General features: G+C 69.3%; 52 protein-coding genes and 1 tRNA gene (2 of these 53 only partly in view). 36 read left to right on the top strand and 17 right to left on the bottom strand.

The features are described from left to right. Both ACFYP0_RS09250 and ACFYP0_RS09245 read left to right on the top strand, forming a co-directional pair. A protein-coding gene (locus ACFYP0_RS09250; protein ID WP_386995206.1) for an alanine racemase crosses the window boundary here: on the top strand, positions 1–1,056 show its 3' portion. The gene continues 90 nt to the left of window position 1, outside the view; 1,056 of the gene's 1,146 nt are visible here — the last part of the coding sequence; its start codon lies off the left edge, out of view; it ends in the stop codon at positions 1,054–1,056. 211 nt (positions 1,057–1,267) lie between these two features. After that, positions 1,268–2,542 (top strand): cellulose binding domain-containing protein, encoded by a 1,275-nt coding sequence (locus ACFYP0_RS09245; protein WP_386995204.1) that lies wholly within the window; start codon positions 1,268–1,270, stop codon positions 2,540–2,542. A 99-nt stretch (positions 2,543–2,641) separates the two neighbouring features. On the opposite strand, the gene ACFYP0_RS09240 is transcribed toward ACFYP0_RS09245, so the two are convergent. Beyond that, positions 2,642–3,076, bottom strand: coding sequence for an SRPBCC family protein (locus ACFYP0_RS09240; protein WP_124861479.1), 435 nt, complete (start codon positions 3,074–3,076; stop codon positions 2,642–2,644). Positions 3,077–3,095: 19 nt separating this feature from the next. After that, the gene (locus tag ACFYP0_RS09235) at positions 3,096–4,559 is read right to left on the bottom strand and encodes a multicopper oxidase family protein (RefSeq protein WP_124861476.1); all 1,464 of its coding nucleotides are present in this window, start codon (positions 4,557–4,559) and stop codon (positions 3,096–3,098) included. 331 nt (positions 4,560–4,890) lie between these two features. Between ACFYP0_RS09235 and ACFYP0_RS09230 the strand changes: the two genes are divergently transcribed. The 3 genes from ACFYP0_RS09230 (at position 4,891) to ACFYP0_RS09220 (ending at position 7,273) form a co-directional block, all read left to right on the top strand. Next, a complete protein-coding gene (locus ACFYP0_RS09230; protein ID WP_386995201.1) occupies positions 4,891–5,967 on the top strand; it encodes a sensor histidine kinase in 1,077 nt (358 codons plus the stop codon). Next, positions 5,964–6,641 (top strand): response regulator, encoded by a 678-nt coding sequence (locus ACFYP0_RS09225; RefSeq protein ID WP_386995198.1) that lies wholly within the window; start codon positions 5,964–5,966, stop codon positions 6,639–6,641. The genes ACFYP0_RS09230 and ACFYP0_RS09225 overlap by 4 nt, the downstream gene beginning before the upstream one ends. A gap of 65 nt (positions 6,642–6,706) precedes the next feature. Then, positions 6,707–7,273 carry a PadR family transcriptional regulator gene (locus tag ACFYP0_RS09220; RefSeq protein ID WP_112581719.1) on the top strand — a complete coding sequence of 189 codons (567 nt, stop codon included), beginning with the start codon at positions 6,707–6,709 and terminating at the stop codon, positions 7,271–7,273. A gap of 52 nt (positions 7,274–7,325) precedes the next feature. On the opposite strand, the gene ACFYP0_RS09215 is transcribed toward ACFYP0_RS09220, so the two are convergent. Together ACFYP0_RS09215 and ACFYP0_RS09210 are read right to left on the bottom strand one after the other, a co-directional pair. After that, on the bottom strand, positions 7,326–9,023 hold the full coding sequence (locus ACFYP0_RS09215) for an MFS transporter (RefSeq protein WP_386995195.1): 1,698 nt from the start codon (positions 9,021–9,023) through the stop codon (positions 7,326–7,328). A 162-nt stretch (positions 9,024–9,185) separates the two neighbouring features. Continuing rightward, on the bottom strand, positions 9,186–10,724 hold the full coding sequence (locus ACFYP0_RS09210; RefSeq protein WP_386995194.1) for an aminotransferase class III-fold pyridoxal phosphate-dependent enzyme: 1,539 nt from the start codon (positions 10,722–10,724) through the stop codon (positions 9,186–9,188). A 127-nt stretch (positions 10,725–10,851) separates the two neighbouring features. Between ACFYP0_RS09210 and ACFYP0_RS09205 the strand changes: the two genes are divergently transcribed. From ACFYP0_RS09205 to ACFYP0_RS09180, 6 genes are all read left to right on the top strand, one after another. Further along, positions 10,852–11,877: a methyltransferase gene (locus ACFYP0_RS09205; protein ID WP_386995192.1), complete on the top strand. Its 1,026-nt coding sequence runs from the start codon at positions 10,852–10,854 to the stop codon at positions 11,875–11,877. An 82-nt stretch (positions 11,878–11,959) separates the two neighbouring features. Continuing rightward, a complete protein-coding gene (locus ACFYP0_RS09200; protein WP_386995190.1) occupies positions 11,960–13,078 on the top strand; it encodes a sensor histidine kinase in 1,119 nt (372 codons plus the stop codon). Further along, positions 13,075–13,734, top strand: a complete 660-nt coding sequence (locus ACFYP0_RS09195) for a response regulator (protein WP_112581714.1) — start codon at positions 13,075–13,077, stop codon at positions 13,732–13,734. The genes ACFYP0_RS09200 and ACFYP0_RS09195 overlap by 4 nt, the downstream gene beginning before the upstream one ends. A 105-nt stretch (positions 13,735–13,839) precedes the next feature. After that, positions 13,840–15,915: a multicopper oxidase family protein gene (locus tag ACFYP0_RS09190; protein WP_386995187.1), complete on the top strand. Its 2,076-nt coding sequence runs from the start codon at positions 13,840–13,842 to the stop codon at positions 15,913–15,915. Positions 15,916–16,003: 88 nt separating this feature from the next. Continuing rightward, complete coding sequence (locus tag ACFYP0_RS09185) at positions 16,004–17,125, top strand: ScyD/ScyE family protein (RefSeq protein WP_386995184.1); 1,122 nt, start codon at positions 16,004–16,006, stop codon at positions 17,123–17,125. A 128-nt stretch (positions 17,126–17,253) separates the two neighbouring features. Next, positions 17,254–17,952 (top strand): response regulator, encoded by a 699-nt coding sequence (locus tag ACFYP0_RS09180; protein ID WP_386995182.1) that lies wholly within the window; start codon positions 17,254–17,256, stop codon positions 17,950–17,952. Between the two features lie 16 nt (positions 17,953–17,968). Here ACFYP0_RS09180 and metK read toward each other — a convergent pair whose 3' ends face one another. Next, positions 17,969–19,156, bottom strand: coding sequence for a methionine adenosyltransferase (metK, locus tag ACFYP0_RS09175; protein WP_386995180.1), 1,188 nt, complete (start codon positions 19,154–19,156; stop codon positions 17,969–17,971). A 232-nt stretch (positions 19,157–19,388) separates the two neighbouring features. On the opposite strand from metK, the gene ACFYP0_RS09170 reads away from it, so the two are divergent. The 19 genes from ACFYP0_RS09170 to ACFYP0_RS09080 all read left to right on the top strand — a co-directional run bounded on the left by ACFYP0_RS09170 (position 19,389) and on the right by ACFYP0_RS09080 (position 40,467). After that, a complete protein-coding gene (locus ACFYP0_RS09170; RefSeq protein WP_091397314.1) occupies positions 19,389–20,177 on the top strand; it encodes an AfsR/SARP family transcriptional regulator in 789 nt (262 codons plus the stop codon). Between the two features lie 81 nt (positions 20,178–20,258). Continuing rightward, entirely contained in the window at positions 20,259–21,521 is a 1,263-nt protein-coding gene (locus ACFYP0_RS09165) for a beta-ketoacyl-[acyl-carrier-protein] synthase family protein (protein ID WP_124861448.1), read from the top strand. Continuing rightward, the gene (locus ACFYP0_RS09160) at positions 21,518–22,738 is read left to right on the top strand and encodes a ketosynthase chain-length factor (RefSeq protein WP_386995177.1); all 1,221 of its coding nucleotides are present in this window, start codon (positions 21,518–21,520) and stop codon (positions 22,736–22,738) included. Before ACFYP0_RS09165 ends, ACFYP0_RS09160 begins: the two co-directional genes overlap by 4 nt. After that, positions 22,735–23,793 (top strand): methyltransferase, encoded by a 1,059-nt coding sequence (locus ACFYP0_RS09155; RefSeq protein WP_386995175.1) that lies wholly within the window; start codon positions 22,735–22,737, stop codon positions 23,791–23,793. Before ACFYP0_RS09160 ends, ACFYP0_RS09155 begins: the two co-directional genes overlap by 4 nt. A gap of 15 nt (positions 23,794–23,808) precedes the next feature. Beyond that, positions 23,809–24,135 carry an antibiotic biosynthesis monooxygenase family protein gene (locus tag ACFYP0_RS09150; protein WP_091394929.1) on the top strand — a complete coding sequence of 109 codons (327 nt, stop codon included), beginning with the start codon at positions 23,809–23,811 and terminating at the stop codon, positions 24,133–24,135. Beyond that, positions 24,128–25,750, top strand: a complete 1,623-nt coding sequence (locus ACFYP0_RS09145) for an FAD-dependent oxidoreductase (RefSeq protein ID WP_386995173.1) — start codon at positions 24,128–24,130, stop codon at positions 25,748–25,750. The genes ACFYP0_RS09150 and ACFYP0_RS09145 overlap by 8 nt, the downstream gene beginning before the upstream one ends. A gap of 4 nt (positions 25,751–25,754) precedes the next feature. After that, on the top strand, positions 25,755–26,096 hold the full coding sequence (locus ACFYP0_RS09140; RefSeq protein WP_124861433.1) for a TcmI family type II polyketide cyclase: 342 nt from the start codon (positions 25,755–25,757) through the stop codon (positions 26,094–26,096). Next, positions 26,093–27,100, top strand: a complete 1,008-nt coding sequence (locus tag ACFYP0_RS09135) for a methyltransferase (protein ID WP_356977441.1) — start codon at positions 26,093–26,095, stop codon at positions 27,098–27,100. Before ACFYP0_RS09140 ends, ACFYP0_RS09135 begins: the two co-directional genes overlap by 4 nt. Positions 27,101–27,102: 2 nt before the next feature. After that, a complete protein-coding gene (locus ACFYP0_RS09130; RefSeq protein WP_356977440.1) occupies positions 27,103–27,564 on the top strand; it encodes a cupin domain-containing protein in 462 nt (153 codons plus the stop codon). Beyond that, positions 27,561–27,818: an acyl carrier protein gene (locus ACFYP0_RS09125; protein WP_091394916.1), complete on the top strand. Its 258-nt coding sequence runs from the start codon at positions 27,561–27,563 to the stop codon at positions 27,816–27,818. Before ACFYP0_RS09130 ends, ACFYP0_RS09125 begins: the two co-directional genes overlap by 4 nt. A gap of 5 nt (positions 27,819–27,823) precedes the next feature. Continuing rightward, on the top strand, positions 27,824–28,294 hold the full coding sequence (locus tag ACFYP0_RS09120) for an SRPBCC family protein (protein WP_355493775.1): 471 nt from the start codon (positions 27,824–27,826) through the stop codon (positions 28,292–28,294). Further along, positions 28,291–29,952 (top strand): acetyl-CoA carboxylase carboxyltransferase subunit alpha, encoded by a 1,662-nt coding sequence (locus tag ACFYP0_RS09115; protein ID WP_355493776.1) that lies wholly within the window; start codon positions 28,291–28,293, stop codon positions 29,950–29,952. Before ACFYP0_RS09120 ends, ACFYP0_RS09115 begins: the two co-directional genes overlap by 4 nt. After that, positions 29,939–30,376 (top strand): acetyl-CoA carboxylase biotin carboxyl carrier protein, encoded by a 438-nt coding sequence (locus ACFYP0_RS09110; protein ID WP_124861421.1) that lies wholly within the window; start codon positions 29,939–29,941, stop codon positions 30,374–30,376. Before ACFYP0_RS09115 ends, ACFYP0_RS09110 begins: the two co-directional genes overlap by 14 nt. Before the next feature lie 4 nt (positions 30,377–30,380). Then, entirely contained in the window at positions 30,381–31,766 is a 1,386-nt protein-coding gene (locus ACFYP0_RS09105) for an acetyl-CoA carboxylase biotin carboxylase subunit (RefSeq protein WP_124861418.1), read from the top strand. 82 nt (positions 31,767–31,848) lie between these two features. Beyond that, positions 31,849–33,384: a peroxidase family protein gene (locus ACFYP0_RS09100; RefSeq protein WP_355493777.1), complete on the top strand. Its 1,536-nt coding sequence runs from the start codon at positions 31,849–31,851 to the stop codon at positions 33,382–33,384. A gap of 106 nt (positions 33,385–33,490) precedes the next feature. Beyond that, positions 33,491–34,936: an adenosylhomocysteinase gene (gene ahcY, locus ACFYP0_RS09095; protein WP_124861411.1), complete on the top strand. Its 1,446-nt coding sequence runs from the start codon at positions 33,491–33,493 to the stop codon at positions 34,934–34,936. Positions 34,937–34,951: 15 nt separating this feature from the next. After that, complete coding sequence (locus tag ACFYP0_RS09090; protein ID WP_355493778.1) at positions 34,952–35,929, top strand: carbohydrate kinase family protein; 978 nt, start codon at positions 34,952–34,954, stop codon at positions 35,927–35,929. Between the two features lie 151 nt (positions 35,930–36,080). Continuing rightward, the gene (locus tag ACFYP0_RS09085; RefSeq protein WP_355493779.1) at positions 36,081–38,918 is read left to right on the top strand and encodes an AfsR/SARP family transcriptional regulator; all 2,838 of its coding nucleotides are present in this window, start codon (positions 36,081–36,083) and stop codon (positions 38,916–38,918) included. Between the two features lie 160 nt (positions 38,919–39,078). Then, positions 39,079–40,467, top strand: coding sequence for a glycoside hydrolase family 6 protein (locus ACFYP0_RS09080; RefSeq protein ID WP_355493780.1), 1,389 nt, complete (start codon positions 39,079–39,081; stop codon positions 40,465–40,467). Positions 40,468–40,589: 122 nt separating this feature from the next. On the opposite strand, the gene ACFYP0_RS09075 is transcribed toward ACFYP0_RS09080, so the two are convergent. Then, positions 40,590–41,834, bottom strand: coding sequence for an MFS transporter (locus tag ACFYP0_RS09075; protein ID WP_124854278.1), 1,245 nt, complete (start codon positions 41,832–41,834; stop codon positions 40,590–40,592). A 231-nt stretch (positions 41,835–42,065) separates the two neighbouring features. Here ACFYP0_RS09075 and ACFYP0_RS09070 point away from each other — a divergent pair, with 231 nt between their 5' ends. Next, positions 42,066–42,716 (top strand): CGNR zinc finger domain-containing protein, encoded by a 651-nt coding sequence (locus ACFYP0_RS09070; RefSeq protein ID WP_124854277.1) that lies wholly within the window; start codon positions 42,066–42,068, stop codon positions 42,714–42,716. Between the two features lie 129 nt (positions 42,717–42,845). Here the strand turns inward: ACFYP0_RS09070 and ACFYP0_RS09065 are convergent, their stop codons facing one another. After that, positions 42,846–43,412, bottom strand: coding sequence for a hypothetical protein (locus ACFYP0_RS09065; protein ID WP_244218810.1), 567 nt, complete (start codon positions 43,410–43,412; stop codon positions 42,846–42,848). 167 nt (positions 43,413–43,579) lie between these two features. Then, on the bottom strand, positions 43,580–44,113 hold the full coding sequence (locus ACFYP0_RS09060; protein ID WP_356977423.1) for a hypothetical protein: 534 nt from the start codon (positions 44,111–44,113) through the stop codon (positions 43,580–43,582). A gap of 1,187 nt (positions 44,114–45,300) precedes the next feature. On the opposite strand from ACFYP0_RS09060, the gene ACFYP0_RS09055 reads away from it, so the two are divergent. Further along, the gene (locus tag ACFYP0_RS09055) at positions 45,301–45,999 is read left to right on the top strand and encodes a hypothetical protein (RefSeq protein WP_355493781.1); all 699 of its coding nucleotides are present in this window, start codon (positions 45,301–45,303) and stop codon (positions 45,997–45,999) included. Positions 46,000–46,078: 79 nt separating this feature from the next. Here ACFYP0_RS09055 and ACFYP0_RS09050 read toward each other — a convergent pair whose 3' ends face one another. Beyond that, a complete protein-coding gene (locus ACFYP0_RS09050) occupies positions 46,079–46,549 on the bottom strand; it encodes a hypothetical protein (RefSeq protein WP_124854273.1) in 471 nt (156 codons plus the stop codon). Between the two features lie 89 nt (positions 46,550–46,638). After that, positions 46,639–47,208, bottom strand: coding sequence for an RNA polymerase sigma factor (locus ACFYP0_RS09045; protein WP_355493782.1), 570 nt, complete (start codon positions 47,206–47,208; stop codon positions 46,639–46,641). A 309-nt stretch (positions 47,209–47,517) separates the two neighbouring features. Here ACFYP0_RS09045 and ACFYP0_RS09040 point away from each other — a divergent pair. Continuing rightward, positions 47,518–47,590, top strand: a tRNA-Arg gene (locus ACFYP0_RS09040). 21 nt (positions 47,591–47,611) lie between these two features. Here the strand turns inward: ACFYP0_RS09040 and ACFYP0_RS09035 are convergent. From ACFYP0_RS09035 to ACFYP0_RS09015, 5 genes are all read right to left on the bottom strand, one after another. After that, on the bottom strand, positions 47,612–48,928 hold the full coding sequence (locus ACFYP0_RS09035) for a M23 family metallopeptidase (protein WP_355493841.1): 1,317 nt from the start codon (positions 48,926–48,928) through the stop codon (positions 47,612–47,614). Between the two features lie 84 nt (positions 48,929–49,012). Then, on the bottom strand, positions 49,013–49,612 hold the full coding sequence (locus tag ACFYP0_RS09030; protein WP_124854270.1) for a ClpP family protease: 600 nt from the start codon (positions 49,610–49,612) through the stop codon (positions 49,013–49,015). A 136-nt stretch (positions 49,613–49,748) separates the two neighbouring features. Continuing rightward, the gene (locus ACFYP0_RS09025; protein WP_124854269.1) at positions 49,749–50,246 is read right to left on the bottom strand and encodes a helix-turn-helix domain-containing protein; all 498 of its coding nucleotides are present in this window, start codon (positions 50,244–50,246) and stop codon (positions 49,749–49,751) included. Between the two features lie 113 nt (positions 50,247–50,359). Continuing rightward, entirely contained in the window at positions 50,360–51,478 is a 1,119-nt protein-coding gene (locus tag ACFYP0_RS09020) for a hypothetical protein (protein ID WP_355493842.1), read from the bottom strand. A gap of 2 nt (positions 51,479–51,480) precedes the next feature. Continuing rightward, the gene (locus ACFYP0_RS09015) at positions 51,481–52,002 is read right to left on the bottom strand and encodes a SigE family RNA polymerase sigma factor (RefSeq protein WP_355493843.1); all 522 of its coding nucleotides are present in this window, start codon (positions 52,000–52,002) and stop codon (positions 51,481–51,483) included. Positions 52,003–52,168: 166 nt separating this feature from the next. Here ACFYP0_RS09015 and ACFYP0_RS09010 point away from each other — a divergent pair, with 166 nt between their 5' ends. Continuing rightward, the gene (locus ACFYP0_RS09010; RefSeq protein WP_112603739.1) at positions 52,169–53,182 is read left to right on the top strand and encodes a potassium channel family protein; all 1,014 of its coding nucleotides are present in this window, start codon (positions 52,169–52,171) and stop codon (positions 53,180–53,182) included. Positions 53,183–53,251: 69 nt separating this feature from the next. On the opposite strand, the gene ACFYP0_RS09005 is transcribed toward ACFYP0_RS09010, so the two are convergent. Next, positions 53,252–53,731: a MarR family winged helix-turn-helix transcriptional regulator gene (locus tag ACFYP0_RS09005; RefSeq protein ID WP_124854267.1), complete on the bottom strand. Its 480-nt coding sequence runs from the start codon at positions 53,729–53,731 to the stop codon at positions 53,252–53,254. Between the two features lie 82 nt (positions 53,732–53,813). Between ACFYP0_RS09005 and ACFYP0_RS09000 the strand changes: the two genes are divergently transcribed. Together ACFYP0_RS09000 and ACFYP0_RS08995 are read left to right on the top strand one after the other, a co-directional pair. Continuing rightward, positions 53,814–54,458, top strand: coding sequence for an FMN-dependent NADH-azoreductase (locus tag ACFYP0_RS09000; RefSeq protein ID WP_355493844.1), 645 nt, complete (start codon positions 53,814–53,816; stop codon positions 54,456–54,458). 498 nt (positions 54,459–54,956) lie between these two features. Next, complete coding sequence (locus ACFYP0_RS08995; RefSeq protein WP_355493845.1) at positions 54,957–56,678, top strand: S1 family peptidase; 1,722 nt, start codon at positions 54,957–54,959, stop codon at positions 56,676–56,678. 76 nt (positions 56,679–56,754) lie between these two features. On the opposite strand, the gene ACFYP0_RS08990 is transcribed toward ACFYP0_RS08995, so the two are convergent. Continuing rightward, positions 56,755–57,671: the 3' portion of a 2-oxoacid:ferredoxin oxidoreductase subunit beta gene (locus ACFYP0_RS08990; RefSeq protein ID WP_124854264.1), read on the bottom strand. The gene runs 118 nt beyond the window's last position; 917 of the gene's 1,035 nt are visible here — the last part of the coding sequence; its start codon lies off the right edge, out of view — the gene reads right to left on this strand; its stop codon occupies positions 56,755–56,757.

Below are 57,671 nucleotides of genomic sequence, written 5' to 3'. Positions count from 1 at the left end.
CTCTACGCGGTCAAGGCCAACCCGGATGCCGGTGTGCTGCGAACCCTCGCCCCGATCGTCGACGGGTTCGAGGCCGCCAGCCGGGGTGAGCTGCGCAGGCTGGCCGAGGTGCTGCCGGGACGGGCGCCGGCCGCGTACGCCGGGCCGGGAAAGACCGATGAGGACCTCGCCGCCGCTCTCGCCGCCGGGGTGCACCGCATCCACGTCGAGTCGCCCAGCGAACTGGCGCGGCTCGGCGCGCTGGCGACCGCGGCGGGACGGTCGGCCCAGGTGCTGCTGCGGGTGAACCTGCCGGTCGACGCGCCGGGCGCGAGCCTGGTCATGGGCGGTGGACCGAGCCCGTTCGGCATGGACCCGGCCGACGCGGTCACGTGCGCCCGCCGTCCGCCGGCCGGCATCGACGTACGCGGAATCCACGCCCACCTGGCCAGCGGACTGGACGCACCGCTCGCCGCGACCGTCGCCGCCGCCGTGGTCGGCTGGGCTGCGGCCGAGGTCGACGCGGCCGAGGTCGACGTCGGCGGCGGCATGACCGTCGACTACACCGACCCCGACGCGCGGTTCGACTGGGAGGGCTACGGCCAGGCCCTGGCGGACGTCCTCGACAGGCACCCGGGCGTGCGGATGCGCATCGAGCCGGGCCGGTCGGTCACCGCCTACTGCGGGGCGTACCTCACCGAGGTCGTCGACGTGAAGCGCTCCTACGGCGAGTGGTTCGTGGTGGTGGCCGGCGGGACGCACCACCTGCGGACTCCCGCGGCGAAGGGGCACGCGCAGCCGTTCACCGTGCACCCGCGACACGATGCCGGCGGCCCCCGCACCGACGGCGGGCCGGTCACCGTGGTCGGGCAACTCTGCACTCCGAAGGACGTGCTGTCCCGTTCGGCCACTGCGGGGCCGATCGGCGTGGGTGACGTGCTGGCCTTCGCCATGGCCGGGGCGTACGCCTGGAACATCAGCCACCGTGACTTCCTGCTGCACGAGCCCCCGCACTTCCGCACCGGTGACCTGCACAAAGTGGCCGCCGAGTGGGCGGCCCGGCCGCTCGGGACGTGAGCCGGAGAGGCTGGATCGGCTCGGCATGTTATCGATAACATGCTATCTTCTCCCCGGGAGTGAAGGGCACGCTCCCGGTCACCCGAGCCAGCCGGCGAAGACGCGCCGAGGGGCCCACCCCTCCCGCCGCCTTCCCGGTCGGTGACCAGTCCGGGCCCCCGTCGATGCCAGGCGACCATGGTTGGTCGCCGAACGGCAAGGAGCCCAAGCAATGCTGAGACGTAGGTTCTTCCTCCCATCCATCGCGGCCGCGGCGCTTCTCCTCGCGGCCACCACCGGCGGCGTGTTGAGCGGCGGCCTCGGTGCGACGGCGGTGGCCGCCACCAACGGCACCCTCGCGGCGACCGCTGGCTGCGGCAAGGCCCCCACACTCGCCAGCGGGACGCGGACGATTCAGAGCAGCGGCCAGAGTCGTACGTACAACCTGCGGATCCCGGACGGGTACGACCGGAACCGCCCCTACCGGCTGATTTTCGGCTTCCACTGGTTGAACGGCTCGGCCAACAACGTCACCTCGGCCGGTTACTACGGGCTCCAGCCGCTGTCGAACAACAGCACGATCTTCGTTGCTCCGCAGGGTCTCAACGCCGGCTGGGCCAACACCAACGGTCGGGACCTGACCCTCTTCGACGACATCTCCCGGCAGATCGAGAACGATCTGTGCGTGGACACCACGCAGCGCTTCGCCCTGGGCTGGAGCTACGGCGGGGCGATGAGCTACGCGGTGGCCTGTGCCCGGCCCACGGTCATCCGCGCGGTCACCGTCATCTCCGGTGCGAACCTCAGCGGATGCAACGGGGGCACGCAGCCGGTCGCCTACTTCGGCATCCACGGCATCTACGACAGCGTGCTGAACATTTCCCAGGGTCGGCAACTGCGCGACACGTTCGTGCGAAACAACGGCTGCACCGCGCAGAGCCCGCGTGAGCCGAGCCGGGGCAGCCTCACCCACATCACCACCGCCTACTCGGGTTGCCGGGCCGGCTACCCGGTGCAGTGGGCGGCGTTCGACGGGGACCACACCCCCAGTCCGGTGGACGGGTCGGGCAGCCCCAACGACTCGCGGACCTGGACCTCGGCCGAGATCTGGAGGTTCTTCAGCCAGTTCGAGTCGACCACGCCTCCGACGACCCCACCGCCGACCGACCCGCCGCCGACCACCCCGCCGCCGACCGGGGAGCCCGGCACCTGCGCTGCCACCTACCGGACGATCAACACCTGGCCCGGCGGCTTCCAGGCTGAGGTGACAGTGGCCAACAACTCCACCGCGCCGCTGAACGGCTGGACGGTGGGCCTGACCCTGGCCAGTGGTCAGGCCATCAGCAGTCTCTGGAGCGGCACCAACACGGGCACCACCGGCAGCGTCACCGTCAAGAACGCCGCCTACAACGGCACAGTTGGCCCGAGCGCCTCAACCACCTTCGGGTTCACCGCCACGGGCAACGGTGCCACCGCACCCAGCAACGTCACCTGCACCAGCCCCTGACCGGGGGCAGGATGAGGGCCCGGAGCCAACTGGCTCCGGGCCCGCGGGTGACATCCACTGGCGGCGGTTGCCGCCGGCGCCACCGGCTGCACGCTGCGCTCAGGCTTCGCTCTCCAGCAGGTTGCGAAGGGTGTCGAGGGCGGCGATCTCCTCCTCGAACGTCTTGCCGACGACCGGGCCGAGGAAGCGCGACAGCCCGCTCGGCTGCCACGCCAACTTCAGCGTGAGCCGGGTCCCGCCACCGTCGACCGGGGTGAGCGTGTATTCACCCTGGGTGCGTACGACGCTGCCGGTTGCCTGGAACGCCAGACGGCGACCCGGCTCGAACCCGGTCACCTCGTAGTCGGCCGGGATGCGGCTCCCACCGGGACCCTTGAGTCCCTGTTTGTAGCGAGCGCCGACCCCCTCGCCGGAGACGCGCGCGACGTCGAGAACGTTGGGACGCCAGCGCGCGTCGTTCTCGCCACGGGCGAGAAAGGCGAAGACGACCTCAGGAGTCCGTCCGATCTGCACAGTCTTCTCTGCCGAGGGCACAAGAAACCTTTCTCAGGGGTCAGGGAACGATCTTCATCTGTGCCATCATCCCACTCGCGGAATGGTCGATCATGTGGCAATGGTAGACATATCGGCCAAGATATGGCCCGAATGTCGCCTGGAGTCGGACCGTCTCGCCCGGCCCCACCGAGATGGTGTCCTTCACCCCGGCCTCGCCCGGCGCCGGCGGCTGACCGTTGCGGGCCAGCACCCGGAACTGGACCAGGTGGGGGTGGAAGTTGTGCGGGATGCCGAAGAGCGTGTCGCCGTTCGTCACCGTCCACACCTCGGTCGTGTTGCGTTTGATCTCGGTGTCGACCCGTTCGGCATCGAACTGCTGCCCGTTGATGAGGAACTGGCCGGTCGACGGGTTGAAGTTGAGCGTGAACGCCCGCTCCTTCGTGGCTGCCGGCAGCGCGGGGATGGTGCTCAACCGGTCGGGCACCCGGCTGGTGTCGGCGGCGGCCCGGTTGACGTCGAAGCGCAGCACCGGTCCGGCCACCGCGTCGTCGAGGAAGACCTGGCTGCCGACCGGGAACGCGCCGAAGTCGACGACGATCTCGACCCGCTCGCCGGGCGTCAGGCTCCACGAGCGGATCGGCGTCGGTCCAGCGAGCAGCCCGCCGTCACTCGCGATCTGGGCGACTTCGGCGTCGTTGCCGAGCCGCAGGGTGAACGTGCGGAGGTTGGACGCGTTGACGAAGCGCAGCCGGTACTTGCGGGCGGCCACCGGGAAGTAGGGCTGCGGCTTGCCGTTGACGAGGATGGTGTTGCGGAACTGGAAGTCGTCATGTTCGAAGATCAGGCTCGCGTCGTCGGCGAACCGCGCGTCGCGCAACATGATCGGGATGTCGTAGTTGCCGGTGGGCAACCGAAGTTCGGCCTGGGCTGGGTCGTCGATCAGGAAGAAACCGGCGAGCCCGCGGAACACGTGCTCGGCCTCCATGTGATGGGCATGGTCGTGGTACCAGAGCGTGGCTGCCCGCTGCTTGTTGGGATAGCTGTAGATCCGGCTCTTTCCCGGGTCCAGCACGTCGGTCGGGAACCCGTCGCTGCTCGACGGCGTGTGACCTCCGTGCACGTGCACCGCGGTCGGCATGTCGAGGTGGTTGCTGTGGGCGATGACCGCGAGCCGGCCCGTCTTGACCCGGAACGTCGGGCCGGGAAACAGCCCGTCATAGGTCAACACTTCGGTACGCGTCCCGGGCAGGATCTCCACTTGAGCCTTACGTGTGGAAACGACGTAGAAGTCGGTGTTGGCTACCGAGGCGATGGGCTTCTGCACGGGCGGTATCGGCATCCGGACAGCGAACGGGGCGGCGACGGCAGCGACGTGTGCCGTCTTCCCGTGGCCGGTGTGGGTGCCGTGGGCCGGTGTCGCGGACGGGGTGGAACCGCGGGCCGCTGCCGCCGCGGTGGTCGTGACCAGCGCGGCTGCTCCTGCGGTGGCACCGGCCTTCATGACGTTGCGTCTGCTCACCATTGGTCGCTCCACTCCTGGTGGTCGAGGTCTCGGGTGAACTGTCAGGGAGGCCCCTCGACGCGCCGTCGAAAACTGGTCGCGGCCAAATGTGGATTTCACCTTAAGTTTTGGTGTGACTACCAAAAGCTAAGCTTCGATGCTTCCAACGACGCACGGTGAGACCGTAGACTCGTGCGAGTAGTCGGCCGTGACAACTCGTAGAAGGCCGATCCGATCTGAGTGCTTTGTCGCCCACGACGGGGGAGTCGGCGACACGGCGGGCAGCGGCGCTGGGGAGAGCCGTTCGTGCCCGCACCTGGGGAGCAATAGGGCACACACCGGGGGATCCGCAATGGTTGTTGGAAACGATGCGCTGCGGAGGACCGCTGCCGAGGTTCTCGAACGCAGGCATCAACCGATTCTTGCCGCCTACCGTCAGCGTCTTGCCGCTGCGAGTGACGACTTCGAAGGGGCCGCTGACCTGGTCGACAGCTACACCGCGCAGGCCGATGGCCTGCTCCGGGAGACGATGGCCGAGGTTCGTCGTGAGGCGACCGACCCGCTGTCGACACCGCCGCCGGCGCTGTCCACCGAGGACGTCGATCTTCACCCACGCGAGTGCTTTCGCGCGGTCGTCGCGCTGGCTGACATCGTGCTGGCCGACGCGCTGGAGCAGTTGGTCGGCCAGCCTGACCAGGGCGCGATCCTGGCGCTGGTCGCCGACGCGCTCACCCGTACGACACTGACCCGGCTGGTCGACGCGAGTTCGCGCTATGCCGCCGGCCTGATGAACGAGGTCCACCAGGCGCAGATCGCCGAGCGTTCGCTGATCGCCCGCGAGCTGCACGACCGGCTGGGCCACAGCCTCAGCGCGGCGTACCGCAACCTGGAGGCCCACGAGCTCGCCCAGGAACGACGCCACGACGACGTGGACCGTCGGGTGGTCATCGCCCGGGAGTCGCTCCACGACGCGGTCGGCTATCTGCGTGTGCTCATCGCCGACCTTCGGCTCTCTCAGCCGCTCGGGTCACTCGACGAGGCGCTGGCCAACTTCCTGTCGACGGTCGAGACGGGCGAGACGCGTCTGCACACCGAGATCAACGGCGACGAGTCGTGGGTGCCGCCCGAGGTGCTCGACGAGGTGTTCCTGGTCGTCCGCGAGGCGCTGCGCAACGCGGTGGCCCACGCCGGCGCTCGGGTGATCCATGCGGTCATCGACATCACCCCGCACGAACTGCGGGCGACCGTCACCGACGACGGGGTGGGCTTCGACCTCGCGACGGTGCGCGACGGCTCCGGCCTGCGCGCGATGGCTGAGCGCGCGGCCGTCGTCGGCGGTCGCCTCGCGGTGCGCGCGGCGGGCCACCAGGGCGCTTCGGTCGAGCTCGTCGTGCCGCTGCTCGCCGTCGGGGCGGGGGCCGGCCGGTGACCGTCACGATGATGGAGCCGACCCGCATCGTGCTGGTCGACGACCACGTCGTGGTGCGCGACGGCCTCCGGGAGATCCTCGACGCCCAGCGCGACCTCGTGGTCGTCGGCGAGGCCGGCGACAGCGGCGCCGCGATCAACGAGATCCGAATCCGCCAGCCCGACATCGTGCTGCTCGACGTGCAGATCCCCGGCGACGGGGTGACCACCACGGTCCGCCGGATCCGTGACGTCGCGCCGGCGAGCCGGGTCATCATCCTCAGCATGTTCGACGGCCCGACGCTGTTGCGTGAGTTGCTGACCCTTGGCATCTGCGGCTACCTGCTGAAGAACTCGACGCGCCAGGAGTTGGTGGCGGCGATCCGCAGCGCCCGCGCCGATGACGCGCCGGTGATGCTGGCGGTCTCGCGGGAGAGCCTGACCCAGGTGCAGGGGCCGGTGCACAGCACGCTGTCGGACCGTGAGCGCGAGGTCCTGCAGTTGGTCGGTCAGGCGATGAGCAACGCTCAGATCGCCGGTCGGCTCTGCCTGTCGGAGGCGACGGTCAAGCGCCACCTGCGCAACATCTTCGCCAAGCTCGGTGCGGTGTCCCGGATCGACGCGGTCAACAGGGCCATCGCGGCCTCCCTGATCGTCCTGCCGAGGCTCTGCGTCGACCCGACGTTCCACGGATAGCAGCCCGCTCAAGGATTGCTCTGGGTAACTTGCCCGCAAACGGGCACTCGTGTTGGACTAATGCCGTGAATAGCACTCGCCTGTTCGTGCTCGGAGCGCTCGCGCGCGGTGGCCCCATGCACGGGCACCAGATCCGCCGGGCGGCCCAGGTCGACCGTACCGAGCTGTGGAGCGACGTCAAGCCGGGGTCGCTCTACGGCGCGCTGCACCGAATGCAGGTCGAGGGCGTCATCGAGGCGGTCCGGACCGAGCAGGAGGGCAACCGGCCCGCCCGCACGATCTACGCGCTCACCTCGGCCGGCGCGGCGGAGCTGATCGACCACCGCGACGAGGCGCTGCGCGACACCAAGCTCCGTCACGACCCGGTCGACCTGGCCCTGCAGAACGTGATCGACCTCGGAGAGGACGCGCTGCGCGCGATCATCGTGGCGCGCCGGAAGGCCCTCGCCGAGCAGCTCGACTCGTGGCTCGCGCTCCGAGAGCTGGCGGCGCCGCACATCCGTGGTCTGGAGTGGACTACCTTCCGTCATACCGAGCTCCGACTCCGTACCGAGCTCGCCTGGCACGACGAGCTGCTCGACCAGTTGCCCAAGCTGATGGCCAACCAACCGACCTCGATGACGACCTCGTGACGGTGCCAGCCCCGGCCCCGGTGGCATCTCCGGTGCCGGGGCTGGCGGCTTGTCACTGAGCGGGCTCAGTCTGGGTGGTCACGTTCCAGTCGGGCTTGCTCGCCTCGGCCCAGGGCTCTTCGGGCCGGCGGGGCAGCAGGTAGACGAGAAGGAACGTGAGGATCACGCCGACCAGGACGACGCCGACGGTCCACTGGACCGCCCGGTTGAAGTTGATCTCCAGCGCCGACGTGGCCGCGTTGTCGAAGGCCGCGCCGACCGGACCAGGCGCCGAGTCCGCGCAGCCGGGCGGGGTGGCCGTCGGATCCGACGCGCGCGACTGGCGGATGAAACAGTCGGCGAAGGTGGTCGTCGCCGCGCTCGCCTCGGCCGGCGGCAGGCCGGCCGCCACGAGCGATGCCTGGAGCTCCGGGCTCGCCTTCTCCGCAGCCGTCCCCGAGTAGGAGCCGAGCGTTCCGAAGAGGACGACGCCGGCCACCGCGACGCCGATCGCCTGGCCGAGACGCTGGGCGGTGCCGAGCACACCGCTCGCCGCGCCCGCGTCCTGCCAGGGCACGCCGGCCAGCACGATCTCGACGCTCGGCGCGATCACCAGGCCGGAGCCGAAGCCGGCGAAGAGCAGGGCCGGCAGTAGCTCCAGGCCGGAGCCCCACCAGTGGATCGTGGCGATGATGCCCACCATGCCGACGATCACGATGCCCGCGCCGAGCATCAGGACGCCACGACCGAGCGCCCGGGCGACGTTGTCGGAGATGGCCGCGCCGACCAGTGTGCCGAACGAGAACGGCAGCAGGATCAGGCCCGTCGTCAGGGCGGACTTCTCCAGGCCGATCTGCAGGTGCAGCGAGAGCGCGAAGAGCAGGCCGATGAAGCCCGCGAAGTAGCAGAGGCTGATGCCGACGCCGGCGGAGAACGAGCGGTGCGCGAAGAGGCGCATGCTCACCAGCGGGACCTGGGCGCGTCGGGCGCGGCGCAACTCCCACACCGCGAAGACGGCCAGCGCGGGCAGCGCCGCTGCCATCGAGACGAACGTCCATGCCGGCCAACCCAGGCGCTGGCCCTCGACCAGAGGGACGGCCAGCAGCAGGACGGCGGCCGAGACGAGCAACATGCCGATCACGTCGAGACCACCGCGGCGGCCTCGCGACTCGGGCACCAGGATCAGCGCGGCGACGAACGTGGCCAGGCCGATCGGCACGTTGAGCAGGAATACCGGCCGCCAGTCCCAGCCGTTGAGGTCCCACGCGATCAGCAGGCCGCCGAGGAGCGGGCCGCTGGCGGTCGCGATGCCGCCGATCGCGCCGTAGATCCCGTACGCCTTGCCGGTCTCCTTCGCCGGGAACGTGGTCTGGATCAGCGCCAGCACCGGCGGGTTGAGGATGCCGGCCATCATGCCCTGCACCACCTGGAACGCAATCAGCTGGCCGGGTGTGGCCGCGAGCGCCGACGCCGCCGACGCGAGCGTGAACCCCGCGACGCCGATGAGGAACAGCTTGCGGTGGCCGAAGCGGTCGCCGATCCGGCCGGCGGGGATGAGCAACAGGCCGTAGCCGAGCGCGTAGCCGGCGATGACCCACTCCATGGCCGTGTACGTCGACCGCAGGTCGCGCTGGATCGGCGCGACCGCAACATTGACGATCGTCGTGGCCAGCAGAATCATGAATGCCCCGGCCAGAATGACGGCCAGGATCAGCCATCGGCGCGGATTGGGTGGGGCGGCGCTGCGTACGTCGGTCCAGCTCTCCGTCATCGCGTTCCTCCTGAAGTCGGACGGGGGTCGACAGCGGACCCACCCTTCGACTACACGCCGTCGCGTACGATTAGTCAAGTACGGCTATTTGCGTACGACCTGTACGGCACATGAGGAGGGCCCGGGTCAGGAACTGACCCGGGCCCGGTGACGCAGAGATGGCTACGACCAGTCGGAGGAACCCGAACCCCACTCAGAGGAGCCGGAGCCCCACGCGGACGTCGCCGGCCACGCCAGGTCGAAGGGGAAGTCGTTGGCGCGAAGCTCCAGCGTGCTCTCCAGCACGGCGTCGGTCAGTCGGTCGACGTCGGCATCGCTGTGAGCGCCGCCGGCGAAGAACATCGGCATGCCGAGCGTGTAGATGCCGCGCTTGCGCAGCAGCAGGGTGAGGATGAACGTCGCCGGGTTGAGTGCCCGCGAGTAGACCCGGTAGTCGGTGTAGGAGTCTTCCGGCAGGAACTGGAAGCACCCGATGTAGTCGCCGAACCCCACCATGCGCAGCGGGATCCCCTCGGCCGCCCGGAACGCGGCCAGCCGCGCCTGGACCCGGTCGACCTTGGCCCGCAGATCGGTGTAGTAGGCGGGCCCCTTGTCGCGAAGCAGCTGGAGCGTGGCCAGCGACGCCGCCACCGACAGGTAGTTGCCGGTGTGGCTGCCCTGCAGGCCGGTCTTCTGGCCGAAGTCGGTCCAGGACTGCCCACTGGTCTGCGAGATGTCGAGGATGTCGGCCCGACCACCGATCGCCGACAGGGGCAACCCGAGCCCGCTGATCACCTTGCCGTAGGTGACGAGGTCGGTGGGAATGTCGAACTTCTGCGCGGCGCCGCCGAGCCCCGAACGGAAGCCCGTCAGCACCTCGTCGAGGATGAACGGCACCCCGAGCCGCCGGGCGGCCACCGCCACCTCGCGGATCATCGGGATGGTCGTCTCCTCGAACGGGAACGACGAGGCGGCCGGCTCGGCCAGGATGCAGGCCAACTCGCCCGCGTGGCGCTCGATCAACTCGACCGCGAGCGCTGTGTCGTTGGGCAGGATCAGCAGGTCGCGCGGTTCGGCCGGGGTGACGCCGGCGAACGCCGAGACCAGCGGAATGCCGTCCTTGCCGATGTCCGGGAACGGCACCGCGGGATGCCCGTGATACCAGGGCGCCGTGTTGTGGACGGCCAGGTCGTGGGACCCGTGCAGGGTGCCCTCGAACTTGGCGACCATCCGCCGCCCGGTGTGCGCGCGGCAGAGCCGGATCGCCGACTGGGTGGCGCCCGTACCCGAGTGTTGGAAGGCGAACTTCTCGTTGTGCGGGAGGATCTCCCTCAGCAGCGTCGCCAGCTCCAGCTCCAACGCGTTGGTGTAGCCGTTGCCGGTGCCCTTGCCGAGGTGCTCGCGGACGAAGTCGACGACCGGCGCCGGGTTGTGCCCGTGCAGCGCCTGAGCGCCGTATCCCATGTGGCAGTCGAGGTAGTCGTTGCCGTCGATGTCGGTCAACGTCGATCCGCTCGCGGTGGCCGCGATGACCGGAAACGGCGGTGCCTGGAACGGCCAGAACACGTGCGCGGCGGAATCGACCGCCCTCAGTTGCTCGACGTGCGCGGCCGAGGCACCCTGGCGCGCGCCGATCTCGCCGAACAGCTCGTAGACCCACTTCTGCTGCATGAGGTCCTGAATGACCTCGATCGCTCCGCGCTCCTGGTGGCTGGCGCCCATCGTGTCCCCTTCGCATGGCGGCCGTGACAGGCGCAGCCTGCGCCCGCCCACTCGAACCCGGCTGGAGAACCGGTCGATCGACGCGGCTTCGAGCCGGTCTCGAGCGCCGTCGTCGAAGCTCGCCGCCATGACGGAAAATCGGGTCAATCTCTACTCGCTGACCGACACGATCACGCCGTGGGCAGTGCGGGCCGCGGCGACGCTCGGCCTCGCCGACCTGATCGCCGCGGGCACCACCACGCTCGACGAACTCGCCGCGGCGACGAAGACCAATCCCGACGCGCTGCATCGGCTGCTGCGCTACCTCTCGGTCCGCGGCGTCTTCAAGGAGACCGAGCCGCGGGTGTACGCCCTGACGGAAGCCGCCGAGTTCCTCAAGACCGACCACCCCGCCGCCCAACGTCCCTGGCTCGACGTCGACTCGATGGCCGGCCGGATCGAGGGCACGTTCAGCTCGCTGACCCACTCGATCCGCACCGGCGACGCGGCGTACCCCGTGCGCTACGGCATCGAGTTCTGGGACGACCTGACCACCAACCCCGACCGGGCCACGTCGTTCGGCGCGCTGATGGCCACCCACGCGAGCTACTTCGACCAGGTCGTCCAGGGCTACGACTGGAGCACCGTCAACCACGTCGTCGACGTCGGCGGCGGCACCGGTGCCCTGCTCACCGAGATCCTCAAGGCCCAGCCGCACCTGCGCGGCACCGTGGTCGACCTGCCGGGCGTCGTCGAGCAGGGCCGGGCCCGGTTCGAGGCGGCGGGCATCGCCGACCGCGCCGAGGTCGTCAGCGGGAGCATCTTCGACCCGCTCCCGGCCGGCGCCGACGTCTACATCCTCTCGAACGTTCTGCACGACTGGAACGACAGTGCCGCCGAGAAGATCCTCCAGCGGGCGGCGGACGCGATCGGCACGACCGGAAAGGTGCTGATCGTGCAGATCCTCGTGAAGGACGAGAACGACAACTTCCCCGACGACCCGGCCCGGCTGATGTTCATCACCCAGATGGACCTGCGCCTTCTCTCGCTCATGGCGGGCAAGGCGAGGACTTGGCGCGAGTACGCCGAACTGGGCGAGAAGGCCGGGCTCCAGGTGGCGGGCAGCACGGTGATCCCCACCGGGCAGACCCTGCTCTCGCTCCGCCGCGGCTGAGCCGACGGGCCCCTTGCCGACGGTTTCCGGTTGGTAAGGGGCCCTCGCTAACGGACCGTGCGCGCGTCGTACCGTTGCGGACATGAACCCGGCCATCCGACGAATCGCGATCGATGCCCTCATCGCGATCGTCGTCGCGGCCGTGGTGGCGGTGGCGATCCGGGTCGCCGACGAGCCCGGCGCCCGGCCACCGGACGCGCGCGCCTACGCGATCGGCGCGGTGATCGGGCTGCTGCTGGTCTTCCGGCGCCGTTGGCCGCTGCTGGTGCTGGTCGGCTCGGTCACCGCGCTGATGATCTACTACGCGCTCGAGTACCCGGGCATCCCGCCCGCCCTCCCGCTGGCCGCCGCGCTCTTCTCCGTGGCGGCCGCCGGCCGGTTCACCTGGGCGCTCATCGTCGCCGGGTTCTTCGTCGTCCTTGAGCTGATCATGCGGTACACGCTGCTCGGCGAGGGTTTCTTCCCTTCCCTCTCGGCCACCCTCGAAGAGGGCTCGCTGCTCGCGGCCGTGGTGCTGCTCGCAGAGACGATCCGCACCCGCCGGGTCCGGCTGGCCGAGGCACAGCAGCGCCTCGCCGTGATGCGCCAGGAGCGTCAACACGAGGTCGCCCAGGAGCGGCTCCGAATCGCCCGCGAGGTCCACGACGTACTCGGTCACACGATCGCCGCCATCAGTGTGCAGGCGAGCCTCGCCGACGACATCTTCGACAGCAAGCCGGCCGAGGCGCGGGCCGCGCTGCGGAGCATCCGGGGCGCGGCACGCGACGCCATGCACGAGGTCCGCTCGGCGATCGGCATGCTCCGCGACGCCGGGGAGGTGCCCGATCTGGCCCGCGTCTTCGCGGTCGCCGAACAGGCCGGCGTGAAGGTGCGGTCGGGGATCGCCGGCACCCCGCGCCCGATCCCGCCGGAGGTGGCGCTCTCGGTCTACCGGATCGTGCAGGAGTCGATCACCAACACGGTCAAACACGCCGAAGCGACGACCGTCGACGTCACCATCGCCTACGCGGGCGACGCCGTCACGGTGGAGATCGTCGACGACGGGGTCGGGTCCGGGGCGAGCCAGCGTGGGCACGGCGTGGCCGGAATGCGGGAACGGGCCACGGCCGCCGGCGGGTCGCTCGAGGCCGGGCCCCGGCCGAAGGGCGCTGGGTTCCGAGTGGCCGCGCGGCTGCCGGTCGAGGTGGAGGAGACAGCGTGACGATCCGGATGGTGCTGGCGGACGACCAGACACTCGTGCGGGCCGGCTTCCGGGGCCTGCTCGACCACAGCGACGACCTGGAGGTGGTCGGCGAGGCATCCAACGGCGCCCAGGCTGTCGAGATGGTCGCCGCGACCCGGCCGGACATCGTGCTGATGGACGTGCGAATGCCGGTGCTCGACGGCGTGCGGGCCACGGCCGCGATCGTCGAACGGTTCCCGGCCGTGCGGGTCATCGTCCTGACCACCTTCGAGCTCGACGAGTACGTCTTCGAGGCGCTGCGCGCCGGCGCGAGCGGGTTCCTGCTCAAGGACATCGAGCCCGACGAGCTGCGCCAGGCGGTACGGGTGGTGGCCGGCGGCGACATGTTGATCTCGCCGCGGGTGACGAGCCGGCTGGTGAGCGCGTTCGTCAGCAAGGTCGCGCCGACGCCGGTCGACGGCGGCCGGCTGGCGGTGTTGACCGACCGTGAGCGCGAGGTGATGAGCCTGGTGGCCAGCGGGCTGACGAACGAGGAGATCGGGCGCCGGCTGTCGATGAGCCCGGCCACGGCCCGTACCCACGTCCACCGGGCCATGGTCAAGCTCCGCGTCCGCGACCGCGCGCAACTCGTCGTCCTCGCCTACCAGACGGGGCTCGTCGCGCCCGGCAGCTGACTACGGCACCTGTTTCGCAGGCGGTGCCGGCTACGGCGATCACCGTACGCACCGGCCGTTCCTCAACGGATGCCGTGGGGTGCGCATCCTTCGTATGTTGGCGTCATGTTTGAGGTCGGAGAGAACGCCGATGGGATCCTGGCCGGGGTCCTGTTCCTGATCTGGCTGTCCGCGGCGATCCTCGCCACGCGGCTGGCCTGGCGGCCGACGCCCGAGGCGCTGCGCAAGAGCGCCCGTCGGCTGCTGCGTCTGCTCGTCGCCGCGCTGGTGGTGCTGGTCGTCAAGTGCGTCGCGATCGGGCTGATGCTCGCCGTCGACTGGATCTTTGCCGACAACCGCGTGATCGTGCAGATGCCGCTCCTGCTGCTGCCGATGCTGGCGGTCGTCATCTGGACCCTGCCGGGCCTGCGCGCCCTGGCCAACCGCGACGACGCACCGGTCGACGTCGAGACGCGCTCCGCCGCCGCCGATCCCCGATTCGTCGTGCCGGTCCAGGTGACGGCCGTGGCGACGGTCATTGGCGTCTACTTCGCGTACGTGTCCCGTCCGGTCCCGTCCTACCTCGACGACATCGCGACCCACGCCGCGCCGATCCTGCTGTCGGTGGTGGTGCTGTGGTTCTGGCAGGGGCGACGCCTGCGGGTCGTCACCGCGACCGACTTCGCACGCCGGGGCCGGCGTGCCAGCGCCCTGCGCGCCACCGCACAGGCTGCGGTCGTGGTGCTGGTCGTCGCCGCCGGCATCACCTACGTGGCCCAGAGCAGCAGGCTGCCCGACCGCATGTCCATGACGTCCCACGACAACGTCGACTACGGCGGAGGCCCCTCGATCGGTCACGGTGGTCACGGCGGGACCTCGGTCGACGACCTGCGTGGGCCGCAGACCGGCAAGCCCAACAAGGCCTTCACGCTGACCGCGAAGAACGCAACGGTACGGCTCTCGTCGGGCACCGAGATCAAGGCGCTGACGTACAACGGACAGTCGCCCGGGCCGGAGCTGCGGGTCCGCGAGGGTGACCTCATCGAGGTGACGCTGCACAACGAGATTCCCGACGAGAACGTGACCATCCACTGGCACGGCCTCGACGTCCCCAACGGTGAGGACGGCGTGGCCGGCGCGACGCAGAACGCGGTGGAGCCGGGCGGCAGCTTCACCTACCGGTTCATCGCCGAGCAGGTCGGCACGTTCTGGTACCACACCCACCAGAACCCGCTCGAGGCGATCCGGCGAGGTCTGTTCGGCGCGCTGATCGTCGAGCCGCGCGACGGCCCACCCCCCGGCGAGCGGGACTTCGTCGTGCAGGCCCACGAGTGGCGTACGCCGGACGACAACATCGTCTCGTTCGGCACCAGCGACACGCTGCAACGCCAGGAGGTCGCCCCGGGCACGCCGGTGCGACTGCGTCTGATCAACACCGACAACAACCCGTCCACCGACAGTCGCCCGCGGGCTCTGACGGTCAACGGCACGCCGGTGCGGGTGGCGGCGATCGACGGGGTCGACGTCAACGGTCCGACCCCGCTGACCGACCCGCGGTTCGGGCTGGCGACCGGCGGACGCTACGACGTGACGTTCACGATGCCGGCGGGCCCGGTGCGCCTGACCGACCTCGCCAACCGCGACGGCGGGCTGGTCCTGGCGCCACCGGGTGACACCTCGACGCCGAAGATCGTCGACGACGGGGACCACTTCGACCCGCTCTCGTACGGCTCTGGCGGCTCCCGGCCGTTCGACGCCGGCTCGTCGTACGACCGCTCGTTCACCCAGCTCCTCGACGACCGGCTGTCCTTCTACAACGGGGGGCTCCACCTGGTGCCGATCATCAACGGGCACAGCTTCCCCAACACACCGACGCTCATGGTTCGGATGGACGACGTGGTCAAGGTGCGGATCGTCAACCGCAGCCACCAGAACCACCCGATGCATCTGCACGGCCATCACGCGTTGGTGCTCTCCCGCAACGGGGTCCGCGCGACCGGGTCACCGTGGTGGATCGACAGCCTCGACGTGATCCCCGGTGAGATCTACGAGATCGGCTTCAAGGCGGACAACCCGGGGCTCTGGATGGACCACTGCCACAACCTCGACCACGCGGCCAACGGCATGGTGATGCACCTCGCCTACGAGGGCGTGACATCCCCCTACGAGCTGGGGCGCAGCACCCCCAATCAGCCGGAGTAGGCGAGCCTGTCGAGCCTTCCTCCACCGGGCCTCGAGGCGACGACGGCAGCGTCGTTCGCATCCGAACCCCGCATGCTGAGGAGAACCCATGCTCGACGCGATGCGACGAACGTTGTCGCTGGCCGTGCCGCTGGTACTGGTGGCCGGCATTGCCGCGCCCGCCACTGCGGCCACCTCGACCACTGGGCGACTGACCGTCGTCGCCCGCAACCTCGACAACCCTCGCGGTGTCGCCATCGACCGGGCCGGCATCGTCTACGTCGCCGAGGCCGGGCTCGGCGGCGACGACGTGTGCATCCCCGGCACGTTCGGCACCAACCTCTGCTACGGCTCGACCGGTGCGATCACGGCGGTCCGTCACGGCTGGCAGAAGCGAGTCGTGACGGGTCTGCCGTCGCTGCGGAGCACCGGCGGCGGCTTCTCCGTCTACGGCGCCCACGACCTGGCCTTCGATCGGCAGGGCAAGCTGCTGGTGGCGATGGGCTACAGCACCGACCCGGTCTCGCGCGACCTGCTCGGTGCGGCCGGGGCCACGATGGGGACAATCCTCCGGGTCGAGGGGAAGCGCCGCTGGTCGGTCGTCGGCGACCTCTCCGCCTACGAGGGCCAGAACAACCCCGACGGGGTCATTCCGGAGAGCCAGCCGTACGCCGTGGTCGCCGACGGACGTGACGTCTACGCGCTCGACGCGGCCGCCAACGACGTGCTCAGGATCGACCGCCGTGGCGTGGTCACGGCCGAACACGTGTGGCCACAGGAGCAGGTTCCTGCGCCGCCGGAGTGGGGCCTGCCGCCCGGCTCGACGACGCCGATCCAGTTCGTGCCGACCACCATCACCCGCGGGCCGGACAGCGCCCTCTACATCGGACAGCTGACCGGGCACCCCTTCCCGAACGGCGGCGCCCGGGTGTGGCGGCTGGTGCCCGGGCAGGAGCCGACCATCTTCGCGACCGGCTTCACCAACATCATCGACATCGCGTTCGACAAGCGGGGTCGACTGGTCGTGCTGGAGATCGCGAAGAACGGGCTCAGCTCCGGGGACTCCACCGGTGCGTTGATCCGGGTGGAGCGCGACGGTAGCCACCGGGAGCTGGCGAGCGCCGGCCTGGACTCGCCGATGTCGTTCGCCATCGCATCCGACGGCAGCTTCTACATCGCCAACAAGGGTCTCGGCATCGGCGAGTTGGTTCGTCTGTCCACACGAGACTGACAGAATCGCGCGGCGATCGTGGCGTTCTTCGTGTCGGGAGGACGCCACGATAGCTGTGGCGTCACACGCCCGCGATACGGTGCCAATCGTGTGCACGCTGCGGCGGGGGATGGGGTCTGGGGGTTAGGTTGACGCGGTCCGACGGCGGGTCTTCCGCCGGCGCCACCACCATCCTCATAGTCGACGACCACGCTCTCGTCCGCGAGGGTCTGCGCTGGGTGCTCGAGGTGCACGCCGACCTCGACGTGGTCGACGAGGCGGGCGACTCGGCCACCGCGGTCGCCAAGGCGGCGTCGGAGCGTCCCGACGTGGTCTTGCTCGACGTCGAGATTCCCGGCGACGACCCGGTGGTCACGGTGCGCCGCATCCGTGAGGTGTCGCCCGACAGCGCAGTCGTCATCCTCAGCATGTATGACAGCCCTGACCTGCTGCGCCGTCTGATCGCCGCCGGGGTGCGCGCCTACCTGCTCAAGAGCGTGGGTCGAGAGGAACTGGTCGCCGCGATCCGCAAGGCGCGCGACGGCAGCGGCTCGGTGCTTCTCTCGGTCTCGGGTCAGAGCCTGGTGCAGGTGCAGAACGCGGAGTCCGCCATTCTGTCCCCCGTCGAGCTGGAGATCCTGCAACTCGCGGCCGAGGCGATGACCAATGCCCAGATCGCACGGCGACTCGACCTGACCGAGGCCACTGTGAAGAGCCATCTGCGTCGCATCTTCGCGAAGCTCGGCGCGGTCTCCCGCATCGATGCGGTCAACAAGGCGGTGGCAGCGTCACTGGTGACGCTGCCACACGACCGGTTGGTGCCACGCCCGCGCCGCCCGCCGTTCTAGCGATCGGCGACGTTCCTCAGCAAGCGGCCTTGAGGTCGGCGGCGCGATCCGTGCGCTCCCAGGTCAGGTCCGGGAGTTCACGGCCGAAGTGGCCGTAGGCGGCCGTCTGCTGGTAGATCGGACGCAGGAGGTCCAGGTCGCGGATGATCGCCGCCGGGCGCAGGTCGAAGACCTCGCCGATCGCCTTCTCGATCCGGTCGAGCGGCACCGTCTCCGTCCCGAACGTCTCCACGAACAGGCTCACCGGGTGGGCCTTGCCGATCGCGTAGGCCACCTGCGCCTCGCACCGTTCGGCCAGGCCCGCGGCCACCACGTTCTTCGCCACCCACCGCATCGCGTACGCCGCCGAGCGGTCGACCTTCGACGGGTCCTTGCCCGAGAACGCGCCACCACCGTGCCGGGCGTACCCGCCGTAGGTGTCGACGATGATCTTCCGTCCGGTCAGGCCGGCGTCACCCATCGGGCCACCGATCTCGAACCGGCCAGTCGGGTTGACCAGCAGCCGGTAACCCTCGGTGTCGAGGTCGAGCGCCTCCAGCTCCGGCGTGATCACGTGGTCACGGATGTCGGGGGCGAGCAGTTCGTCGAGGGAGATGTGGGCGGCGTGCTGCGTGGAGACCACGACGGTGTCGAGCCGGACCGGCCGCAGGCCGTCGTACTCGACGGTCACCTGGGTCTTGCCGTCCGGCCGCAGGTAGGGCACCGTGCCGTCCTTGCGGACGGCGGCCAGCCGATGGGCCAGCCGATGGGCCAGCGCGATAGGCAGCGGCATCAGCTCCGGCGTCTCCGAGCAGGCGAAGCCGAACATCATGCCCTGGTCCCCGGCGCCCTGGGCGTCGAGCCCACCGCCGGACGAACCGTCGCGCAGCTCGATCGCCGTGTCGACGCCCTGCGCGATGTCGGGCGACTGGGCGCCGATCGAGATGCTGACGCCGCAGGAGGCGCCGTCGAAGCCCTTCTTCGACGAGTCGTACCCGATGCCCAGGACCGTTTCCCGCACGATGCGCGGGATGTCGGCGTAGGCCTGCGTGGTGACCTCGCCCGCGACGTGGACCTGGCCGGTGGTGATCAGGCTTTCGACGGCGACCCGGCTGTGCGGGTCCTGCGCCAGTAACGCGTCGAGGATCCCGTCGCTGATCTGATCGGCGATCTTGTCGGGATGACCTTCGGTGACCGACTCGGAGGTGAAGAGGCGGTGCGACATGTGTGACTCCTAACCCGAGGGGCGTGGGGGCCCGGCGAGTCTTCCCGCCCCTGGTGGAGGTTGCCTGGAGGAAGCATCGAGCGATCGAAGGGGTATCCGCCGTACAACTTTCGACACGCATCGATCCTCGGAAGAACCCGCGATGTCGCTACCTGCGGTCGTTCCGACACGCCCCGCTCATCCATAGCTTGAGATCGTCTCGACGGGTGCTATGGGGAAATGGGGGACCACTGTGGTCAGGTACGAGATTCTCGGGTCGCTGGAAGTGATCCACGAGGGCCGGATCTGCACGCCGACGCCGCCGAAGGTGCGGACCGTGTTGGCGCTGCTGGTGATGCGGGCCAATCGGGTCGTTCTGGTCGACTCGATAATCCGGGAGCTGTGGGGTGACGATCCGGCGCGCAGCGCCGTCACCACCGTGCAGACCTACATCTACCACCTGCGCAAGCTCTTCGCGAAAGAGGGGATTGAGACCCCGGACCGGACCGTGCTGGAGAGCCGTGCCCGCGGCTACCTGCTCAGGGTGGAGCCGGGCCAGCTCGACGCCGAGGTGTTCGAGACGATGCTCGACCAGGGCCGCTCACACATCGAGTCGGACCGGCCCGAGGAGGGCGCCGAGGTGCTCCGGCGGGCGCTGGCCATGTGGACGGGGCCGGTGGGCGCCAACGTGACCTTCGGGCCGGCGTTGGAGGCGCACGCGATCCACCTCCAGGAGCAGTGGATCCGTGCGCTGGAGCTGCGGATCCAGGCCGACATCACACTCGGCCGTCACCGCGAGCTGATCGGCGAGCTGCGCTATCTCGTGGGCACGTACCCGCTCAACGAGTGGTTCCACCGCCAGCTCATCGTGGCGCTCAGCCGCTCGGGGCGCCGTGGCGAGGCGTTGCAGGCGTACCACCACCTGCGCCGGGTGCTCAGTGAGGAGTTGGGCCTGGACCCTTCGCCTGACCTCCAGCGGCTCCAGCGGGAGGTGTTGGCAGCCGGCGGGCCACTGCGCCCGGGGCTTGCCAGGGCCTCGTGACAGGCCCTCGACCGACGCTCCAGCGCCGTTCGACCGGCCGTCCCTAGCTTTCACACGGACATCGCGGCCAGGAGGTCTTCCATGACGAGCACATCCGACCGTCGGGTGGTCATCACCGGGATTGGCGTCATCGCCCCCGGTGGACTGGGCACCAAGGCGTTCTGGGAACTGTTGACCGCTGGCCGCACGGCCACCCGTACCCTGTCGTTCTTCGACGCCACCCCCTTCCGGTCGCGGGTGGCCGCGGAGGCCGACTTCGATCCGGTCGCCGAGGGTCTGTCGCCGCAGGAGGTCCGCCGGATGGACCGGGCGGCCCAGATGGCAGTGGTCTGCACCCGGGAGGCGTTGGCCGACAGCGGCTTCGAGGTCGTCGACCCGACCCGCGTCGGCGTCAGCGTCGGCACGGCGGTCGGGGCCACGATGAGCCTCGAAGAGGAGTACGTCGTGGTCAGCGACGGCGGCCGGAAATGGCTGACCGACCACCGGTACGCCACCCCGCACCTCTACGACTATCTGGTGCCGAGCTCGTTCGCCCGCGAGGTGGCGTGGTCGGTCGGGGCGGAAGGTCCGGCGACGGTGGTCTCCACCGGCTGCACGTCGGGCCTCGACTCGGTCGGCCACGCCCGGGAGCTGATCCGGGAGGGCTCGGCCGACGTGATGATCGCCGGCGCGACCGACGCCCCGATCTCGCCGATCACGGTGGCCTGCTTCGACGCGATCAAGGCGACCACGGCCCGCAACGACGACCCGACGCACGCCTCGCGGCCGTTCGACAACAGTCGCGACGGGTTCGTTCTCGGCGAGGGTTCGGCGATGTTCGTCCTCGAAGAGCTCGAGCACGCCCGCCGTCGAGGCGCGCAGATCTACGCCGAGCTGGTCGGGTTCGCCTCGCGCTCCAACGCGTTCCACATGACCGGCCTGCGGCCCGACGGGCGGGAGATGGCCGAGGCGATCCGGGTCGCGCTCGCCGACGCCCGGCTGCCCGGCGACGCCGTCGACTACATCAACGCCCACGGCTCGGGTACGAAGCAGAACGACAGGCACGAGACGGCGGCGTTCAAGCGGAGCCTCGGCGACCACGCGTACCGCACCCCGGTCAGCTCGATCAAGTCGATGATCGGCCACTCGCTCGGTGCCATCGGCTCGATCGAGATCGCGGCGTCGGCCCTGGCGATCAAGCACGGGGCGGTGCCGCCGACGGCCAACCTGCACGAACGCGACCCGGAGTGCGACCTCGACTACGTGCCGCTCACCGCCCGTGAGCAGCAGACCGACGTGGTGTTGAGCGTGGGCAGCGGGTTCGGTGGCTTCCAGAGCGCGATGCTCCTGGCGCGTGTGGCATGACCACTGTCGTCACAGGGGTCGGCGTGGCGGCGCCAAACGGGTTGGGCCGCGACGCCTTCTGGGCGGCCACCGTCGCCGGGGTGGGTGGCATCGGGCCGATCAGCCGTTTCGACCCCTCGGGTTACCCGGCCCAGTTGGCCGGCGAGGTGCCCGGATACGAGGCGGCCGATCACATCCCGAGCCGGCTGATGGCGCAGACCGACCACATGACCCGGATGTCGTTGACGGCGGCGCAGTGGGCGCTGGCCGATGCGTCGGTCGACCCGTCGGCGCTGCCCGAGTTCGGCATGGGTGTCGTCACGGCCAGCGCGTCGGGCGGCTTCGAGTTCGGCCACCGTGAGCTGGAGAAGCTCTGGAGCAAGGGCTCCGAGCACGTCAGCGCGTACCAGTCGTTCGCGTGGTTCTACGCTGTGAACACCGGCCAGATCTCGATCCGCCACGGGATGCGTGGGCCGACCGGGGTGCTCGTCACCGAGCAGGCGGGTGGGCTCGACGCGGTGGCGCAGGCCCGGCGCCAGGTGCGCAAGGGCGTGCAGCTCGTGATGACCGGCGGTGTCGACGCGTCGCTCTGCCCGTGGGGCTGGACGGCCCAACTCGCCAACGGCCTCCTCAGTACGGGGCACGATCCGGCCACGGCGTTCCTGCCGTTCGACGCCAACGCGTCGGGTTACGTGCCGGGCGAGGGCGGGGCGATCCTCGTGTTGGAGGACGAACACGCCGCTGCCCGGCGGGGGGCCGCCGTCTACGGGGTGATCGCCGGATACGGCGCGACGTTCGACCCCCGGCCCGGCTCCGGCCGCCCACCGGGCCTGCGTCGGGCGGCCGAGATGGCAGTGTCCGACGCCGGTCTCACACCGGCCGACATCGACGTCGTCTTCGCCGACGGCGCCGGTGTCGCGGAACTCGACCGCGTCGAGGCCGAGGCGATCACCGCGGTCTTCGGCCCACGCGGTGTGCCGGTGACCGTGCCCAAGACGATGACCGGCCGGCTCTACTCGGGCGGGGCGGCGCTCGACCTCGTCTCCGCGCTGCTGTCGATCCGGCACGGCGTCATCCCGCCCACCACCAACATCCGTCAGCCGGTCGAGGGCCTGCACCTCGACCTGGTGCGCGACGTCGCGCGGGAGACACCCGTACGCGCGGCGCTCGTCCTCGCCAGGGGCTACGGCGGGTTCAACGCAGCCATGGTCGTGACCGACGAAAGGAATGGACGATGACCGACGCCAGCCTCGCCGCCGTCGCGAACTTCGACGAGCAGCAGGCACTTGACCTGCGTGAACGGCAGATCGCGGTGCTGGGAAGCGCCAAACAGATCGCGAACGTGATCCACGTGGTCACCGAGCTCGGCATCGCCGACCTGCTCGTCAACGGGCCGGTGCCGGTCGCCCAACTGGCTGCGGAGACCGAGTCGCACGAGGACGCGCTACGGCGGATCCTGCGCGCGGCCTCCGCGGTCGGCATCTTCGACGAGCAGGAGGACGGGTCGTTCGCGCTGACCCCGCTCGGCGAGGGGCTGACGTCGGCCCGGATCGGCGGGCTGCGACCGATGGTTCAGTTCAGCGGCGCCGACTTCAACCGCCTCCCGTACGCGGAGATCCTGCACAGCGTCCGCACCGGCGAGCCGGCCTTCAACAAGGTCTTCGGCATGGGCTTCTACGACTACCTCCAGGCCCACCCGGAGGCCAACCGGTTCTTCGAGGGCTTCATGGCCCACTGGAGCCGGCGGCTCGCCGACCGGTTCGCGGCGGAGTTGGCGCCCGAGCGGTTCGGCCGGATCGCCGACATCGGCGGCAGCAACGGCTACTTCCTCGCCAAGATGCTCCAGCGTCACCCCGAGGGCACCGGTGTCCTCTTCGACCTGCCCGAGGTCGTGGCCGACGCCGAACCGCTGCTCAAGGAGCACGGTGTCACCGAGCGGGTCGAGGTGCGGGGCGGCGACTTCTTCACCGACGAGCTACCGGCGGGTGCCGACGCGTACATCCTGAAGTCGATCGTCCACAACTGGCCGGACGACACCTGCGTCAGGCTGCTCCGTCGGATCCGCGCGGCGATCGGCGACGCCGACTCCCGCCTCATCGCGATCGACCAGATCGTGCCGCCACGCAACCAGTGGGACCACGCCAAGATCATCGATATCGACATGCTGGTGCTCTTCGGCGGCAAGGAGCGCGACCTCCGGGAATGGCAGGCGCTGTTCACCGCGTCCGGTTTCGAGCTGGCCAACACCCCCGCGTCCCGCGGCTGGGCCCTGCTCGAAGCGCGTCCGATCTAGGAAAGGAAGCCCGCAATGGCACACATCGGCATCGACCAGCCGGTCGTGACGATGGTCAACATCTTCACCGTCGAGCCGGCCAACCAGCAGAAGCTCGTCGACATCCTGATCGAGGCGACCGACGCGGTGATGTCCAAGGTCGACGGGTTCGTGTCGGCGAACATCCACGCCAGCCTCGACGGAACCCGGGTCGTCAACTACGCGCAGTGGAAGAGCGAAGAGCACTTCACCGCGATGCTCCAGAACCCCGAGGTCCACCCCCACTTCGGCGAGGTACGCGCTATCGCCACGCCGGAACGCCACCTCTACAAAGTCGTCTACACGGAGGACGCTCATGTCTGACGGAAGCACCGACGTCCTGATCGTCGGCGGCGGCCCGGTCGGCCTGTCGACCGCGCTCTTCCTGGCCCGCAAGGGAATCCGGCCGATCCTGGTCGAACGTCGGCCCCGGCTGTCGACGATCCCCCGCGCGACCGGCCTGCACGCCCGCACGGTGGAGATCTTCCGCACCGTCGGCCTGGAGCCGGCCGTGCAGCAGGCCGGCATGAAGATCGTCGGGCCGGGCGCCGAACTCGACCTGGTCCGCGCCGGCCGCGCCACGCCACTGGTCATGCTCGGCGCCCAGTCCCTGGCCGACCTGCACAAGTCCTTCGTCATGGAGGCGCACGACGTCGACTACGACAAGTTCACGCCGAGCTGGCCGATCTGGTGCGGCCAGGACCACTACGAGCCGCTGCTCTACGACGCCGCCGTCGAGGCGGGCGCGGAGATCCGCTTCCAGAACGAGCTGATCGGGCTGACCCAGGACGAGGACGGGGTGACCGCGACCGTCAACGACAACGGCACGACACGCACCATCCGGGCGCGCTACGTCGTCGCGGCCGACGGCGTGAAGAGCCCCGTCCGTGAACTGCTCCAGATCGGGAACCGCAGCAACGGCGTCGCCGGCAACTTCGTCAGCATCATCTTCCGGGCCAAGGTCGACCTGCCCGAGTCGGCACCCCGGTTCACGCTGATCTACCTGATGAACCAGCTGGCCCAGGGTCTGCTGCTCTTCATCGAGCCGGGGCGGTGGATGTTCGGCGTCAACTACTACCCCGAGCGGGGGCAGTCGCCGGCCGACTTCACCCCGGAACGCTGCGTCGAGCTGGCCCGGATCGCGGCCGGTGATCCCGAGCTGGAGGTCGAGGTCGAGTCGGCCCAGCCCTGGGACGCGCGGCACATGGTCGCCGACGCGTACCAGTCGGGGCGGGTCTTCCTCGCCGGCGACGCCTGTCACGCCCACCCGCCGGCCGGCGGCTTCGGCGTCAACGCCGGCATCCAGGACGCGCACAACCTGGCGTGGAAGCTCGCCGACGTGCTTCAGGGGCGGGCCGACGAGAGCCTGCTCGACTCCTACGAAGCCGAGCGTCGCCCGGTCGGCGCGGCGACCGCCGACCAGGCGTGGATGCTCTTCCGCACCCGGGGTCAGCTCGCCGACGAGGACAAGGCCGCCTACCGGGACTTCGTCATCGTGACGATGGGCTACCGCTACACCTCCAACGCGATCGTCGGCGCTCCCGCCGACACCGAGCTGCTGCCCCGCGAGCTGACCTTCACCGGCCAACCCGGATCGCGTGCCCCGCACGGCTGGGTCGACCACAACGGCGCTCGGGTCTCCACGATCGACGTGCTGACCGAGGGCTGGACGTTGGCCACGGCCCCCGGCGACGACACCTGGCTCGCTGCGGCCGAGGCGGTCTCGGCGGCGACCGGGCTCCCGATCAAGGCGCTGACCGCCGGCCCCGACGGTGACCTCGCCGACGACGGCTCGTGGCTCGCGAGCTGCGGGGTCGGCCCCGGCGGGGCGCTGCTGGTACGCCCCGACGGCATCGTCGCCTGGCGCAGCGCCGGCCCGGTCGACGACCAGGCGCAGACCCTGACCGCCGCCCTGGCCACGATCCTGCGGGGAGCGTGAGCAGATGTCCTACCGCGCCCTCATGGTCATGCGGATGGCCCCCGGCCACGCCGACGCGGTCGCCGAGCTCTTCGCCGAGCACGACAAGGGCGACATGCCCCACGTCGTCGGCATCTCGCGGCGCACGCTCTTCCGCTACCAGGACCTCTACATGCACCTGCTCGAGGCCGACACCGACGTCTTCGACAAGCTCCTCGCGGCCCGAGCCCGCGCGGACTTCCAGGAGGTCAACCGGCGCCTCTCGGCCTACCTGCAGCGCTACGCGCCGGACAGCATGACCGAGTTGCAGGACTCGTTGGCCACGCCCTTCTACACCTGGAGCCCCGAGACAGGGAGCATCACGTGACGCTGACCCGCCGCGACATCAACGACATGATGCAGGCATACAAGAAGACGAGCCTGCTGCGTACCGGGGTCGAGCTGGGTGTGTTCGACGCCCTCGCCGCGGGCCCGGCCACGGCCAGCGGGCTCGCTCCGAAGCTCGGCATCCACCCGCGAGGCGCGCGCATCCTGCTCGACGCGCTCACCGCGATCCGCCTCACCGACCGGACCGGCGAGCACTTCTCGCTCACCCCGGCGGCCGCCGACCACCTGGTCAGCACCCGTCCCGACTACCTGGGCGGAATGGTGAAGGTGATGTCGAGCGACTGGGAGTGGGACGCGCTGCGCGACCTCAGCGCCGCCGTACGGGCCGGCGGCACCGTGCTCGACGTGCACGCCGAAACCCCGGAGTACACCTACTGGGAGGACTTCGCCGCGTACGCGACGAAGGTCGCCCAGCCGACCGCCGAGGTGATGGCGGAGGCGCTCGCACCGTGGACGAAGGAGCGCGCCGAGCTCGACATCCTCGACGTCGCCTGTGGCCACGGCGTCTACGGCTACACCCTCGCGCAGCACAACCCGCAGGCGGCGGTGACCTCGCTGGACTGGCCCAACGTGCTCGCCGTGACGGAGAAGCACGCCGAGCGGCTCGGCGTACGCAACCGGGCGTCGTTCCTGCCGGGTGACATGTTCACCACCGATCTCGGTGGCCCCTACGACGTCGCGCTGCTGACCAACGTCACCCACCACTTCTCCGAGGAGCGGGTGCATGAGCTGGTGAACCGGCTCGGTTCCGTGGTCAAGCCGGGTGGACGGCTGGTCATCGTCGGTTTCACCACCGGCGACGAGTCACCGGCACTGGACCCGGCGCCGTACCTCTTCTCAGTGCTGATGTTGGTCTGGACCTTCGAGGGGGAGTCGCACTCCGTCGCCGCCTACAACCGGGCCCTGGCCGCGGCGGGCTTCGGCCCGGCCACCGTCCACCCGACGGACCTGCCGTTCCGAGTGCTCGTCGCAGAGAAGGGATGACCATGCATCGGCAACCGATCGTGAAGGTCGCCGCCACCGACGTGCCCGGCATCAACCGGATCGGCGGCGAGGTGCGGATCCTGCTCAGCCCGAAGACCGTCGACGCGACGGAGGGCTTCATGGGCACGGTCCGCCTGGAGGCGGGCGAGTTCCTGGCGGAGCAGTACAACCCGTACTCGGACAAGTTCTGTTATCTGGTGCGCGGCGAGGTCGTGATCCGAGTCGACGGCGCGGAGGTCAAGCTCGCGGCCGACGAGGCTCTGATGGTCCGTCGCGGCCAGCGGCACCGCATCGTCAACGCCGGTGCCGAGACCGCGCTGATCGTGTTCCAGATCAGCCCGCTCGCGCCGCGCCCCGAACTGGGCCACGTCGACACCGAGGAGGTCCCGCACCCCGAGTCGCCGGTGCCGCAGGTCGGCGGCGTGCGCGACGGGTGGCAGCGACCGACGGGAGGAAACTCATGAGCCAGCTGACCCTCGACGACCTGCGTCGGATCCTGGAGACCAGTTCCGGTGTGGTCGAGCAGACCGACTGGGCCGATCCGGCGACGCTCGACGCGCCGTTCGACGACCTCGGCTACGACTCGCTCGCGCTGTTGGAGCTGGCGGCGCGGGTGCAGCAGGAGTACGAGGTGCGCATCCCCGACGACGCCGTATCGATCATGAAGACGCCGCGGCTCGCCGTCGACTACGTCAACCAACGACTCGCGGATCGGTGACCCCAATGGCCGGACACACGGACAACGCGGTCGTCATCAACGCACCGCTCGACCTCGTCTGGGACCTGACCAACGACATCCCCAACTGGCCCTCCCTGTTCAGCGAGTACGCCAGCACGAAGGTGCTCTCGACGTCCGACGACGGGGCCGTCGTCTTCCGTCTCACCATGCACCCCGACCCGGCCGGACGGGTCTGGAGCTGGGTTTCCGAGCGGGTGCCCGACCGCGCCGACCGGGTGGTGCGGGCACGGCGGCTGGAGACCGGCGCCTTCAAGTACATGAACCTGTTCTGGGAATACACCGAGCTCCCGGACGGCGGGGTGCGGATGCGGTGGGTACAGGACTTCGAGATGCGGCCGGGCGGGCACGCCGACGACGAGGGCATGACCGCCCACCTCAACCGGACCACACGTGAGCAGCAGGCACGCATCCGGGAGATCGTGGAGAAGGCCGCGGCCGAACGCGGGCAGTCATGACCGCCACCGTCAACACGCCTGTCGGCAAGAGCTGGCTGATCTGCCCGGGCTGCCGGGCGCTGCTCTACCAGCGCCGGGTCGAACGCAACCTGGGCGTCTGCCCGGAGTGCGACCACCACGACCAGGTCACCGCGCACCAGCGGATCGAGCAGCTCTTCGATCTCGACTCGGTCGAGGAGCTGCCACCGGTCGATGCCGTCGGTGATCCGCTCGGGTTCGTCGACACCAGGCCCTACCCGCAACGGATCGAGGCGGCCCGCCGGCGCACCGGGCTCGACGAGGCAGTCGTCTGCGTCCGGGGCACGGTCGAGGGGCAGCCGTTGATCGCGGCGGTCATGGACTTCCGGTTCCTCGGTGGCAGCCTCGGCGCGGGCGTCGGCGAGCGGATCACCCGGGCGGCCGAGTTGGCGCTCGAAACCCGTACGCCGCTGCTGATCGTCAGCGCCTCCGGCGGTGCCCGGATGCAGGAGGGCGTGCTGTCGCTCATGCAGATGGCCAAGACCAGTGCGGCGCTCGGGGCCCTCGACGAGGCCGGGGTGTTGACGATCTCGCTGGTCAGCGACCCGACCTACGGTGGCGTCGCGGCATCGTTCGCGACGCTCTGCGACGTCATTCTCGCCGAGCCGGGGGCGCGCCTCGGCTTCGCCGGGCCGAGGGTCATCCAGCAGACGCTGCGTCAGCCGCTGCCGGCCGGCTTCCAGACCGCCGAGTACCTCTTCGCCCGCGGCATGCTCGACGACCTGGTGCCCCGGTCGAATCTGCGGTCGACCATCGGCCGGCTGCTGGCCTTCGCGGGGGCCGACCGGTCCGCGCCGGATCCTTACCCGGTACGGGCCACCACGCCCCCCGAGTCGGGGGACCCGTGGGCGGTCGTGGCGTTGTCCCGCGATCTCGGCCGGCCCTCCACACTCGACTACATCGGCCACTTCGTGGACGGTTTCGTGGAGCTGCACGGCGACCGGCTGGCGAGTGACTGCCCGGCGATCGTCGGCGGCGTCGGCCTGATCGACGGCCGGCCCACAGTGGTGATCGGCCACCAGAAGGGCCACACGGTCGCCGAGGTGGCCAGCCGCAACTTCGGCATGGCGACACCGGCCGGCTATCGCAAGGCGGCCCGACTGATGCGGCTGGCCGAGAAGCTCGGCACGCCGATCGTGACGCTGATCGACACGCCCGGCGCCTACCACGGCATCTCGGCGGAGGAGAACGGGCAGGCTCTCGCCATCGCCGACAGCATCCGGCTGATGGCCGGGCTGACGGTTCCGGTCGTCGCCATCGTGACCGGCGAGGGCGGCAGCGGAGGCGCGCTCGCCCTCGGCGTCGGCAACCGGGTGCTGATGCTCGCCAACGCGACGTACTCGGTGATCAGCCCGGAAGGCTGCGCCGCGATCCTCTGGAACGACTCCGGTCGGGCCGACGAGGCCGCCGCGCAACTCAAGCTCCAGGCCGGCGACCTGCTGGCGCTCGGCGTCGTCGACGGGGTGGTTCCCGAACCACCCGGCGGGGCACCGGCCGATCCCGCTGCGACCGCGTCGGCCGTACACCGGGCGGTCGTCGACGCGTTCGCGGAGTTGGCCAGTCTCGACCGCGAGGAGGTGCGGGCCCATCGCCGGGCCCGCTTCCGACAGATCGGAGGTTTGACGAATGCCGGAGGGTAACGCCGACCCGCTGGATGCCGCGGTCCGCAGTCTCGCGCGGCTGATCGGGTCGACGCCAGGTCCGGTCCGCCGCGCCCGGCTCCAGCACGGCGACCTGGTGGTCGAGGTGGAGTGGCCGGACGGCGCACCCGGGGTGGCGGCGGTTGCGCCGGTCCCGCCGGTGGAGGCCGACGCCGGTCTGCACTACGTGTGCGCGCCGATGGTCGCGACGCTCTACCTCGCGCCGTCGCCCGGCGCTGACCCGTTCGTCCGTGAGGGCGACCAGGTCGTGCCCGGCCAGCAGGTCGCGATCCTCGAAGCGATGAAGATGATGATTCCGGTCGAAGCCGACCGTGCGGGCGAGGTCGTGAAGGTGCTGGTGCCCAACGCGACCCCGGTCGAGTACGGCGAACGGTTGATCGCCTTAGCTGTGTCGGAGGGCTGACCCAGTGTTCGAGTCGGTGCTGATCGCCAACCGGGGCGAGATCGCGGTCCGGATCGCCCGGACCTGCCGGGAGATGGGGCTGCGTACCGTGGCGGTCTACTCGACCGTCGACCGGGACTCGGCGGTGGTGCGGCTGGCCGACGAAGCCGTCCAGATCGGGCCGGGTCCCAGCCGGCGCAGCTACCTGAGCGCCCCGGCCATCATCGAGGCGGCCCGCCGCACGGGGGCCGACGCCATCCACCCGGGCTACGGATTCCTCTCCGAGGACCCGGACTTCGCCGAGATCTGCGAGGCCGACGGGATCACGTTCATCGGGCCGCCGCCCGCCGTGATGGCCGCGCTGGGCGACAAGGCCCGGACGCGGGGCATCATGGCGGGCCTCGGCCTGCCCGTACTCCCCGGCACGACCGACGCCGTCGAGTCGGCGGCCCACGCCCGCGCGGTCGCCGAGGAGATCGGCTTCCCGCTGATCATCAAGGCGGTCGCCGGTGGCGGCGGTCGGGGCGTACGGGTGGTCCGCGACCCGGCCTCGTTCCTGGGCGAGTTCGCCGCCGCGCGGGCCGAGGCGCAGCTGCTCTTCGGCGACAACCGGGTCTACATCGAGCGTTACCTCGAGTCGGCCCGCCACGTCGAGGTGCAGGTGCTCACCGACCGCTACGGCAACGGCATCCACCTCGGTGAGCGCGACTGCTCGGTGCAGCGGCGTCACCAGAAGCTGATCGAGGAGTCGCCCGCGCCCGGGTTGCCGCAACACATGGTCGACCGGATGACCGCCGCCGCGGTCACCGGCGCACTCGGTGTCGGCTACGTGGGCGCGGGTACCTTCGAGTTCCTGGTCGGCGGTGGGGACGACTTCCACCTCATGGAGGTCAACTGCCGGCTCCAGGTCGAACACCCGGTCTCCGAGCTGGTGACCGGCGTCGACCTGGTGCGGCAACAGATCCTCGTCGCGGCCGGCGAACGGCTCGCGCTGACCCAGGCCGACGTGACGCCGCGCGGCACGGCGATCGAGTGTCGCCTCAACGTCGAGGATCCGGCGCGCGGCTTCGTACCGACGCCGGGTGAGCTGACCCGCTTCGACCTGCCCGCCGGCCCGTTCGTCCGCGTCGACACGCACGGGTACGCCGGCTACCGGGTTCCGGCCGACTACGACTCCCTCCTCGCGAAGGTGGTCGTCTGGGCGCCCGACCGCACCCAGGCCCTGGCCCGGATGGCCCGCGCCCTCGACGAGTGCGCCGTCGAAGGGCCCGGTGTGGCCACCACCCGCGACTTCCTCCGATCGACGCTCGACCACCCGCTGTTCCGTGCCGCGAAACACGACACCTCGCTGGTCGACACCATGCTCACCGGCCTCCAGCCGGACACCACCGAAACTCCAGGGCGCCACTAACCGAAGGGTTCACACTGCTGCCGGTTCGCGGGTTTGCGGCCCGTGCGTCCACGCGGGCGCCCGCGGACGGAAGGTGGCCGACATGGCAATTGACAACGCTTCGCGAGGTGTCAGCCGACGGCGATTATTGGCCGGAGTCGGCGCGGGGGCGCTCGTGGCCGGCACCGGGGGAGTCCTGCTCGACGCGACGCCCGCGGCGGCCGCGTTCTCCAACCGGTTCGGCCGGATGTTCCCGTCGCTGCCGGCGTTCGGGTCCGCGACGACCCAGATGCGGAACGCGCTGATCGACCTGTCGCGCGTCGGCGGCCCGATGGACGCCCGCGACCCGCTCAACGTCGGTGCGGAGGCGCTCGCCGACCAGCAGCAGCACAGCATCAACAACCCCGACAACTTCTCGATCCCGCAGGGCATGACGTACTTCGGGCAGTTCGTCGACCACGACCTGGCCTTCGAGACGACGGCGCCGCTGGGTACACCGGTCGACCCGACCACGGTGCCGAACCCCCGGACGCCGGCCCTTGACCTCGACTCGCTCTACGGTGGCGGGCCGACCGGAAACCCGGAGCTGTACAACTCCGCCGATCCGGCCAAACTCAAGATCGAATCGGGCGGGCGCTTCGAAGACCTGCCGCGCAACTCCAGTGGCAGGGCGATCGTCTTCGACCCCCGCAACGACGAGAACCTGCCCATCGCGCAGATCACGGCCGCGTTCATCCTCTTCCACAACCGGGTGGTCGACCTGGTGCGCGCACAGGGCACACCGTCGGCACAGGTCTTCGCCGCCGCCCGGCAACTCGTCACCTGGCACTACCAGTGGATCGTGCTCAACGAGTTCCTTCCGCTGGTCGCCGGCCCGGGCGCGGTCTCCACAGTGCTCAACGGAGGCCGCCGCTTCTACAAGCCGGAGCCGAACGCGACGTTCATCCCGGTCGAGTTCACCGCGGCGGCGTTCCGCTTCGGCCACAGCCAGCCACGACCGGCCTACCTGGTCAACCGCACCGGCACCGGCGGCGACGAGTTCTACGCCATGCTCTTCGACTCGGCGCTGAGCGGCGCCGACCCGGCCGACCTGCGCGGCGGGAAGCGGGCCGCCCGTCGTTACCTCGACTACCAGTTCTGGTTCCAGTTCTTCGACGGCCAGGTGCGCTGGAGCAAGTGGGTCGACGTCCGCAACTCGACGCCGCTGTTCGGCTTCCCGCTGCCACCGCCGCCGTCCGGCTCGCCGTCGGCCAACCTGCTCGGACGCGACCTGCTCCGTCAGCTCACCTTCGGCATCCCGTCGGGCCAGCGGATCGCCGCCCACATCGGGGCGCCCGCACTGAATAGCTTCAACTTCCCGGAGCTCAGTGGGTACGGCCTCGGCCTGGACTCGAACACCCCGCTCTTCTACTACATCCTCAAGGAGGCACAGCTCCAGGCCGGCGGAGGTTCGTTGGGCGCGGTAGGTGGGCGAATCGTGGCAGAGGTGCTCATCGGCATCGCCCAGCTCGACCCTGCGAGCTACCTGAAGGTGCAGCCCAACTGGCGTCCGACCCTGCCCGCCCGCTTCTCGGGCCAGTTCACGATGGCCGACCTGCTCACGTACGCCCGGGTCGACCCGGCCAGCCGCAACTCCTGACGGCGCCTGCTCCGCACCCGGGCCCGGGGTGGCCCGGTGTGCGGAGCATGAGCCCGGTTGAACGGGCCTCCAACGGTCCTCGACGCGGGTGCGGGAGGGTGCGGGCATGACTGGCAACTTCAGCGATTTCAAGGTGGCGGATCTGTCGTTGGCGGCCTTCGGGCGTAAGGAGATCGAGCTGGCCGAGCATGAGATGCCGGGTCTGATGTCGATCCGGAGGGAGTTCGCCTCGCGGCAGCCGTTGAAGGGTGCGCGGATCACCGGCTCTCTGCACATGACGATCCAGACGGCGGTGTTGATCGAGACGTTGGTGGCGCTCGGGGCGCAGGTCCGGTGGGCGTCCTGCAACATCTTCTCCACCCAGGACCACGCGGCGGCGGCGATCGTGGTCGGCCCGACCGGCACCCCGGACGCCCCGGCCGGTGTCCCGGTCTACGCCTGGAAGGGCGAGTCCCTCGACGAGTACTGGTGGTGCACCCAGCAGGTGCTGCTGTGGCCGGACGGGCAGGGCCCGAACATGATCCTCGACGATGGTGGTGACGCCACGCTGCTGGTGCACAAGGGCGCCGAGTTCGAGGCGATCGGGGCGGTCCCGTCGCCGGAGAGCGCCGACTCGGAGGAGTACGAGGTCATCCTCGGTGTGTTGACGCGGTCGCTGCGGGAGGACAACCGCCGCTGGACGCGGGTCGCCGCCGGGATCAAGGGGGTGACCGAGGAGACCACGACCGGCGTTCACCGGCTGTACGAGATGCAGCAGGCGGGGAACCTGCTGTTCCCGGCGATCAACGTGAACGACTCGGTGACCAAGAGCAAGTTCGACAACAAGTACGGCTGCCGGCACTCGCTGATCGACGGGATCAACCGGGCCACCGATGTGCTGATCGGCGGGAAGGTCGCCGTGGTGTTCGGCTACGGCGACGTCGGCAAGGGCTGCGCCGAGAGCCTGCGCGGTCAGGGTGCGCGGGTCATCGTGACCGAGGTGGATCCGATCTGCGCCCTCCAGGCGGCGATGGACGGCTACCAGGTCGCGACCATCGACGACGTGGTCGAGACCGCGGACATCTTCGTGACCGCCACCGGCTGCTTCAGCGTGATCACCAACGAGCACATGGCACGGATGAAGCACCAGGCGATCGTGGGAAACATCGGTCACTTCGACAACGAGATCGACATGGCCGGTCTCGCGAAACGCGCTGACGTCGAGCGGATCACCGTCAAGCCGCAGGTGGACGAGTGGCGGTTCGCGGACGGCCACTCGATCATCGTGCTGTCCGAGGGCCGGCTGTTGAACCTGGGCAACGCCACCGGGCATCCGAGCTTCGTGATGTCGAACAGCTTCGCCAACCAGACCATCGCGCAGATCGAGCTGTTCACCAGCACCGACCAGTACCCGGTCGGCGTGCACACCCTCCCCAAGCACCTGGACGAGAAGGTGGCCCGACTCCACCTCTCCGCGCTGGGTGTCCGCCTCACCGAACTGACCAAGGAACAAGCCAACTACCTCGGCGTCCCGGTCGAAGGGCCCTACAAGCCCGACCACTACCGCTACTGAGAGGGCCCGCCCCGCATGATCGCCGTATCCGGCTCGATCGCGACCGACCATCTGATGCGTTTTCCGGGGCGGTTCGCCGAGCAACTCATCGCCGGCAGCCTCGACACCGTCTCGCTCTCGTTCCTCGTCGACGACCTGGTCGTCCGGCGCGGCGGGGTCGCGGCCAACATCGCCTTCGGGCTCGCTCAACTCGGGCACCGGCCGGTGCTGCTCGGCGCGGTCGGTGGCGACTTCGGCGACTACCGCAGCTGGCTGGAGCGGCACGGGGTCGACTGCTCGGAGGTGCAGGTCAGCTCCGTCGCGCACACCGCGCGGTTCATCTGCACCACCGACACCGACCTCTGCCAGATCGCGTCGTTCTATCCCGGCGCGATGGGTGAGCCCGACCGGATCAGCCTCGACGGGGTCGCCGCGCGGGCCGGCGGGCTCGGGCTCGTCATCGTCGCCGCGGAGAACCCGGACACGATGCTCGCCCGCGCCGCCGCCTGCCGCCGGCTGGGCCTGCCCTTCGCCGCCGACCCGTCACAGCAGCTGGCCCGGATGCCGTCGGCCGACATCGAGGCGATGATCAGCGGCTCTCGCTACCTGTTGACGAACGAGTACGAGGCGGCGCTGCTGGAGTCGAAGACCGGGCTGAGCGAAGACGACATCCTGCGCCGCGTGGGCGTGCGGGTGGTGACCCTGGGGGCCAACGGGGTACGCGTCACAGGGCAGGAGGGTGACTTCCTGGTCCCGGCGGCGCGGGTGGGCCGCATCGTCGACCCGACCGGTGTCGGCGACGGCTTCCGGGCCGGCTTCTTCGCCGCGCTCGCCGCCGACCTGCCCATCGAGCGCGCGGCACAGGTGGGCTGCGTACTGGCGGCGCACGTGCTGGAGGTCGAGGGCCCGCAGGAATACACGGTCGACGCCGACGTATTCGAGCGCCGCATCGCCGACTCCTACGGCCCGGACGTTGCGGTCGACGTGCGGGCGCTGGGGCTGGCTCGGGTCTGATCGGGCCAGTCGGAGCGCGGGCCGCTGCTCCTGCGGCGGCCTGTCCCCGGGCGGTCTCCAGACGATTTACGACGACCAGAAAAGCGCGATCTTGACACTGTGATACCAGATGACTACCCTACGGGCCGATCTGCACAACGGGGGTGTCATCGTGGCGGTGCCGATCGACTTCATGGTGCTCGGGCCCCTGGAAGTCCGTGCTGGCGGCCTACGCGTTGAGCTGGGCGGCGAGCGGCAGAGAAGGCTGCTGGCCGGTCTGCTCCTCCGCCACGGTCAGCTGGTGTCTGCCGCGGACCTGATCGCCATCGCTTGGAGCGGGGACCCGCCCGCGACAGCTCGCAACCAGATCCACAGCGGGATTTGGCAGCTGCGTCGCACACTTGATCGCTACGGTGCGGCGCACCTGCTGGATGGTGAGCGCGCCAACTACCGGCTTCGCGTCGACGCGAGTCAGCTGGATCTCGCCCGATTCAAGGACGCCGTGTCCGAGGGGCGACGCCTCGTAGCGCTCGATGACAAGCGCAAGGCCGCCGTCGTGCTGCGTCAGGCGGTGTCGATGTGGCGGGGTCCCGCGCTCGCGGATCTGAACGGGATCGTGCTGGAGCGCGAGGCGGCCGTGTTGGAGGAGATGCGCATCGCGGTTCTCGAAGAGTGTCTGGAGTGCGAGCTGAGCCTCGGCGGCGGGGCCGCCGTGGTCGCCGAACTGACTGATCTGGTGGCGAGACATCCGCTGCGCGAGCGGCTCGCGGCCATGTTGATGACCGGCCTCTACCAGTCCGGGCGGCAGGCCGAGGCGATCGAGGCGTACCAGCGCGTCGCTGCCACGCTCGCCGATGAACTGGGCGTCGACCCGGGCGACGAGCTGCGTAAGAGGTACGAGGCGATTCTTCGGCAAGACCGGGCCCTCGACCCACCGGCGCGTCCCGAGGGCGTCGCCCTTGCGTCCGGCACCGGTGCGACACCTGTTCGCCCGGCTCAACTGCCTATGCAAGGGGCCCTGTTCGTCGGCCGTTCCGCCAGTCTGGCCGAGTTGGATGCGGCTCTGGCGACCGATCCCACTGACCAGCCGCACCCGACGGTCCTGTCCATCGTGGGCCATGCCGGTGTCGGCAAGACCGCGCTGGCCGTCCGTTGGGCACATCGGGTCCGCGACCGTTTCCCGGACGGGCAGCTCTTTGTGAACCTGGACGGGTTCGGCCCGGACGGAACGACGGCCCTCAAGCCCACCGACGTCCTACGAGACTTCCTGGAAGCGTTGCACGTTCCGCCAGACCGGATACCTCCCGGGCTCAACGCCCAGGTGGGTCTCTACCGCAGTGTCCTGGCCGACCGGCGGGTGCTGGTCGTACTGGACAACGCCCGCGATGCGGCACAGGTGCGCCCGCTGCTCCCGGGCAGCCCGTCCTGCCTGGTCGTGGTCACCAGCCGAAACCGGCTCACCGGACTCGTCGTGAACGAAGGGGCTCAACCCGTCTCGCTCGGCATGCTGACCGAGGTGGAAGCGCACGAGTTGCTCACCCGCCGACTCGGCGTCGCCCGGGTCGTGCGGGACGCGGGAGCCGTCGACCAGATCATCCGCCGGTGCGCAGGTCTACCCTTGGCGCTGGCCATCGTCGCGGCGCGTGCCGCCACCGACGCCCAGCTCTCGATCGAGGTCCTCGCCGGCCGCCTCGGGAGCGGCGGGGATCTGGACGTCCTTGCCGGAGACGATCCGCGGTCCGACCTTCGGACAGTTCTCTCCGGCTCCTACCGCGCTCTCAGCCCCGAACACGCCCGACTGTTTCGCCTGCTCGGCCTGCATCACGGCCTGGAGATGGCCGTCTCGACCTGCGCCAGCCTGGCCGGCCTGCCCCTGGACCAGACCAGCCGACTGCTGGCCGACCTCGTAGCCGTCCACATGGTCGAGCGGCGTTCGACCGACCGGTACGCGCTCCACGACCTCCTGCGCGCATACGCGCGCGAACTGGTCAATGTTCACGAGACCGAGCGCGATCTGCGCGCCGCGCGGCATCGGATGCTCGACCACTACCTGCACACCGCCCATGTCGCCGATCGCCTGATCTATCCGCACCGGCGAGACTCGATCGACCTCGCAGCGCCGCAGCCCGGCGTGACCACGGAGATCCTCACCGACAGCGACGCGGCGTTCGCCTGGTACACGAGCGAACGGCGGGCACTCGTCACGGCCGTCGACATGGCAGCCTCGAACGGGTTCGACTCGCACGCGTGGCAACTTGGCTGGACACTGACCACCTTCCTCAACCGATGCGGGTGGTGGCACGAGTGGGCTGCGGTCGAGGCCACGGGTCTCGTCGCTGCGCAGCGACTGAAGGACCGCAGGGCCGAGGCCCGCTGCCATCGCGGCCTCGCCAACGCCCACACCCGCCTGGGGCGCTACGAACGTGCCCGCCAGCACCACGGGTCTGCCTTGAAGCTGTACGTCGAGATCAGGGATCGGACCGGACAGGCGCAGGTCCACAGCAACTTGTCCTGGTTGGCCGAGCGTCAGGGAAGCTACCGTGACGCGCTGGCGCACGCCGAACAGATGCTGCACCTCCATCGGCATGCGGGCCCCGAATCTGGCGAGGCCAGCGCACTCAACGCTGTCGGGTGGTACCACAGCCTGCTGGGCGACCACACCCGCGCTCTTGACTACTGCGGACGCGCCGTTGCTCTCATGCAACGCCTGGGCGACCTCCACGGTGAGGCGTACGTGTGGGACAGCCTGGCGCACGTTCACCATCAACGAGGCGATCACGCCCAGGCGCTCTCCTGTGGGCGGCGCGCGGTCAACCTGTCCGCGGAGGTCGGCGAGACCACTCTCCAAGCCAGCGCGTTGGCCCGCCTCGGCGACACCTACGAGGCCGCGGGTGACCTGGCCGCCGCGTGGAAGGTGTGGCATCAAGCCTTGGACGTCTATGACGGACGTGACGAGGTGCAGGCGGCAGCCATTCGAGAAAAGCTGAAGATCAGCATCTACGGCTCCTGACTGCCTACCAGTCGTCGCACCCGGACACGGACCCCCAAATACGGGCTTCTGGCTCATCGACGAGCGTTCACACCTTGGCAGCGGTGCGCGCCTCCGCTAACGTCCATGGGAACGCTCCCATGAACTTAGATACATCTATGTGATCTGGAGGCAACACGTCGTGGCTATCCTCTCCTCGCTCCGCCGCAGATCGGCGGCCATCAGCGTGGCGGCCGTCGCGGGCGCCACCGCCGTCGGCGTCTGCCTCGCCGTCAGCAGCGCCTCCGCCGGCACGCTGTCCGGGTCGCTCTACCGCGACCCGAGTTCGGCCGTCGTCCGCTGGGTCGCCGCCAACCCCGGCGACTCTCGTACGGCCGTCATCCGCGACAAGATCGCGAGTCAGCCGCAGGCGCGTTGGTTCGCCAACTTCAACCCCTCGACCGTGCAGTCCGAGGTCTCCGGGTTCATCGGCGCCGCCAACGCGGCGCAGCAGATCCCGGTTCTGGCCGTCTACGAGATCACCAACCGGGACTGCGGCGGGGCCAGCGCCGGTGGGGCGCCGGACCTCAACCAGTACCAGACGTGGGTGTCCAACTTCTCCAGGGGACTGGGCAACCAGACCGTCATCATCATCCTGGAAACCGACTCGCTCGCTCTGCTGACGTGCCTGAGCACCGCCGAGATCAACGCGCGCAACCAGGCGATCTCGACGGCCACCCGGACCATCAAGTCGGGCAACCCCAACGCCAAGGTGTACCTCGACGGCGGCCACTCCACCTGGAACAGCGCAGGTGAGACGGCGAACCGGCTCCGCGCGGCCGGCGTGCAGTACGCCGACGGCTTCTTCACCAACGTGTCGAACTACAACTCGACCTCCAGCGAGGCGAACTTCGGTCGGGCGGTCATCTCCTCCCTCAACGGCATGGGGATCTCGGGCAAGCGCCAGGTCATCGACACCAGCCGCAACGGGGGCGCCAGCGGGGACTGGTGCGGCGACGACAACACCGATCGGCGCATCGGGCAGTACCCGACGACAAACACCGGCGATGCCAACATCGACGCGTACCTGTGGGTGAAGCCGCCGGGGGAGGCGGACGGCTGCCGCTTCACGGCCGGTTCGTTCCAGCCCGAACTGGCCTTCAGCCTGGCCAACGGCGCACCCAACCCGCCCACCACCACCCCGCCGACGACCACTCCACCGACCACGACCCCGCCGACGACCACGCCGCCGACCACCACGCCGCCGACCACCCCTCCGCCGAACACCACTCCGCCGGCCGGTGACGGCTGCTACGCGTCGATCGCGGTCAACCAGTGGGCTGGCGGTTTCACCGCGAGCGTGACGGTCACCGCCGGCAAGTCGGACATCAACGGCTGGACCGTGACCGTCGCGCTGCCGGGCGGCGCGGTCACCAGCGCCTGGAACGCGCAGGTCAGCGGCACCAGCGGAACCGTAGGGTTCACCAACGTGAGCTACAACGGACGGGTCCTCGGCCGGCAGTCGACCACCTTCGGCTTCCAGGGCACCGGCACCGGCCCAGGCGTGTTGGCCGACTGTGTGACCAGCTGACTTCAGTCGATGCGGCGGCCCGGCGTGGAAGACCACTCTCCGCGCCGGGCCGCTCTTTTGCCACCCCAGGTGAACGCCCAGGTCGCGCTCGCGCACCAGTAGCTCAGGGGACGCCGCGTCATCTATGTCCGCACGCTGGTGGCCGGTGGCTTCTCGGCATCGCGGCTGCGGGACGGTCGCGCCGACCAACTGCTGTGGTCAGGCTTGTGGGTCCTCCCTCTCCTGCGGGACATCTCGTGGCCGGCGAGCAACGCGATCGCCACGGCCGTCAGCAGGCCACCGAACAATGGGATGACGCGCACCCCGGCCGTCGCCAGCAGACCCGCGCCGATCAACGAGCCGGCCGCGAGGCCGAAGTTGAACGCGACGCTGAGGCTGGCCGACGCCATGTCGGTTGTCGACGGGGCCACCTGCATGACGCGGTGCTGGATTCCCGCGATCAGCGAACTGAACGACATCCCCGCCACGGCGAGCAACGGGATGGTCAACGCCTTGCTCGCGCCAACTCCATAGAGGCCGAGCATCGCGGCGGTGAGGAGCCCGAGCAGCACCAGCACGACACCGAGCGGAAACCGGTCCAGGACCCGGCCGACCGCCCAGGTGCCGGCGACGCCGAACGAGCCTTGAACGAACAGCAGCAGGCCGAGAGACGCTGCGGCGAACCCGCTGACGTCGAGGAGGAAGACGGTCATGTACGTGAACGCGCCCATGGCGCCGGTGACCGCGAGGATGGTGGCGAGGAGGAGCACGACGAAGCGGGGCCGGTCCGGCATCGGCCCGATGTCGCCGGCCCTCTGTTGCGGTGTGACGCTCGGCAGGAGCAGGGCGACCGCGATGCAGCTGACGAAGCCGAAGACGGCCATCGCGACGAAGGCGGCCCGCCACCCGGCCTGCCCGCCCAACCAGGTGCTCAGCGGCACGCCGAGAACCGGGCCGAGCGCGTTACCGATCGACAGTCGAGCCACGATGCGGCCGCGGATGTTCGCGGGGAACATCGAGATCGCCACCGGGAACACCACCGCCCAGAAGACACCGTTGGTGGTGGCGGACACCAGCCGCGCGGCGAGCAACACCTCGTAGGAGGTTGCGAAGGCCGACACCGCCGTCGCCGCGGCGAACACACCGAGGGCGCCGGCGAGAAGCGGGCGCCGGGGCACACGCCGAGTGACCCGGGTAAGCGGGAGCGCCACAATCATGACCACCACGGCGTACCCGGTCACCAGCAGACCGGCCTCGGACCTGGAGCGTCCCAGGTCTGGCGCGATCAGCGTGAGCAACCCGATCGGAAGTACTTCGGTGGTGACGTAACAGAAAGTGGCGGCGGACAAAGCGGCGAGGGCATAGACCGCGCGTCGTTCGTGCACCATTGGCTACCTCCCAGGTCCTGGACGAGGTGTAGAGGATCAGCCGCCACGGATGAGGCACCGTGATCCCGGCTAACAGAGTTTTGACGGTAGCATAGGCAGTTGTGTATCCCTCGCTGTCTCGCGCTGGGAAGCCGCTCTCGCACGCCGGTTGGGCTGCGCGTTGCCGCAGCGGGGGAAGTGTGGGAGCGAAAATTAACCACCTACGAATGTATAGGTGGTAGCATCGTTGGTATGCCACTCGATGTGTGCCAGCTACCCTTGGTCGGCGGCCACCCGGCACTCGATCTGGTCAACACGCTCGAGCGAGGGGGCGAGTCGCCGCACGACTTCCTGACCGACAGTTCCGCTCTGCTGCGCTGGTCCGCTCGGGTGGGCGTGGTCACCGACGCGGAGGTCGACCAGGTGGGCCGGGCGTGGCGCGACGAGCCTGCGGCGGCCCACGCGGGCCTGGCCGCCGTGCGGGACATCCGTGAAGGGCTGCATCTCGTGCTGCTCGCGGCGATCACCGACGCGGACTGTGGAACGGCGGGTGACCCCATCGCGGCCGGGGCCGCGCTGGTCGCTCTACATCAGCGCTGGTCCGGCGCGGCCGTCCGAGCCAGATTCGTGCTCGACTCGTCGCAGGTACGGATGGTCTACGGCACGGTGCCGGCCATGCTGGTGCCGGACCGGATCGCCGAGGCCGCCCTCGACGTCATGCTGACCGCCGATTTGACCCGGGTGCGCCGCTGCCCGGTGCTCGAAGGCGGCTGTGGCTGGCTGTTCCTCGATCAGAGCCGCAACGGTTCCCGCCGCTGGTGTCGCATGGCCGACTGCGGCAACGCGGTGAAGGCGCGACGGCTCACCGAACGTCGCCGCGCCGCCCGGCCCACCAACTCGTAGCCCGTCGCCGGCGGTCTTCGACCACCACCACGCACGGCGGCGGGGTGGTTGGACCGACCACCGGCCCAACCACCCCGCCTACGAGACCGATCGTGTGATCACCTGGTCAGTCGGGCTCTCGCGACAGCGTCACCTGCCACCGAGAAGACGGAGATGGGTGGCGTTGAACGTCTGGTTGTACGGCCGTACACAGGCGTCGTGTCGGGCGTACGCCGTGTCCGTCAGCTTCTGCCCGGCCTCTTCGCTGAGCACCTCGGCGCGCCTGCCCACGTACTCGTGGATGCCATCGACCGACGTGATGGCGTATCCCTGAGTCGTCATGCAGGCGACGTACGTCCTCTCGGCAGACTGAACCGTGGGGTCGGACTTCGCCTGGGCGAGAATGGCCTCCGCGCGTCGGAGCCCGGCCTCCACGTCGACCCGGGCGGCGGCTTGCAGCGTGCTGTCCATGCAACCGGCGGTGTCGTCCGTGCCCCAGAGAGCATCCCCCCAGGCCTGCTGCTGCCGGGGCTCTAGCCCGGCCACCAACAGCTCGTTCGGACTGGGCGACGTGCCGCGCGCGGCGGATGCCTGCTCCACTGCGGCCCTGATGTCGCGGCCGTCGGCCTCCGCTGCGGCGCGCGCCTCCTCGACCAGGAGGTCACCCGGAACGGTCACCGCGTACTCGAAGCCCCGCTCCTTCATACAGTCCGCCACCAGCTGCTCGTGGCGGAGTACCTGATCGCGGATCAAACTGGGCTGTTCGCTGTGGGCCGCTGGTTGAAGGATGACGGAGGCGCCAATCGTGGCCGCGATGAGTGCGGCTACCGACAGCAGTGCACGGTTACGACGATTCGAGTTGTCCATGTCAGAGGTCCGATCTCTCAGCTGACTACTTGGAGGAAGCCATTGGACTTGTCGTATGCGGCGTTGAACCGGTTGTGCAGATGGCTGCGGTCGGTCTGGTTAATCTTGATGCACCCGTTCGACGCGTAGTTGGAGTTCGTCCATCCGGACGTTCCTTGCGAGTGGATGAACAGTTCGGTGCGGGTGGTAGAACCCGAGCACTTCTTCGATCCGAGGTTCCAGACCCAGCCGCGGACGACCTCGTTGCCCCAGGTCTTGTTGATGTGCTCGAAGCGGGTGCTGTCCCTTCCGTCTGGCCAGTAGTAGCCGTTGGGCAGCCACCCCTGGTTGGACAGGCATTCGTTGGTGCTCCCGTTGCCGCTGCCGGCACGCTGGCTGATGCGATAACGCACGCCACCCACGCTGACGTACGCCGTGAGCGTGCTGTTCAACGCGCTTGATGGATTCTTGTCGAAGTCGAACCACGGGGCGGAGTTTCCAGTTCCCTGAACCGCCTCGGTGTAGGCCAGCGCGGGCGCCGACCCGCCGGTGGCGATCAGGGTAACGGCCACTCCGATGACCAGTAGTGCGTCCAACATTCTTTCGGACAGACTTCTGCGATGCGACAAGATGCTTTCCTTTCAACGCCTGAGGTGCATCTGTGCCGTGGAAATGCAGCGCACGACCCACAATTGCGGGGCGCCCCCGTTCCGCGACTTGGTCGGCCGACGCTATCCCGATCGCGGACAGGGTGGTGCCCGCAGTGATCATTACCTGCCAAAAGCCTGAAACTAGGCAAAAGCTGCCGTCAATGGAACTGGCAATCGTGCATTCGACGTCCGTCTTGGAGATCTGGTGACGGCCTGTTCAGGGCATCCATTGCAGGACAGGCGGGGAGGGTTCCGCCCCCATTCTTCCTGGTGAATGTCCCTGTTGCTGTCCGTGAGGCGGGGGTGGGCACCGACCCCTTGCGCGGATACGCCGCGGGCGGCGTCGTCCACGTGGGTCGCAATCTGATGGAGTTGGCTCCTCGGCGTCCTGGCGCTCATCGTCACCGAGGTGGTTCTCGCTGCCCGACGAGACCGGCGCGCCAGATGGCCGGCGATCCTGCTGCTCCGGCCAATGCTGCTGGTCGGGCCGAAGTGCCTGAGTGGATCAGCCAGCGCTGCGAGAAGCCCGGCGGGCAGGGTGAAAGCCGGCGCTGCGGACGAGGACGAGATCAGCGATCGTGGCAGCGCGGGCGCTATTGGCGGCGAGGCTTGGCCAAGCCAACGAGTACCGCCGAAGCCGCTGCGGGAGCCCGGCGGGTGCCACCCTCGGGTGCGATCCAGATTTTGCGAATCGCACTCCTGTCGCTTGCTCACTCACCGTCCACGACGCAGAAGGTCGGCCATCAGGTCCTTCTACTGAGGCGAGTACGGATCGTCACCTTTCAATCGGACATTTGTTGCATTGGGTTGCTCTGATCGTGCTGGCAGCGGGCAGTCAACGGCAACCAGAGCCCACTCGCCTGTGGTAGAAATTGTCAACGCGAGATTGTTGCCCGCTTTTCTGGCCATCTTGCCTGCGCAGCCGTGAAACGGGGGAGGTTTCAACGGAACGTCACTGAGAAGAGCACTGCCACGCCTGCTGTCGTATCAACAGGTGATGATTCATGCTGCGGTCAATCGGTCGCAGGACCTCGGGTTACCTCTAAGAGGTGTCAACCGAGAAGCGATTCCTCATGCTGGCACACAATGCTTGGTGAAAGGACTCCACTGTGCGCATTTCTATGTTCCGGACGGGGCTGACCGCTCTGTTGACGACTGCCGCACTCCTCGCGTCGCCCATCGCCGCCTCGGCGGCGCCGAGCGCAGGGACCTCACCGACGCCTGCCGACAAGGTGAACGTGGGCGCCTACGACTGGAACAACGCCAAGGTCGCACCCACCAAGGCCCAGCTGCAGCAGGGCATCGACGACGTCATCTCACGCACGCCTGGTGCGCGCCAGATCGACCAGACAACCGTCGAAATGGCCCCCGGTCTCATCATGCGATTCCGCAGCCCGGTCAAGGACGGTGCCAGGCAGGCTGACTCGCCGATCGTCCCTCTGGCCTCCTGCAACATCTACTACGTCTGCGTCTACACGGACCGGCAGTACGGCGGTGAGGAACTGGTCTTCTCCGTCTGCGGTCGCGAATGGAACCTGGGTAACTACGCCTACTCTGGCGGCGGCTACTGGAACGACCGGATCTCGTCCATTACGAACCAGCAGTCCTCCGGCACTACCTCGTACTTCTACAACTACAACGGTTCGGGTAACTGGAGCAAGATGGTGACCGTTGGGTCGAAGCAGTATCGGTCGAACCTTGCCTTGGACACCAGGGAGGATGGCGTCTCCGGAACCCCGAATGACAAGATCGACGGAGTTCACGTCTGCGGCTCGGTCCCCTCGCCTTGGAAGCCGAACTACCCGTGATCATCCCCTGGTAGGGCATCGCTGACAGCGAAGTTCCGCTGGCCTTCCCGGCATGTTCACCGGGAAGGCCAGCGGTATCTCAGTTACCGGTCGGAGCGACAAGCATCTTCACGGAACCGCAGGTTTCAGGCGCGTTCTTGAACTGTTGACCGTCGAGAACGTAGACGAGCTTGCCCCACGTCGGAGCCGGGGACTCAGTGCCACCCGGTGAAGGGCTCGGGTCGACGCGCTGGACGCACGCGTACAGGTGAGCGGGCGCCTCGTCGCTGAAGATCCGTTCCCAGGATCGGCGGCAGGCGTCGACAGGAGTTTCGCCATCCCGAGCTACGGTCTCTCCCATTCGACGCATGCCCGCCGTGCCGCAGACGAACGCGTCACCATTGGCCGGCTGTGCTTCCGGCGGTGCGACCGGCGCGTGGAAGCCACCAACCGCTGCCGTTGCACCACCTGCGAAGATCGCTCCAGCGGCAACCATCGCCGCGATTATCGAGGTTCGCTTCCGCGAGCGCTTCTCCGGCTGCCGAGGCACTTCCAGGATTCGGGCGAGCATTCTCGCTCCCTGTGGGCTCGTCGTGAAGTCGACCCGGGCAACCGGCCGCGCACGAGTGATCAGCTCTTCGGTCTCACTACCCTGCCGCTTCACTGCAATCCCCTCATGTACGCCGTCAGGCTGGAGTCCGGCACCAAGTGCGTATCGATCGAGTGGGCCTCATATAGTTTCTTGAACCGGCGGCGCGCCCGATGCAACCGCACCGCGAACGTTGCCGCGGTGCACCCCAGCACCTTCGCCGACTCCCCGCTGCTGAGGTCGTACCAGTACCGCAGGAGCAGCGCCTCGCGGTCGGCTTCAGGCAGCTTCGCCAGGGCCGCCACGACCTCGGTCCGCCCCTCCCACAGGGGGCCACCGCCAGGACCGGGGTCGTGCTCGACGGTCGAATTCAGGCGATTCTGCAGTGCCGACTGGTCTGCACGGTGCCTGTGCTGCTGCAGTAGGAGGCGCCGCGCGACGCCGAACAGCCACGGGCGCTCATCGCCCACTCGGATGGTTTCTAGCCGCCGCCAGGCCACGACGAAGACCTCAGCCACGAGATCTTGGGCGTCGTCCCTGCTCAGTCGATCACTGGCGTAGGCGTAGATGGCGTTGCCGTGTCGTCGAAACAGGTCGGTAAGGCGTTGGTGGTCCGCGGCGGTCGTTTCGGCGTCCGGCACCATTCCTCCAGGTGGTGGTCTCACACCAGTACTTGTCGTCGCGCGCCGACTTTCTTACCGCAGACTTGAAAAATCTCGCGCGCCGACGACCCGTTCGGGCGTCGCGCTCGCGTGGACAGGCACCTGTGCGCAGCCCGCCGCGTCGTGCGCCTGGCCGGCCAACATACCGTCCGGGCCGATCGCAACCCGGGGTCGTGTGCTCAAGCCGTGGTCATGAACTGGGCAGACACGGGTCCGGGTGACGGGGTGAACGTCGGCCACTCCCTGCCACCCCTGCTGGACGTCCGGGTCGCTAGACTGGGCCCTCGCGCCCCCGTAGCTCAGGGGATAGAGCATCGGTTTCCTAAACCGTGTGTCGCAGGTTCGAATCCTGCCGGGGGCACCTCACAAAGCAGCGAGCCGGTCAGACGGCGTAGATGAGCTTGACGCCATCCATGCCGAGTGCCGCTGCCCGCGTGCCGCGGACCCCGCTGTTGAGGTTGCGCCAACTGTTGTCGCTGGCGGCCTCGTGCACCCACCCGTCGACGACGTTGTAGATGTGCTTCACCCCGTTGACGTTGAGCGCGGCCAGCGAGGTGCCCTGTGCGCCGTGGATGCCGGTCCACAGGTTGGCCCAGCCGGCGTTGCTGGCGGCCTCGTAGACCCGGCCGCCGTTCACCGTGTAGAGGATCTTCGTGCTGCCCAGGGTGATCGCCGCTACCGCCGAGGCCGGGATGCCCGTGTTCAGGTTCCGCCAGGCGTTGGCGCTGTGCGCTTCGTGTACGTAGCCGCCGACGATGCTGTAGACGTACTTGACGCCGTTCAGCGCGATCACCGAGATCGACGACGAGCTCGCACCACCGATGCCGGTGTTGAGGTTGCGCCAGCCGTTGTTGCTGGCGGCCTCGTGCACGTACCCGTCGACGACGTTGTAGACCAGCTTCACCCCTTCGAGGTTGAGCGCGGCCAGTGCGGTGCCCTGTGCGCCGTGGATGCCGGTCCACAGGTTGGTCCAGCCGGCGTTGCTGGCGGCCTCGTGGATCCGGCCGCCGTTGAGGGTGTAGAGGATCTTCGTGGATCCGAGGGTGATCGCGGTCGTCGCCGTGCCGGTCACCGCGCCCGCGCTGCCGGAGACCGGCAGGGCACGCCAGCCGGCGTTGCTGGCCGCCTCGAACACCTGACGGGGCTGGTCGGCCGGGTTCTGCTGGATGAAGACGAGTGGGTTGATCCGGGTGCCGGACCGGCTGATCATGTGCCAGTGCAGGTGCGGGCCCGTCGAGCTGCCCGAGCCGGGTGCGCCGGCCGCGCCGCCGGAGCGGCCCACGATCGTGCCCGCGCCCACGCTGGCACCGTTGCCGAGCAGGAACTGCGACAGGTGCAGGTACTGGCTGCGGTACCCGTCCGCGTGCTGGATCGTGACGGTGTGCCCGCCCGTACCGTTGTTGGGGATGTTAAGGATGGTGCCGGCGCCGCAGGCCGGCAACGCCGTGCCGACCCCCATCCCGAAGTCGATGCCGCCGAGTGATCCGCGGCTGAGGTGACCCTCCCAGGTGTCGGTGATCGGGTAGGCGCTGAACGGGTTGTAGATCGCCGGCGCGGCCTGGGCGGGCTCGGGAACCAGCAGGCCACCGGTGCTGATGGCACCCGCACCCAGCACGGCCGCGCGCAACATCGTGCGGCGACTCACGGCGGAGGTGGTCGTGTCCCCACCGCAGCAGCGGCCTTCGTAACCGTCCGTCATTCCCACTCCTCCTGCGCCCGCCAAGATATCTACGGAGGCTAATGGGTGGGGTGGTCTGGCGGTACCGCAGCTACCAGACGTTGATCAGAGCGTCGGCAGCTGTTCGGCTCGGGCGACCACCTGGTCGATGAGGCCGTACTCCCGGGCCTGCTCGGCGGTGAACCACCGGTCCCGGTCCCAGTCCCGCTGGATCTCGTCGAGCGTCCGTCCACTGTGCTGGGCGATCAGCTCCTGCATCGTCCGCTTCACGTGCAGCATGTTCTCCGCCTGGATGGTGATGTCGGCGGCGGTTCCGCCCATCCCGCCGGACGGCTGGTGCATCATGATCCGCGAGTGCGGCAGCGCGTACCGCTTGCCGGCCGTACCCGCGCAGAGCAGGAACTGCCCCATCGAGCCGGCGAACCCGAGCGCCAGCGTCGCGACGTCGTTGCGGACGTAGCGCATCGTGTCGTAGACCGCCATTCCCGCGCTCACCGAACCGCCCGGCGAGTTGATGTAGAGGTAGATGTCCCGGTCGTCGTCCTCGGCGGCGAGCAGCAGGATCTGCGCGCAGATCTGGTTCGCCGACTCCTCCGTCACCTCGGTGCCGAGGAAGACGATCCGCTCCCGCAGCAGCCGTTCGAACACCTGGTCACCGAAGGACGGCTGCCCGCCCTTGAGCATCCGCACGTCGTACCCGATCATGTGCCGCCGCCTTCCGCCGTGCCGGCGGGCGGTGGGGACCACCCGGTGGACCGGCCCTTTCAGCGTGCGGCGACGGCGGTGGCTGGCCCAGTGATTCTGCCGCCGGCAGATCCGCCGACGGCAGAACCCGCGCGGCCTACGCGACGGTCAGCCGCCGCAGGCCCAGCCGGGTCTGTGCGCAGTCAGCCAGGGCGGCGGTACGCGGACCGGGGCGAGAGCCACCAGCGGAGGCTTTTCCGTCGACGCTGAGGGTCGGCTCGCTCGCCACCGGCCCGCGGTGCAGGACGAACCCGCTGACACGTGGACCCACCAGCAGGGTGGCGTTGCCGATCTCCCGCCGAGTCGCATCGACCCGCTCCAGGTGGGTGAGCGCGGCGCGCGGCGCGACGGGCAGGCGCGGCTCGACTCGGCGCATGTCGTCGCGGGCCTCGCCGAGCAGGTCGGCGAGGCTGATCCCGAGCGCTCGGCAGATCGCCGCCAGCACCTCCGACGAGGCCTCCTTCCGGCCCCGCTCGACCTCCGAGAGGTAGGGCACTGAGACGTCGGCCGACGCGGCAACCTCGCGCAGCGTGCGGCCCTGACGCTGGCGGTGGCGGCGGAGCACTCCGCCGATGACTCGTCGCAGCAACGACATGCCGGCCTCACTTTCGCGGTCGCCGTCGGGAACACCCTCATCATGCCCGTCCTCGGCCGTCCGGACCGACCCGTCCGGGCCCGCGCCGCTTCGACGGCGCGGGCCCAGGGCTCTCACCGGTGCAGGTGGGTGTGCCAGTTGGCCGGCTCGGCCACCAGCGTGACCCTCGGGAACAGCGCCCGGGTGCCACCGGTGGGGAGCAGGGCGCTGTCGTCGATCGTCACGTTCGCCCCGTTCACGTCGTAGACGGTCAGCGACTCGGAGCCGTTCTGCCCGCCGAACCGCGCCGCGTGCCCGCCGACAGTGGTGTTCGGGTCGACGTACTCGTTGTCGGCGGGATCGGTGATGTTCCGGTAGCGGGAGATGCTCACCGTCATCGTCCGGGCCCGCTGCTGGCCGGGATCGCCGGTGATCGACTTCGGTGACCAGGTGGTCGACGCGTACCAGACCTTCGGCTCGTCCAGCGACTCCTGCACGTCGACGGCGATCACCTGTAGTGCGGCCGGTACACCCGCCACCGTGGCCGGCATCGGGATCGGGTCGTCTGCGAACCGCAGCGCCCGGGCCACCCGCGTCGCGGTGCTCCGGACGTCGGCTCCGACGCCGACCACCCTGAGCTGTGCCCAGCCGTCCGGGGCGTACCGCCAGCGCAGGATCGCCTCCGGCTGCTCGGCTCCGCTGTACGAGGCGAAACTGCTGGCCCCGCCGTTCAACTGCGGGCCGGGTGTGGTCTCGCCGGGCCGGGCCGCTTCGCCGCTGTCCCGCTGCGGTGCCGAAGGTTGCACTCCCTTCGGATAGAGGGTGATCGCGACGCCCTTCCATTGGCCGCCGCCGGGCGCAGTGGACGCGCTGAGATAGACGCCGGAGCCGGAGAGCAACAGCCCGGCCTGGTATTGAAGATTGGGCAGCCCGTCCGGCAGCCAGCCGAACCGGACGTACACCCGCTCTGGGTCGACCGTGGTGAGCGCGTCCGGCAGGCCGGTCTGGCCACCGGCGGGCGCCGTGCCGAACGGGGCGGGGGCCGGCGGTCGGTCCGGGGTGAGCAGGTCGGGGACGGTGAGCCCGCCGACGGTCAGCGCCATCGCCAGCAGCGCGGCGCCGGCACCCTGGGCGAGGCGGTGTTGCCGCCGTGCCGTGCTCATCGCCCGTTCCACGTCCAGCACGACGGAGGGCCGCTCGGCCGACTCGATCTCGGTCAGCATCAGGTCGCCGATCTGGCGTTCGTCCAGCATCGTCACTCCTCTCGGTTCGCGGTCAGGGTGGGGGTGAGCAGGGTGCGCAGGGTGGCGAGGCCCTTGGCGGTCTGGCTCTTCACCGTCCCCGTCGAGCAGCCCATGGCCCGGGCGGTCTCCTCGACGCTGAGGTCCTGGAAGTACCGCAGCACCAGCACCGCGCGTTGGCGTGGCGGCACCTGCCGCAGCGCGCCCACCAGGGTGATCCGGTCGGTCGGGTCGGCAAAGGCCCTGGACACGTCGGGCAGCGCGGTGCCGAGGCGGACCCGCGCCCAGCGCAACCGCCGCTCGTCGATCAGTCGCCGCACCAACATGGTGCGGACCAGCGCGTCCAGGTGATCGGCCTGTCGGGCCCGCGCCCACGAGCGGTACAGCTCGGTGAGCACCCGTTGCAGGATGTCGTCGCCCCGGTCCCAGTCCCCGCACATCAGGTAGGCGGTGCGCCGCCACTGCACCATCCGGGACCGGACGTACTCGGTGTACTCGTCGTCGGCCTCGGCTCGCCGTCTGCCGCTCGTCGTCACGAGGGTCGCGCCCCCTCCGTCTGCCGGCCTGCACCGGTTCGTCGTTGTCGTCCCGTAGTCGGGTGCGGGCGCGCCGTCGGTTGTCCGCCGCAACCCGGGCGTGCGGTCGACGGTGTACCCGCTATGTTGTGGGCGTGCAGGCGACGGCGGGGGAGCAGGTTCGACGGTGATCCATTTTCCCGCACAGCGCCGGGGCCCACTGAGCGCGCTGAGCCTTCGGCTCGCCGCCGCCCTGGGCCTGGTCTTCGCCGTGGTCGCCGCGGTCTACCTGGGCCGGGACGGCTACCGCGATGTCAACGAGGACGGCCTGACCCTCCTCGACTGCTTCTACTACGCGGTCGTGTCGCTCTCGACCACCGGCTACGGAGACATCACCCCGGCCGCGCCGTCGGCCCGGCTGGTCAACGTCCTCTTCATCACCCCGGCCCGAGTGATCTTCCTTATCATCCTGGTCGGCACCACCCTGGAAGTTCTGACCGAGCAGTACCGGACCGGCCGTCGCCTGTCGCGGTGGAGGAGAGCCGTGAAGGACCACGTCATCATCTGCGGCTACGGCACCAAGGGGCGCAGCGCTGTCTCCGCCCTGATGGAGAACGGTCTGGACCGCTCGCGGATCGTGGTGGTGGAGCGCAGTGCCGCCGCCCTGCGGCAGGCCACCTCCGCTGGGCTGGTGGCGATCGAGGGCTCGGCGACCCGTTCGTCGGTGCTGAACGAGGCGCACGTCAAGAACGCGAAGGCCGTGATCATCGCGACCGACAGCGACGACGCGTCGGTGCTGGTCGCGCTGACGGTACGGCAGCTCACCGCTGGGCAGGTCCGCATCATCGCGGCGGCGCGGGAGGCGGAGAACGCCCCGCTGCTCAAGCAGAGTGGCGCGCACCATGTGATCGTCTCCTCGGCCACGGCGGGCCGTCTGCTCGGCCTGTCCACCTCGGCGCCGCCGCTGATCGACGTGGTGGAGGACCTGCTCACTCCCGGCCAGGGCATGGCGCTGGCGATGCGTTCCGCCGAGCGGGACGAGGTGGGTCGCTCGCCGCGCGAGCTGGAGTCGTTGGTGATCGCCCTGGTGCGGCGGGGCAAGGTGGTCACCCTGGCCGACCGGGCCGGCGCGGTGATCGAGACCGGCGACATGCTGGTGCACGTACGCGACGACCGACCCCAGTCGGCCACCACCGCCTGACCGTCCTACCGCTGCCGGTCGATGTGACCGCTGGCATGACGGCGCTGTCGCCGCTGGGGTGAGGCGGCGTCAGCAGGTGTCGTCGGCGACGCAGATGGCCTCGGTGCAGTTGACCGCCGTGCCGGTGGAGGCCCGGCTGAGCAGCTTGTAGAGCGTCTCCCGCTCGGCGGGATCCAGTGCTCCCAGCACCTCGTCCTCGGCGCTGGCCAGGGCGCATTCGGCCTCACTGAGGCGTTTTGCCCCGTCTTCGGTGAGTTCGACGACGTGTCGGCGGCGATCCTCGGGTGAGCGCCGACGCTCGATCAGCTGCTTCGCTTCCAGGTCGTTGAGCAGCCCGACGATGTTGGTGCTGTCCATTTCCAGGATGGTGGCGAGCGCCTGTTGCCCGGTGCCGCCGCCGGCGCGCAGCACGGTGAGCGCGACCAGATGCCGGGGGCGTAGCCCCAGCGGCGCCAGCACCGACTCCGACCGCAGTCGCATCCGCCGGGCCAGATGGTCCAGGAGTGCGCCCGAGCGGTGCTCGGAGGAGTCGAGCGGCTGCGCGGACATGTGACCCAGTCTACCGACTCAGCGGAACATCGGCCTGCTATAAATAGTTGGTGTTTCACAAATGATCCCTGAAGGAGGAATGATGCATCTGCTGCATATTGACTCGAGCATCCGCGGTGACTGGTCGGTCAGCCGGCGGCTCACCGCCCGCGCGGTCGACGCATGGCGTGCGGCCCACCCGGACGGCACCGTGGCCTACCGGGACCTGGGCACCGAGCCGCTGCCGCACCTGGACGCGGACGGCGGGCTGGCGCGAATGACCCCTGCGGATCAGCACACGCCGGCGCAGCGCGAGTCCTGGCAGCTCAGCGAGCGGCTCGTCGACGAGGTGAAGCAGGCCGACGTGGTGCTGCTCGGCCTGCCGCTCTACAACTTCGGCGCGCCCAGCAGCGTCAAGTCCTGGGTGGACCACCTGATCGTTCCCGGGCTGGCGTACGACCCGACGACGCAGGAGGGCCTGCTCGGCGGGCGCGAGTTCGTGGTGCTGGCCACCCGGGGCGGTGGCTACGGCGAGGGCACCCCTCGCTACGGCTGGGACCACGCCGAGCCGTGGCTCCCGCACGGCCTGTCGATGACCGGCATGCAGCCGCGCTTCATCAGCGCCGAGCTGACCCTGGCACCGTCGGTGCCGGCGATGGCCGAGCTGATCCCGCTGCACGAGGCGAGTCTCGCGGCGGCCGAGAAGGAAATCGACAACCTCTGGGTGCCAGCCGGCGCCGCCCGCTGACTGCTTTCCCTCGCCGTCAGGGGGTGGCCGATCCACAGCGGAACGGCCATCCCCCGGGGGCGGGACATCCAGTTTCTGAACACCAGGAGGCTTGACGCCGCGACCGTCCGGATGAGGCGCGGCTGCGCTGACCCCATCGCTTCATCGCGGTCCGGTTGCGGATCATGGAAAAACCTCGTTACAGGGCAGCTTCCCGATCGAACCCTTGCTACGGTGTCCCGGCTTAGAGCTGTCAATGGGTGTCGCTGCCGGGGCTTGCCGGTGCAGCGTCGTTGGCGCAGGCACGACGGGGAAATCTTCAATTTCGGGCGGATTCGCCCTGGTGTGGTTTGTCGTTCACCCGTCGCGTCCCACGCAGGTCATCCCGGGCAGTTCCGAGTGCCTCGTTAATCGAACGACGGGAAGCAATCAGTGGCTGAAGTGGCAACATCCGCAGGAGCCCGACGGCGGTGGTACGCCGGTGTCGTGGCGGGCCTCGCTCTCACGGGCGTGGCGGCCGTGGCACCCACGACCAGTGCTAGCGCCGCCCCAGCCGGCGGCGCGTACGACGTGGCGAGCAGCTCGCGACCGGACCGGTTGAACAAGCTGCCGAACCTGCACAAGGGGAAGCTCACGCTTCCCAAGCCGGGCGCCCAGGGCCGGACCTTCCAGTCCGGTACGGGTGCCTCTCCCAAGGTCTTCCAGGGGACCCTGGCGAGCGCCTCCGAGTTTCCGTACATCGTGGGCATCGTCACCACTTTCCAGGACGGCCCGGACTTCTACTGGTACTGGTGCACCGGCACCATCATCGCCCGTAACAAGGTGCTGACGGCCGCCCACTGCACCGCCGACGGGCCCGGCACCACTCGGGTCATCGCCGGCAACGACCGGTTGGTCGACAGCAACGGCCAGCTCGTCGGTGGCAGCGGATATGTCGCCGAGGTCGCGTCGACCTGGACCCACCCGGGCTGGAACATCGCCCAGCAGTACGACGACCCCAACGCGCCGATCCTCGACGACGTCTCGGTCCTCACGCTGAAGCAGAACCTGCCCAGCGCGTACACCGCGGTGTCGTTGAGCGCCCAGGGTGACCAGACTCCGTACGTGGCTGGTACGCAGGCCCAGATCGCGGGCTACGGCGTCACCACGTCCGACGAGCTGGAGCCGGACAGTCGGCTGCGCAAGGCGACCGTTCCGATGCGGTCCGATGCGGACTGCAACGTCCCCGGGCTCTACCTCGCCGACCGCATGATCTGCGCTGGCTCGGGCACCGACGCCACGCCGAGCAGCGACACCTGCGGGGGTGACTCGGGCGGTCCGCTGCTCGTCAAGGGGGTCCAGGTCGGCATCACCGACTGGGGCTTCCAGCCGTGTGGCTCGTCGCCCGGCTACTACGAGCGGTTGAGCTACTACAACAACTCCATCAAGGCGGACCTGACCCGTCCGCCGCTGGTCAACGCGGACTGGACCGGCGACGGTCACACCGACCTGCTCGCCCGCGACTCCGCCGGCAACCTGGGGATGTTCTACGGCAGTGGCTTCTCCAACGACGGGTACGGCGGCTTCTACGGGAGCCAGCAGATCGGCACGGGCTGGGGCATCTTCAGCCGGGTGTTCCGCGTCTACAACTGGAACGGCGACAAGAAGCCGTCCATCATGGCGATGAAGCCCAACGGTGAGCTGTTCCTCTACAACACCGATGGCAAGGGCAACTTCGTCGGCGGTGCCAAGAAGATCGGTACCGGGTGGCAGGGCTTCACCGCGCTCATGGTGACGAACAACTGGCTGGGCAACAACCGGCCGAGCCTGCTGGTGCGCAAGTCCAACGGCGACCTGGTCCGCTACACCAGCAATGGTGCGGGCGGCTGGGAGAACCCGTTCGGCACCAAGATCGGCACCGGCTGGAACGGCTTCAACCTGTTCCTCACCCCTGGGGCCTGGAAGGGCGACGGGCGTGAGGTGCTGATCGGTCGTACCTCGACCGGCGACCTGAAGATGTACCAGTCCGACAGCAAGGGCGGCTGGACCAACCCGTTCGGTACCAAGATCGGTGGCGGCTGGGGCGGCTTCAAGAACATCATGGTTCCGGGCGACTGGAGCGGCGACAACATGATGGACATGCTCGGCGTTGACGGCAGTGGCCGGCTGCGGCTCTACACGACCAACGGCTACGGCCAGTGGATCGACTCGAGCGGCGCGGTCATCGGCACCGGCTGGGGTGCCTTCAACCTGGTCTTCTGATCAGGCTGTTCACAGCAGTAACGGGAAGGGCCCGCAACCGAATGGTTGCGGGCCCTGTCCCTTTCAGTTCCGAGCGTCAGATGATCGTCCAGGTGTCGCCGCTGCCCAGCAGGCCGGCGAGCTGCTGCTCTGGGGTCTCGGTGACCTTCGCCTTGGCGGCCGCGAGCTGCGCCTGCACCACGCTGTCGTAGGACGGTCGGTCCACCGAGCGGAACACCCCGATCGGAGTGTTGCGCAGGTCCAGGCCGGGCAGCCGGGACAGCGCGAAGGCGTAAGCAGGGTCGGTCACCGTCGCGTCGTGCACGACGATCTCCTCCGGGCGGACGGAGTTGGTGTCCCGGACCTCCAGGCCGAAGCCGCCCGGCGGGTGCACCACGCAGAACTGCCCGTCGGCGCCGAAGGTGATCGGCTGCCCGTGCTCCAGGCGGATCAGGTAGTCGTCCCGGGTGGACGGGTCCTTGAGCTGGTCGAACGCCCCATCGTTGAAGATGTTGCAGTTCTGGTAGATCTCCACGAAGGCCGAGCCCTCGTGCTCCGCGGCGGCCCGAAGCACCGACTGGAGGTGCTTACGGTCGGAGTCGATGGTGCGGCCCACGAAGCTGGCCTCCGCCCCGAGGGCGAGCGAGAGCGGGTTGAACGGGGCGTCAGCCGAGCCGGCCGGTGTCGACTTGGTGATCTTGCCGACCTCGGACGTCGGAGAGTACTGGCCCTTGGTCAGACCGTAGATCCGGTTGTTGAACAGCAGGATCTTGAGGTTGACGTTGCGCCGCAGCGCGTGGATCAGGTGGTTGCCACCGATGGAGAGCGCGTCGCCGTCGCCGGTGACCACCCAGACCGACAGGTCCGGCCGGGACACCGACAGGCCGGTCGCGATCGCCGGGGCCCGACCGTGGATCGAGTGCATCCCGTACGTGTTCATGTAGTACGGGAAGCGGGACGAGCAGCCGATCCCGGAGACGAAGACGGTGCGCTCCCGGGGGATGTTCAGCTCCG

This window comes from Micromonospora arida (genome assembly GCF_042873195.1).
GTDB classification, from domain to species: domain Bacteria; phylum Actinomycetota; class Actinomycetes; order Mycobacteriales; family Micromonosporaceae; genus Micromonospora; species Micromonospora arida.
Note: the sequence above shows the minus strand (reverse complement) of the source record. Positions and strands in the feature narration are given on the sequence as shown.

Coding starts and splice junctions, on each gene's coding strand:
- ACFYP0_RS09150 (WP_091394929.1), top strand. CDS start 23,809: ATGGCACACATCGGCATCGACCAGCCGGTCGTGACGATGGTCAACATC.
- ACFYP0_RS09075 (WP_124854278.1), bottom strand. CDS start 41,834: ATGGTGCACGAACGACGCGCGGTCTATGCCCTCGCCGCTTTGTCCGCC.
- ACFYP0_RS09165 (WP_124861448.1), top strand. CDS start 20,259: ATGACGAGCACATCCGACCGTCGGGTGGTCATCACCGGGATTGGCGTC.
- ACFYP0_RS09155 (WP_386995175.1), top strand. CDS start 22,735: ATGACCGACGCCAGCCTCGCCGCCGTCGCGAACTTCGACGAGCAGCAG.
- ACFYP0_RS09090 (WP_355493778.1), top strand. CDS start 34,952: ATGATCGCCGTATCCGGCTCGATCGCGACCGACCATCTGATGCGTTTT.
- ACFYP0_RS09185 (WP_386995184.1), top strand. CDS start 16,004: ATGCTCGACGCGATGCGACGAACGTTGTCGCTGGCCGTGCCGCTGGTA.
- ACFYP0_RS09230 (WP_386995201.1), top strand. CDS start 4,891: ATGGTTGTTGGAAACGATGCGCTGCGGAGGACCGCTGCCGAGGTTCTC.
- ACFYP0_RS09100 (WP_355493777.1), top strand. CDS start 31,849: ATGGCAATTGACAACGCTTCGCGAGGTGTCAGCCGACGGCGATTATTG.
- ACFYP0_RS09120 (WP_355493775.1), top strand. CDS start 27,824: ATGGCCGGACACACGGACAACGCGGTCGTCATCAACGCACCGCTCGAC.
- ACFYP0_RS09020 (WP_355493842.1), bottom strand. CDS start 51,478: ATGCTGGACGAACGCCAGATCGGCGACCTGATGCTGACCGAGATCGAG.
- metK (WP_386995180.1), bottom strand. CDS start 19,156: ATGTCGCACCGCCTCTTCACCTCCGAGTCGGTCACCGAAGGTCATCCC.
- ACFYP0_RS09190 (WP_386995187.1), top strand. CDS start 13,840: ATGTTTGAGGTCGGAGAGAACGCCGATGGGATCCTGGCCGGGGTCCTG.
- ACFYP0_RS09110 (WP_124861421.1), top strand. CDS start 29,939: ATGCCGGAGGGTAACGCCGACCCGCTGGATGCCGCGGTCCGCAGTCTC.
- ACFYP0_RS09005 (WP_124854267.1), bottom strand. CDS start 53,731: ATGTCCGCGCAGCCGCTCGACTCCTCCGAGCACCGCTCGGGCGCACTC.
- ACFYP0_RS09235 (WP_124861476.1), bottom strand. CDS start 4,559: ATGGTGAGCAGACGCAACGTCATGAAGGCCGGTGCCACCGCAGGAGCA.
- ACFYP0_RS09000 (WP_355493844.1), top strand. CDS start 53,814: ATGCATCTGCTGCATATTGACTCGAGCATCCGCGGTGACTGGTCGGTC.
- ACFYP0_RS09025 (WP_124854269.1), bottom strand. CDS start 50,246: ATGTCGTTGCTGCGACGAGTCATCGGCGGAGTGCTCCGCCGCCACCGC.
- ACFYP0_RS09205 (WP_386995192.1), top strand. CDS start 10,852: ATGACGGAAAATCGGGTCAATCTCTACTCGCTGACCGACACGATCACG.
- ACFYP0_RS09035 (WP_355493841.1), bottom strand. CDS start 48,928: ATGACGGACGGTTACGAAGGCCGCTGCTGCGGTGGGGACACGACCACC.
- ACFYP0_RS09050 (WP_124854273.1), bottom strand. CDS start 46,549: ATGCTCGCCCGAATCCTGGAAGTGCCTCGGCAGCCGGAGAAGCGCTCG.
- ACFYP0_RS09070 (WP_124854277.1), top strand. CDS start 42,066: ATGCCACTCGATGTGTGCCAGCTACCCTTGGTCGGCGGCCACCCGGCA.
- ACFYP0_RS09130 (WP_356977440.1), top strand. CDS start 27,103: ATGCATCGGCAACCGATCGTGAAGGTCGCCGCCACCGACGTGCCCGGC.
- ACFYP0_RS09030 (WP_124854270.1), bottom strand. CDS start 49,612: ATGATCGGGTACGACGTGCGGATGCTCAAGGGCGGGCAGCCGTCCTTC.
- ACFYP0_RS09245 (WP_386995204.1), top strand. CDS start 1,268: ATGCTGAGACGTAGGTTCTTCCTCCCATCCATCGCGGCCGCGGCGCTT.
- ACFYP0_RS09215 (WP_386995195.1), bottom strand. CDS start 9,023: ATGACGGAGAGCTGGACCGACGTACGCAGCGCCGCCCCACCCAATCCG.
- ACFYP0_RS09145 (WP_386995173.1), top strand. CDS start 24,128: ATGTCTGACGGAAGCACCGACGTCCTGATCGTCGGCGGCGGCCCGGTC.
- ahcY (WP_124861411.1), top strand. CDS start 33,491: ATGACTGGCAACTTCAGCGATTTCAAGGTGGCGGATCTGTCGTTGGCG.
- ACFYP0_RS09115 (WP_355493776.1), top strand. CDS start 28,291: ATGACCGCCACCGTCAACACGCCTGTCGGCAAGAGCTGGCTGATCTGC.
- ACFYP0_RS09125 (WP_091394916.1), top strand. CDS start 27,561: ATGAGCCAGCTGACCCTCGACGACCTGCGTCGGATCCTGGAGACCAGT.
- ACFYP0_RS09160 (WP_386995177.1), top strand. CDS start 21,518: ATGACCACTGTCGTCACAGGGGTCGGCGTGGCGGCGCCAAACGGGTTG.
- ACFYP0_RS09210 (WP_386995194.1), bottom strand. CDS start 10,724: ATGGGCGCCAGCCACCAGGAGCGCGGAGCGATCGAGGTCATTCAGGAC.
- ACFYP0_RS09200 (WP_386995190.1), top strand. CDS start 11,960: ATGAACCCGGCCATCCGACGAATCGCGATCGATGCCCTCATCGCGATC.
- ACFYP0_RS09140 (WP_124861433.1), top strand. CDS start 25,755: ATGTCCTACCGCGCCCTCATGGTCATGCGGATGGCCCCCGGCCACGCC.